This window comes from Pontivivens marinum (genome assembly GCF_900231835.1).
GTDB lineage: Bacteria > Pseudomonadota > Alphaproteobacteria > Rhodobacterales > Rhodobacteraceae > Pontivivens > Pontivivens marinum.
The window spans coordinates 284163-331577 of sequence record NZ_OCTN01000003.1 but is presented as its reverse complement, the minus strand read 5'-3'; the positions used below and the strand labels follow the sequence as shown (position 1 = coordinate 331577).

52 protein-coding genes, 1 tRNA gene and 3 riboswitches (1 of these 56 cut by a window edge) are annotated in these 47415 nt (G+C 60.7%); of the genes, 30 read left to right on the top strand and 23 right to left on the bottom strand.

Annotated features, from left to right (window positions below):
* Positions 1 to 173 precede the first annotated feature (173 nt).
* Positions 174 to 1385: a glycosyltransferase family 4 protein gene (locus CR254_RS10705; RefSeq protein ID WP_097929839.1), complete on the bottom strand. Its 1212-nt coding sequence runs from the start codon at positions 1383 to 1385 to the stop codon at positions 174 to 176.
* Between the two features lie 108 nt (positions 1386 to 1493).
* Positions 1494 to 1592, top strand: a riboswitch (TPP riboswitch).
* A gap of 31 nt (positions 1593 to 1623) precedes the next feature.
* Between CR254_RS10705 and thiB the strand changes: the two genes are divergently transcribed.
* Genes thiB through thiQ form a run of 3 tightly spaced genes read left to right on the top strand, consistent with a single transcriptional unit; the run spans position 1624 to position 4830 of the window.
* Complete coding sequence (gene thiB / locus CR254_RS10700) at positions 1624 to 2598, top strand: thiamine ABC transporter substrate binding subunit (protein ID WP_097929838.1); 975 nt, start codon at positions 1624 to 1626, stop codon at positions 2596 to 2598.
* The gene (locus CR254_RS10695; protein WP_097929837.1) at positions 2595 to 4145 is read left to right on the top strand and encodes an ABC transporter permease subunit; all 1551 of its coding nucleotides are present in this window, start codon (positions 2595 to 2597) and stop codon (positions 4143 to 4145) included. Before thiB ends, CR254_RS10695 begins: the two co-directional genes overlap by 4 nt.
* Positions 4132 to 4830, top strand: coding sequence for a thiamine ABC transporter ATP-binding protein (gene thiQ, locus CR254_RS10690; RefSeq protein WP_097929836.1), 699 nt, complete (start codon positions 4132 to 4134; stop codon positions 4828 to 4830). Before CR254_RS10695 ends, thiQ begins: the two co-directional genes overlap by 14 nt.
* 52 nt (positions 4831 to 4882) lie before the next feature.
* On the opposite strand, the gene CR254_RS10685 is transcribed toward thiQ, so the two are convergent.
* Genes CR254_RS10685 through petA form a run of 3 tightly spaced genes read right to left on the bottom strand, consistent with a single transcriptional unit; the run spans position 4883 to position 7608 of the window.
* Positions 4883 to 5689, bottom strand: a complete 807-nt coding sequence (locus CR254_RS10685; protein WP_097929835.1) for a cytochrome c1 — start codon at positions 5687 to 5689, stop codon at positions 4883 to 4885.
* A 23-nt stretch (positions 5690 to 5712) separates the two neighbouring features.
* Entirely contained in the window at positions 5713 to 7029 is a 1317-nt protein-coding gene (locus tag CR254_RS10680) for a cytochrome b (protein WP_097929834.1), read from the bottom strand.
* 12 nt (positions 7030 to 7041) lie between these two features.
* Positions 7042 to 7608, bottom strand: a complete 567-nt coding sequence (gene petA, locus CR254_RS10675) for a ubiquinol-cytochrome c reductase iron-sulfur subunit (RefSeq protein WP_097929871.1) — start codon at positions 7606 to 7608, stop codon at positions 7042 to 7044.
* 176 nt (positions 7609 to 7784) lie between these two features.
* Between petA and CR254_RS10670 the strand changes: the two genes are divergently transcribed.
* Complete coding sequence (locus tag CR254_RS10670; RefSeq protein ID WP_245851560.1) at positions 7785 to 8231, top strand: tRNA (cytidine(34)-2'-O)-methyltransferase; 447 nt, start codon at positions 7785 to 7787, stop codon at positions 8229 to 8231.
* Positions 8232 to 8269: 38 nt separating this feature from the next.
* Here the strand turns inward: CR254_RS10670 and CR254_RS10665 are convergent, their stop codons facing one another.
* From CR254_RS10665 to CR254_RS10630, 8 genes are all read right to left on the bottom strand, one after another.
* Positions 8270 to 9019 carry a hypothetical protein gene (locus CR254_RS10665; protein WP_097929832.1) on the bottom strand — a complete coding sequence of 250 codons (750 nt, stop codon included), beginning with the start codon at positions 9017 to 9019 and terminating at the stop codon, positions 8270 to 8272.
* 194 nt (positions 9020 to 9213) lie between these two features.
* Positions 9214 to 11142: a 1-deoxy-D-xylulose-5-phosphate synthase gene (dxs, locus tag CR254_RS10660; protein ID WP_097929831.1), complete on the bottom strand. Its 1929-nt coding sequence runs from the start codon at positions 11140 to 11142 to the stop codon at positions 9214 to 9216.
* A 10-nt stretch (positions 11143 to 11152) separates the two neighbouring features.
* The gene (locus CR254_RS10655) at positions 11153 to 12034 is read right to left on the bottom strand and encodes a polyprenyl synthetase family protein (protein WP_097929830.1); all 882 of its coding nucleotides are present in this window, start codon (positions 12032 to 12034) and stop codon (positions 11153 to 11155) included.
* On the bottom strand, positions 12034 to 12264 hold the full coding sequence (locus CR254_RS10650) for an exodeoxyribonuclease VII small subunit (RefSeq protein ID WP_097929829.1): 231 nt from the start codon (positions 12262 to 12264) through the stop codon (positions 12034 to 12036). The genes CR254_RS10655 and CR254_RS10650 overlap by 1 nt, the downstream gene beginning before the upstream one ends.
* Complete coding sequence (locus CR254_RS10645; RefSeq protein WP_097929870.1) at positions 12261 to 13187, bottom strand: histone deacetylase family protein; 927 nt, start codon at positions 13185 to 13187, stop codon at positions 12261 to 12263. The genes CR254_RS10650 and CR254_RS10645 overlap by 4 nt, the downstream gene beginning before the upstream one ends.
* Positions 13188 to 13278: 91 nt before the next feature.
* Positions 13279 to 14268, bottom strand: a complete 990-nt coding sequence (locus CR254_RS10640; protein ID WP_097929828.1) for a 2-dehydropantoate 2-reductase — start codon at positions 14266 to 14268, stop codon at positions 13279 to 13281.
* Positions 14269 to 14279: 11 nt separating this feature from the next.
* Complete coding sequence (locus CR254_RS10635; protein ID WP_097929827.1) at positions 14280 to 14987, bottom strand: response regulator; 708 nt, start codon at positions 14985 to 14987, stop codon at positions 14280 to 14282.
* Positions 14980 to 15495 carry a MarR family winged helix-turn-helix transcriptional regulator gene (locus tag CR254_RS10630; RefSeq protein ID WP_097929826.1) on the bottom strand — a complete coding sequence of 172 codons (516 nt, stop codon included), beginning with the start codon at positions 15493 to 15495 and terminating at the stop codon, positions 14980 to 14982. The genes CR254_RS10635 and CR254_RS10630 overlap by 8 nt, the downstream gene beginning before the upstream one ends.
* 167 nt (positions 15496 to 15662) lie before the next feature.
* On the opposite strand from CR254_RS10630, the gene CR254_RS10625 reads away from it, so the two are divergent.
* The gene (locus tag CR254_RS10625; RefSeq protein WP_097929825.1) at positions 15663 to 16538 is read left to right on the top strand and encodes a branched-chain amino acid aminotransferase; all 876 of its coding nucleotides are present in this window, start codon (positions 15663 to 15665) and stop codon (positions 16536 to 16538) included.
* A 66-nt stretch (positions 16539 to 16604) separates the two neighbouring features.
* On the opposite strand, the gene CR254_RS10620 is transcribed toward CR254_RS10625, so the two are convergent.
* The 3 genes from CR254_RS10620 to CR254_RS10610 are packed head-to-tail and all read right to left on the bottom strand — an operon-like array spanning position 16605 to position 18848.
* A complete protein-coding gene (locus CR254_RS10620) occupies positions 16605 to 17390 on the bottom strand; it encodes an ABC transporter substrate-binding protein (RefSeq protein WP_097929824.1) in 786 nt (261 codons plus the stop codon).
* A complete protein-coding gene (locus CR254_RS10615; RefSeq protein ID WP_097929823.1) occupies positions 17387 to 18148 on the bottom strand; it encodes an ATP-binding cassette domain-containing protein in 762 nt (253 codons plus the stop codon). The genes CR254_RS10620 and CR254_RS10615 overlap by 4 nt, the downstream gene beginning before the upstream one ends.
* Positions 18141 to 18848 (bottom strand): ABC transporter permease, encoded by a 708-nt coding sequence (locus tag CR254_RS10610; RefSeq protein WP_097929822.1) that lies wholly within the window; start codon positions 18846 to 18848, stop codon positions 18141 to 18143. The genes CR254_RS10615 and CR254_RS10610 overlap by 8 nt, the downstream gene beginning before the upstream one ends.
* A 132-nt stretch (positions 18849 to 18980) precedes the next feature.
* Between CR254_RS10610 and CR254_RS10605 the strand changes: the two genes are divergently transcribed.
* The 3 genes from CR254_RS10605 to rlmH all read left to right on the top strand — a co-directional run bounded on the left by CR254_RS10605 (position 18981) and on the right by rlmH (position 20640).
* The gene (locus CR254_RS10605) at positions 18981 to 19538 is read left to right on the top strand and encodes a hypothetical protein (RefSeq protein WP_097929821.1); all 558 of its coding nucleotides are present in this window, start codon (positions 18981 to 18983) and stop codon (positions 19536 to 19538) included.
* A 288-nt stretch (positions 19539 to 19826) separates the two neighbouring features.
* Positions 19827 to 20162 carry a ribosome silencing factor gene (rsfS, locus tag CR254_RS10600; protein WP_097929869.1) on the top strand — a complete coding sequence of 112 codons (336 nt, stop codon included), beginning with the start codon at positions 19827 to 19829 and terminating at the stop codon, positions 20160 to 20162.
* A gap of 7 nt (positions 20163 to 20169) precedes the next feature.
* Entirely contained in the window at positions 20170 to 20640 is a 471-nt protein-coding gene (gene rlmH / locus CR254_RS10595; RefSeq protein WP_097929820.1) for a 23S rRNA (pseudouridine(1915)-N(3))-methyltransferase RlmH, read from the top strand.
* Positions 20641 to 20649: 9 nt separating this feature from the next.
* Here the strand turns inward: rlmH and CR254_RS10590 are convergent, their stop codons facing one another.
* From CR254_RS10590 to CR254_RS10575, 4 genes are all read right to left on the bottom strand, one after another.
* Complete coding sequence (locus CR254_RS10590) at positions 20650 to 20829, bottom strand: Trm112 family protein (protein ID WP_097929819.1); 180 nt, start codon at positions 20827 to 20829, stop codon at positions 20650 to 20652.
* The gene (locus CR254_RS10585; RefSeq protein ID WP_097929818.1) at positions 20826 to 21479 is read right to left on the bottom strand and encodes an LON peptidase substrate-binding domain-containing protein; all 654 of its coding nucleotides are present in this window, start codon (positions 21477 to 21479) and stop codon (positions 20826 to 20828) included. Before CR254_RS10585 ends, CR254_RS10590 begins: the two co-directional genes overlap by 4 nt.
* Positions 21479 to 22387 carry a tetratricopeptide repeat protein gene (locus CR254_RS10580; protein WP_097929868.1) on the bottom strand — a complete coding sequence of 303 codons (909 nt, stop codon included), beginning with the start codon at positions 22385 to 22387 and terminating at the stop codon, positions 21479 to 21481. The genes CR254_RS10585 and CR254_RS10580 overlap by 1 nt, the downstream gene beginning before the upstream one ends.
* Positions 22388 to 22459: 72 nt before the next feature.
* Positions 22460 to 22996 carry a prolyl-tRNA synthetase associated domain-containing protein gene (locus tag CR254_RS10575; RefSeq protein ID WP_097929817.1) on the bottom strand — a complete coding sequence of 179 codons (537 nt, stop codon included), beginning with the start codon at positions 22994 to 22996 and terminating at the stop codon, positions 22460 to 22462.
* A 183-nt stretch (positions 22997 to 23179) separates the two neighbouring features.
* Between CR254_RS10575 and CR254_RS10570 the strand changes: the two genes are divergently transcribed.
* The 10 genes from CR254_RS10570 (at position 23180) to cobJ (ending at position 33494) form a co-directional block, all read left to right on the top strand.
* Positions 23180 to 23254 (top strand) — tRNA-Gly (locus tag CR254_RS10570).
* A 197-nt stretch (positions 23255 to 23451) separates the two neighbouring features.
* Positions 23452 to 24411 carry a DNA cytosine methyltransferase gene (locus CR254_RS10565; protein ID WP_097929867.1) on the top strand — a complete coding sequence of 320 codons (960 nt, stop codon included), beginning with the start codon at positions 23452 to 23454 and terminating at the stop codon, positions 24409 to 24411.
* 9 nt (positions 24412 to 24420) lie between these two features.
* A complete protein-coding gene (locus CR254_RS10560) occupies positions 24421 to 25335 on the top strand; it encodes a NaeI family type II restriction endonuclease (RefSeq protein WP_097929816.1) in 915 nt (304 codons plus the stop codon).
* 8 nt (positions 25336 to 25343) lie between these two features.
* Positions 25344 to 25550: riboswitch (cobalamin riboswitch) on the top strand.
* Positions 25551 to 25646: 96 nt separating this feature from the next.
* Positions 25647 to 26006 carry a DUF1636 family protein gene (locus CR254_RS10555; RefSeq protein ID WP_097929815.1) on the top strand — a complete coding sequence of 120 codons (360 nt, stop codon included), beginning with the start codon at positions 25647 to 25649 and terminating at the stop codon, positions 26004 to 26006.
* A gap of 2 nt (positions 26007 to 26008) precedes the next feature.
* A complete protein-coding gene (cobW, locus tag CR254_RS10550) occupies positions 26009 to 27043 on the top strand; it encodes a cobalamin biosynthesis protein CobW (protein WP_097929814.1) in 1035 nt (344 codons plus the stop codon).
* Between the two features lie 6 nt (positions 27044 to 27049).
* Positions 27050 to 30289, top strand: a complete 3240-nt coding sequence (gene cobN, locus CR254_RS10545; protein WP_097929813.1) for a cobaltochelatase subunit CobN — start codon at positions 27050 to 27052, stop codon at positions 30287 to 30289.
* Positions 30286 to 31404 (top strand): ferredoxin-like domain-containing protein, encoded by a 1119-nt coding sequence (locus tag CR254_RS10540; protein ID WP_097929812.1) that lies wholly within the window; start codon positions 30286 to 30288, stop codon positions 31402 to 31404. Before cobN ends, CR254_RS10540 begins: the two co-directional genes overlap by 4 nt.
* 2 nt (positions 31405 to 31406) lie before the next feature.
* Positions 31407 to 32036 carry a precorrin-8X methylmutase gene (locus CR254_RS10535; protein WP_097929811.1) on the top strand — a complete coding sequence of 210 codons (630 nt, stop codon included), beginning with the start codon at positions 31407 to 31409 and terminating at the stop codon, positions 32034 to 32036.
* 4 nt (positions 32037 to 32040) lie between these two features.
* Entirely contained in the window at positions 32041 to 32757 is a 717-nt protein-coding gene (locus tag CR254_RS10530) for a precorrin-2 C(20)-methyltransferase (RefSeq protein ID WP_097929810.1), read from the top strand.
* Positions 32754 to 33494: a precorrin-3B C(17)-methyltransferase gene (gene cobJ, locus CR254_RS10525; protein WP_097929809.1), complete on the top strand. Its 741-nt coding sequence runs from the start codon at positions 32754 to 32756 to the stop codon at positions 33492 to 33494. Before CR254_RS10530 ends, cobJ begins: the two co-directional genes overlap by 4 nt.
* Here the strand turns inward: cobJ and CR254_RS10520 are convergent.
* The gene (locus CR254_RS10520) at positions 33470 to 34192 is read right to left on the bottom strand and encodes a cobalt-precorrin-6A reductase (protein WP_097929808.1); all 723 of its coding nucleotides are present in this window, start codon (positions 34190 to 34192) and stop codon (positions 33470 to 33472) included. The genes cobJ and CR254_RS10520 overlap by 25 nt on opposite strands.
* Here CR254_RS10520 and cbiE point away from each other — a divergent pair.
* The 8 genes from cbiE (at position 34191) to cobO (ending at position 40942) form a co-directional block, all read left to right on the top strand.
* Positions 34191 to 35372, top strand: a complete 1182-nt coding sequence (gene cbiE / locus CR254_RS10515; RefSeq protein WP_097929807.1) for a precorrin-6y C5,15-methyltransferase (decarboxylating) subunit CbiE — start codon at positions 34191 to 34193, stop codon at positions 35370 to 35372. The genes CR254_RS10520 and cbiE overlap by 2 nt on opposite strands.
* On the top strand, positions 35369 to 35713 hold the full coding sequence (locus CR254_RS10510) for a cobalamin biosynthesis protein (protein ID WP_097929806.1): 345 nt from the start codon (positions 35369 to 35371) through the stop codon (positions 35711 to 35713). Before cbiE ends, CR254_RS10510 begins: the two co-directional genes overlap by 4 nt.
* The gene (gene cobM, locus CR254_RS10505; RefSeq protein ID WP_097929805.1) at positions 35710 to 36495 is read left to right on the top strand and encodes a precorrin-4 C(11)-methyltransferase; all 786 of its coding nucleotides are present in this window, start codon (positions 35710 to 35712) and stop codon (positions 36493 to 36495) included. The genes CR254_RS10510 and cobM overlap by 4 nt, the downstream gene beginning before the upstream one ends.
* A complete protein-coding gene (locus CR254_RS10500; RefSeq protein WP_219618002.1) occupies positions 36492 to 37790 on the top strand; it encodes a cobyrinic acid a,c-diamide synthase CobB in 1299 nt (432 codons plus the stop codon). The genes cobM and CR254_RS10500 overlap by 4 nt, the downstream gene beginning before the upstream one ends.
* A complete protein-coding gene (gene cobA / locus CR254_RS10495) occupies positions 37787 to 38512 on the top strand; it encodes a uroporphyrinogen-III C-methyltransferase (protein WP_097929804.1) in 726 nt (241 codons plus the stop codon). Before CR254_RS10500 ends, cobA begins: the two co-directional genes overlap by 4 nt.
* Before the next feature lie 16 nt (positions 38513 to 38528).
* A riboswitch (cobalamin riboswitch) is annotated at positions 38529 to 38743 on the top strand.
* Between the two features lie 81 nt (positions 38744 to 38824).
* On the top strand, positions 38825 to 39493 hold the full coding sequence (locus tag CR254_RS10490) for an energy-coupling factor ABC transporter permease (protein WP_097929803.1): 669 nt from the start codon (positions 38825 to 38827) through the stop codon (positions 39491 to 39493).
* A gap of 65 nt (positions 39494 to 39558) precedes the next feature.
* On the top strand, positions 39559 to 40332 hold the full coding sequence (gene cobF / locus CR254_RS10485) for a precorrin-6A synthase (deacetylating) (protein ID WP_097929802.1): 774 nt from the start codon (positions 39559 to 39561) through the stop codon (positions 40330 to 40332).
* Positions 40325 to 40942: a cob(I)yrinic acid a,c-diamide adenosyltransferase gene (gene cobO, locus CR254_RS10480; protein ID WP_097929801.1), complete on the top strand. Its 618-nt coding sequence runs from the start codon at positions 40325 to 40327 to the stop codon at positions 40940 to 40942. The genes cobF and cobO overlap by 8 nt, the downstream gene beginning before the upstream one ends.
* Positions 40943 to 41004: 62 nt before the next feature.
* Here the strand turns inward: cobO and CR254_RS10475 are convergent, their stop codons facing one another.
* The 3 genes from CR254_RS10475 to CR254_RS10465 form a co-directional block, all read right to left on the bottom strand.
* The gene (locus tag CR254_RS10475) at positions 41005 to 41169 is read right to left on the bottom strand and encodes a PLDc N-terminal domain-containing protein (protein ID WP_097929800.1); all 165 of its coding nucleotides are present in this window, start codon (positions 41167 to 41169) and stop codon (positions 41005 to 41007) included.
* A gap of 79 nt (positions 41170 to 41248) precedes the next feature.
* Positions 41249 to 42307, bottom strand: coding sequence for an ABC transporter ATP-binding protein (locus CR254_RS10470; protein WP_097929799.1), 1059 nt, complete (start codon positions 42305 to 42307; stop codon positions 41249 to 41251).
* A 12-nt stretch (positions 42308 to 42319) separates the two neighbouring features.
* Complete coding sequence (locus tag CR254_RS10465; RefSeq protein WP_281252994.1) at positions 42320 to 43111, bottom strand: IclR family transcriptional regulator; 792 nt, start codon at positions 43109 to 43111, stop codon at positions 42320 to 42322.
* 150 nt (positions 43112 to 43261) lie between these two features.
* Here CR254_RS10465 and CR254_RS10460 point away from each other — a divergent pair, with 150 nt between their 5' ends.
* The 4 genes from CR254_RS10460 to CR254_RS10445 all read left to right on the top strand — a co-directional run.
* Complete coding sequence (locus CR254_RS10460) at positions 43262 to 44536, top strand: ABC transporter substrate-binding protein (protein WP_097929798.1); 1275 nt, start codon at positions 43262 to 43264, stop codon at positions 44534 to 44536.
* Positions 44537 to 44674: 138 nt separating this feature from the next.
* Positions 44675 to 45580 (top strand): carbohydrate ABC transporter permease, encoded by a 906-nt coding sequence (locus CR254_RS10455; RefSeq protein ID WP_425440265.1) that lies wholly within the window; start codon positions 44675 to 44677, stop codon positions 45578 to 45580.
* Between the two features lie 3 nt (positions 45581 to 45583).
* Positions 45584 to 46432 (top strand): carbohydrate ABC transporter permease, encoded by an 849-nt coding sequence (locus CR254_RS10450; RefSeq protein WP_097929796.1) that lies wholly within the window; start codon positions 45584 to 45586, stop codon positions 46430 to 46432.
* Positions 46433 to 47415 carry the start of an alpha-galactosidase gene (locus tag CR254_RS10445; protein ID WP_097929795.1) on the top strand. The gene runs 1036 nt beyond the window's last position, so the window shows 983 of its 2019 coding nt (coding positions 1–983); its start codon is at positions 46433 to 46435; its stop codon lies beyond the right edge, outside the window. It begins immediately after the preceding gene.

Here is a 47415-nt window from a genome sequence, read left to right as displayed (position 1 = left end):
GCGCCGCCGCGCCGATGGTACTGCGACTTAAGTCGTGGGAGAGTAGGTCACCGCCAAACCTGTCAATATCTCAATTCTCTCTAAACAATGATGATCTAATCAAAACGCGCTCTGCAGAAATGCAGAGCGCGTTTTCATTTTAAAAACCAAAATCATCCAATGTGCCATGAGGGCTACGGGCTTACAGTCCGAATAATCAGTTCATCCAGCATGTTTTGGCATTTCCCGAGCTCATAGTTGTCCAGAACGCTTTGACGTGCATTGCGACGCAATTGGGCCACGTCGACCTCATTGCCCAGCACATCAACCACACGTTCGGCAATTTCCTGCGGCTTGAAAAAATCTACCAATAGCCCGTTTTCACCGTCTGTGATGACTTCCTCGACCGGCTTTGTTCGCGAGCCGACAACAACGCATCCAGCGGAGAGGGCCTCGAGGCAGGACCATGACAGGACAAATGGGTATGTCAGGTAGACATGCGCTGCAGAGACTTGGAGCAAGCTTAGATAATTTGCGTATGGCAATTGCCCAGTGAAATGCACGCGACCCTTAGGTAGCATAACTTCCTTGAGCATGCGGTCCTTATAGGTTTCTCCATTCGGTAGGGAGCGGCCATAGCTGACACCGTCGGCGCCAACGATGACAGCATGGGCATTGGGGCGCTCCATCAGGATCATGGGCAGAGCGCGCATAAAGCTGTGAAACCCGCGATAGGGTTCTAGGTTGCGCGCAACATAGGTGATGACCTCGTCACCAGGTTTAAATGTGGGGCCATTTTCAACGCTGAATGTCGCATTGCTATTGGGGCAGGCCCGTGTGCAATCAATGCCGTCATGGATGACTTCGATCTTATCCCGATAGGCGCTGGGAAATTGCTGTCGCTGCCAATCCGTGGGTGCATATAATGCATCAGCAGCTTCTGCCGCGATCAAGTGATGTGAGTTGCGCATCCGCGTGCGAAAGACGATCTCACCGCCGTCAGGATATTCGGGATCGAAATCGATATTGGTCCCAACGGGATTGTAGTAAAATTCGCAGTAACTGATCAGCGGCGAGTCTGGGAAGATATCCTTGAGAAACAGGGTTTCCCCCCATCCCGGATGGCCAATCATAACATCAGGAATGAAGCCTGATTTTTTTAGCTGCGTTGCGATCCGCGCGACGCCCTGTCCGTATAGGACGGCATTTTCGGTGCTGCGCAGGTAATGATGCGCCTCTTTTGCAGGTTTGCGATGGGGCACATACTCGATCTTGCCAACATTTGGCAGGCCCTGCTTACCCTTATGGGTGATGTAGACGACCTGATTTGCGGTATCTGCTGCCAGACGGGCCGCAACATGGCGGAATTGCGCGGGGGAATTCTGGTGAACGAATAGGACTTTCATCAGGTACAACCCTCGCAAACACAGTACAGGCGCTGACCCTAGGAGGCGTCTAGAGCCAAGTCAACGCGGCGATAGGGCATTGCGCTGGCCTATGAACAGCTTAGAATTGGTCCTGCCTCGGGGTGGCCATTTGGCCTGAGATGCAAGTGCAGACCCGTCGAACCTGAACCGGATCATACCGGCGGAGGGAAGGCTGTGGCCAATGCCATTCCTTCATCTGCCATAGAGGGATAAATTTATGCTTAGAACTACTGCCCTATTCGCCGCCTTGGCCGCTATGCCTGCGCAGGCGCAGGAACTGGTCGTTTATACTTATGACAGCTTCACGGCAGATTGGGGCGCAGGGCCGCAGGTCGAGGCGCTGTTCGAGGCAGAATGCGGCTGTGATCTTACCTTTGTTGGCACTGGTGACGGCGCTGCGATGGTTGCGCGTCTGCAGCTGGAGGGCGCAGGCACCGATGCGGATGTGGTTCTGGGGCTGGATACAAACCTGATTCAGGCCGCACGCGAAACGGGCCTGTTTGCCCCCGCTCCTACGGATTTGGCCGTGCCTGCTCTACCGATTGAATGGCAGGATGATACATTTGTGCCCTTCGACTGGTCCTATTTTGCATTTGTGTACGAGACATATGCATTGGATACCGTGCCGACCTCGTTCGAGGAATTGGCGCAGAGCGATATCAGCATTTTGATTCAGGACCCGCGTTCCTCGACCCCGGGTCTGGGGCTGCTGATGTGGATCGATGCGCTATATGGCGATGATGCGGATCAAATCTGGTCTGATCTGGCGGATAACATCGTCACCGTGACCCCGGGCTGGTCCGAGGCATATGGCCTGTTCCTGGAGGGCGAGGCCGAGATGGTCCTCTCCTACACCACCTCCCCCGCATATCACCTGATTGCTGAGGAGGATGACGGTAAGGCTACCGCTGCCTTTGAGGAGGGGCACTATATGCAGGTTGAGGTCGCGGCCGCGCTGGCTGACAGTGACCAGCCGGATCTTGCCGCGCAGTTCCTGACATTCCTGACCTCGGCGCAGCTGCAATCTGTTCTGCCCACAACGCAGTGGATGTATCCGGCCTATGAGGCAGAGGTGCCCACCGGTTTCGACACCCTGCAATCGCCCGAGATCGCTTTGCTGCAATCGCCCGAGGTTGCAGCGGAGCGTCGTGACGCAGCATTGGCCATTTGGCAGGATGCGTTGAGCCAGTGAAGGTAACTGGTTGGGTCGGGATCGCGGCTGGTCTGCTTATTTTATTGAGCTGCGCCGCCGCGATTTCAGCCCTGATAGGCGCGTCCGGCGGTGCGATTTCAGTGTCGGGCGCGGATTTTTCTGCGATCCGTTTTACATTGTTACAGGCGGCATTGTCTGCGCTGGGATCATTACTGATCGCGGTGCCCTTGGCGCGGGCGCTGGCCCGACGTCGGTTTCGCGGGCGTGACCTGCTGGTCACGGCGATGGGCGCACCATTTCTGCTGCCCGTCTTGGTGGCTGTTCTGGGCCTGCTGGCGATCTGGGGGCGCAATGGTGTGCTGTCCGCGCTGATGGAAAGCGTGGGCGCGGAGCGTTTGAATATTTACGGGCTGACGGGCGTTGTTCTGGCGCATTTGTTTTTCAATATCCCGTTGGTGACGCGGCTGCTGCTACAGGGCTGGGCGACGATCCCGCCGGAGCATCTGCGTCTGGGGCAGCAATTGGGCTTCGGCCCTGTTGAGCGGTTTCGCCTGATCGAGATGCCTATGCTGCGCACGGTTTTGCCCGGCGCCGGCTTGCTGGTGTTTCTGCTGTGCATCTCCAGCTTTGCGATTGCGCTAACCTTGGGAGGTGGACCGCGGGCCACGACGCTGGAACTGGCGATCTATCAGGCGATCCGGTTTGAATTTGATCTGCCGCGGGCGGGAACGCTGGCCATGATCCAAACGGGGCTGTGCCTGATTGTGGCTGCTGTCACCATGCTGATCGCTCGTCCGGGTGAGGCGCGGGCCGGTATGATCCACCCTGATCCGTTTTCGCCACCCGAGGGGCGTGTGCTGGACGGTGTTGTCATCGCCAGCGTTGCGATGTTTCTGTCCGGTCCTGTGCTGGCTGTCATCCTGCGGGGAGCTCCGGCGCTGCTGGAATTACCCTATGGCGTGGTTGAGGCCGCGATCCGGTCCATTTTGGTGGCCCTGTCCTCGGCCATTTTGACTGTCGGCGTTGGCATGGCGCTGTCCATCGGACTGGTGCGCATGGCCGAGCTGCGCCCCCGTTTGGCGCGCGTTTTCGAGGCGGCGATGTTGCTGGTGCTGGTCATCTCACCCTTTGTACTGGCGACTGGCTGGTTCATCCTGTTGCGCGGCCATGTTGATCCGTTCGCGATTGCGCTGCCGATGGTGGTGACGATCAATGCGCTGATGGCGCTGCCCTTTGCCCTGCGTGCCTTTGTTCCGGCGGTTGCGATGGCGCGGCGCACGGATGGACGCTTGGCGGATATGTTGGGGCTGACGGGGTATACGCGGTTGCGTCATGTGTTGCTGCCGCATATGCGCGGGCCTGCTGCATTTGCCGCAGGGTTGGCGGCGGCACTGTCTATGGGCGATCTGGGGGTGATTGCGCTGTTTGGGTCCACCACCACTGCGACCTTGCCATTGGTCATGTATCAGTTGATGGGTGCATACCGGATGGAGGCAGCAGCAGGGGCGGCTTTGCTATTGCTGCTGCTTAGTTTCGGTATGTTTGCAGTGATCGACAGGTTGGGAAAATCGCATGATCCGGTTTGATGGCGCTGTGCTACGCAATGGCGGGTTTTCGTTGCGCGCCGATCTAACGGTGCTCGGCCCCGGAATTTGCGCCATTGTCGGCCCGTCTGGCGCTGGGAAATCAACGCTACTGCTGGCGCTGGCCGGTTTTGCCTCGATCGGGGCAGGGCGGTTGATGATTGGTGAGCAGGACGTGACGGCGCTGCCCCCTGCGCAGCGGCCTGTCAGCGTGCTGTTTCAGGATCACAACCTGTTCGCGCATCTGGATGTTGCCGCGAATGTGTCATTGGGCCTGCGCCCTGATTTACGGCTGAACGCTGCACAAAAATCGCGGGTACAGCAGGTGCTGCAACATACGGGCCTGCAAGGGCTGTCCGCGCGTAAGCCAGCCATGCTGTCCGGTGGACAGCAGCAGCGTGTCGCCATTGCGCGGGCGTTGCTACGGGATCGACCGGTTCTGTTGCTGGATGAGGCGTTCGGCGCGCTTGGTCCCGGTCTGCGGCGTGAGATGCTGACGCTGGTTCGTACCGTGGCGGTGGAGCAAAACCTGACGGTTCTGATGGTCACGCATGAGCCTGAGGACGCCCGTGCAATCGCAGATCATGTGTTGTTCGTGGCGCAGGGGCAGGTGCATCCACCGCTACCGACTGCTGAGTTTTTTGCGGCCCCGCCCCGTGCCGTCGCGGATTATCTGGGGCTGGACTGAAACGAAAAAGGCCGGAGACATGCTCCGGCCTTTTCCAATTGTGAACCGAGGATCAGTCCTCGTGGCGATGCTTGACGTTATACCAGAGCTTTTTGTTGGTCAGGTACAGCAGCACGGTCAGCAAGCTGAGGAACAGAACAGCGGTCAGGCCGAATGCCTTACGCTGGTTCAGCTTTGGCTCAGCGGCCCACATCAGGAATGCGGAAACATCCTGTGCGGCGCTTTCCAGATCTGTCGGTGCATGGTCAGCATGTTCAAAGAACAGGCCGTCCTCAGTGATTGGCGGCGCCATTGCGATCCACCCGCCAGAGAAGGCGTGGTTTTCGTAATAGGTGATGCCAGCCTCGACCTTTTCCTCACCGGTGAAGCCGGTCAGAACCGATGCGATATATTCCGGCCCGCCGATACCGTTCAGCAGCTGGTTGATACCAGTGCCGTAAGGACCGTGGAAGCCAGCGCGGCTTTTGGCCAGCAGCGACATATCAGGCGCACCTGCCAGCGCGGAGCCGGGGAAGTTATCGGCCAGCGTCGCAGGGCGTTCATCACCTGGCTGTGCCTCTAGCCCGTCATCGGGAACATAGAAGTTCGAGGCCAGTTCCGTGATCATATCGGCAGGCATTGCGGGGCCGGTCGATTCCGTCAGGTTGCGGAAATAGACCAGTTCCATGCCGTGACATGCTGCACAAACCTGCGTGTAGATCGCCAGACCGCGCTGTAGCTGCGCCGTGTCATAGCGACCAAACGGCCCCTCGAAAGGGAACGCATAGTCGTGGATTTCCTGATGTCCCTCTTCAGCGGCGATTGCACCGCTGAAGGTTAGGGTCAGTGCCGCGAGGGCCGAAAGGAGTGTCTTCTTCATTGGCTTGTCTTTCCCTTCGCCTGTCATTCCGCCGCAGCGGAGTTGCTGGTGACAGGGTGTTTCGCGTCGAAGTCTTCCTCGATCGTCGCAGGCTGTGGCAGCGGCTCTTCGAACAGGCCCAGCAGCGGCAGAACCACGAGGAAATAGCCGAACCAGTAGATAGTACCGATCAGCGAGATCTGCGGAATTGGCGCCTCGGCCGGCATCGCACCCGCCCACATCAGGACGAAGAAATCGACGACTAGCAGAATGAACCACCACTTGAACATCGGGCGATAACGGCCCGAACGAACGCGGCTGGTATCCGTCCATGGAACCACGGCCAGCACGGCCAGCGATGCGAACATCACGATCACGCCGAGGAACTTCGAATCGATCAGAACAACGTCGGTGAACGGGATGGAGATCGAGAACGTGATCGCCCGCAGCATCGCGTAGAACGGTAGCAGATACCATTCAGGAACAATGTGCGCCGGTGTCACCAGCGGGTTCGCCGGAATGTAGTTATCCGGGTGGCCGAGGAAGTTTGGCATGAAGCCAACGATAGCGACGAAGATCGTCATGATCAGGGACAGTGCGAACAGATCCTTGATGACGAAATATGGCCAGAAGGGCAGCGTGTCCTTCTCGGCGATTTCCTTGCTGTCGCGACGGACCTCAACACCGGTCGGGTTGTTATTGCCCGTGGTGTGGAACGCCCAAACGTGAACCAAGGTCAGGCCCAGCAGCAGGAATGGCATCAGATAGTGCAGCGAGAAGAAACGGTTCAGCGTTGCGTTATCAACCGATGGCCCACCCAGCAGCAGCGTCTGGATAGGCTCACCCACGATCGGGATCGCACCAAACAGGCCGGTGATTACGGTCGCACCCCAGAAGGACATCTGACCCCATGGCAGTACGTAGCCCATGAACACAGTCGCCATCATGATGATCAGGATGATGACACCGATCAGCCACGTTACCTCACGAGGGGCCTTATACGAGCCGTAGTAGAGGTTGCGGAAGATGTGCGCATAAACCGCGATAAAGAACAGCGACGCACCGTTCGCGTGGATATAGCGGATTGCCCAGCCACCGTTCACGTTGCGCATGATATGCTCAACCGAGGTGAAGGCCAGATCGACATGTGGTGTGAAGTGCATAACCAGCACAACGCCGGTTACGATCTGCATGACCAGTGTAAACACCAGTACAATGCCCCAGATCCACATCCAGTTGAGGTTCTTGGGCGTCGGGATCATCAGCGTATCGTATGCGAGGCCAATAATCGGGAGACGGCGGTGAAGCCATTTTTCCGCGCCGGAGTTCGGCTCGTAATGGTCGTGGGGAATGCCACCCATCGGTATGCTCCCTTATCCGAGTTGAATGACGGTATCGGAGACAAACTCCGCAACCGGTACGTGCAGGTTTTGCGGCGCTGGACCACGACGGATACGGCCAGCCGTATCGTAGTGCGATCCGTGGCATGGGCAGAACCAGCCGCCGAAATCACCAGCGCCATCGCCCAGAGGCACACAGCCAAGGTGCGTACAGACGCCCTGCATGACCAACCATTCACCGGATTCGCTCAGCGCGCGGTTTTCGTCAGTTGCGGGGCTGCCCTCGCCATCAGGGCTGTTGGGGTTGCGCGACTCGCTATCCTTCAGATCGCTCAGCGGCACTGCGCGTGCTGCCTCGATCTCCTCCTGCGTGCGGCGGCGGATGAATACCGGCTTACCCAGGAACAGCACGGTCAGCTGTGTGCCCTCGGAAATACCCGACACATCCACTGGAATGGAGGCCATGGCCTGCACATCGGCAGACGGATTCATCTGGTTGACCAGTGGCCAGACAGCAGCGCCGACCGTAACGGCCCCTGCTCCCGCGGTGGCCACGTACAGAAAGTCGCGGCGGCTTGGTTCTTCTGCGGCTTGGGACACGGTACGCATCTCCCCTTCTTCGGTTTCGGCCCCTTGCAATGTGTCAGGGCCAACGTCATGTTCCGATATCGCGGCACTGTGCAGCGATCTGAGTTTCACCTACACCCTGTGCGCGTGTCGGTCCAGCAGACTATGCGTCGCACGGCACGCAACACCCCGTTCGTTGCATGGAGGTCATGGTAGCGATGAGACTGGCCGTTTACGAGCCGGATATCGCGGCCAATCTAGGCGCGATGATCCGAATTTGCGCATGTTTCGGCACCGGGCTGGATGTGATCGAGCCTTGCGGCTTTCCCTTGTCGGACAAGGCATTGCGCCGCGCGGCAATGGATTACATGCCGCAGGGTGGATATGTGCGCCACGATTCGTGGGACAGGTTTCGCCCCACAGTGGCAGGTCGGCTGGTGTTGTTGAGCACCCGCGCCGCATCGCCGCTGCATGAATTTACATTCAATCCCACGGATACTTTGATGGTCGGGCGGGAATCCGCAGGCGTACCGGATGAGGTCGCAGATGCCTGCGATCACCGCGTCTATATCGCGATGCCCGGTGGCGGACGGTCGCTAAATGTCGGTGTGGCCGCCGGAATCGCCCTGCATGAGGCGCTGCGGACCCAGTTTTAAACCGCCCCGCCAGATTGGCGGAGCGGTAAGCGCGTGGGTTAGATTTGAACCCGACCCGCATTGAACAGGTTCCGGCAATCAGTCGCGTCGCGGAAATTATTCGCAGAGGTCAAGCTGGCATTTGCCGCCATGCCCGGTCCAAAGAAGCGTGGATCATCGCATTCGCCGTCAAACGGGAAGCTACCGCTATCATTGCCGAAATTGATGCTGGACATTGGCGGGACCGATGTTGCCACGGGGAAGCCGCTGCCGCCACCGGGGCGCAATGTTGCACGGCCCGAATTGAACATGGCGCGGCAATCGGATGCATCACGGAACTGGTTCGCGGAGTTGAGGATCGAATCCGCTGCCACACCGGTTCCTTGGAAACGTGGGTCGTCACATTCGCCGTCAAAGGGGAAGGGACCGCTATCATTGCCGAAATTCACGCTGGACATCGGCGGGACAGGGGTGGCCACGGGGAAACCGCTGCCGCCACCGGGACGCAATGTTGCACGGCCAGAATTGAACATAGCGCGGCAATCGGATGCATCGCGGAACTGGTTCGCAGAGTTGAGGATCGAATCCGCCGCCACACCGGTCCCTTGGAACCGTGGGTCGTCACATTCGCCGTCAAACGGATAGGGGCCGCTATCATTGCCGAAATTGATGGTGCTGACCGGTGTGGTTGGTGTCGTGCCCTTGCCACCAGCGGCGGGAACTGGCGTTGCCACAGGTGGCGCGACAGTTACCTGACATCCAAATAATATCATTGATGTTGCGAGCAGTACTGGAAAGCTGATCCGCATTGGAGTGTCCCTTTTGTGGTTTTCACAATCGTGCGATTTGGCGGCCTTCTAAAGATACAAAATACTTTAAGGGTCTTTGAAAACATTAGTGAATATTATGCGCGGGGACTGTGCAAAAATGCAGATGTGCAATCACAAGTTGCGCGGCTGTGCGCTGCGTCACAGTCGCATCAGCCCCGCGAATTGTGATTCGATTAGGCGCGTAAGTCGCGAATGCCCGCGATATTTAGCGCCTTCAGGGCCTGTTCGACGATTTGCGGCGCATTCATTGCGGCCACATCATACATCGCCTTTGGGCTATTCTGATCGATAAAGGTGTCGGGTAAAACCATGGGGCGTACCTTTAGCCCGTGCTCCAACGCGCCCTCAACGGCCAGCAGGTGCAGAACGTGGGACGAGAACCCGCCAATCGCGCCTTCCTCTAGCGTGATCAGCACCTCATGTTCACGGGCAAGGCGCAGGATCATGTCGCGGTCCAGCGGCTTGGCAAAACGGGCATCGGCCAGAGTGGTGGAGATTCCGTGCGCCTCCAGCTCCTCATGCGCGATCATCGCCTCGGCCATGCGGGCGCCGAAATTCAGGATTGCTACCTTTGTCCCCTCACGCAGGATGCGGCCCTTGCCGATTTCGATAGGCACACCGCGTTCGGGCATATCCACGCCCATCCCCTCACCCCGAGGGAAGCGGAACGCCGAGGGCCGATCGTCAATCGCGGCGGCGGTGGCAACCATATGCACCAGCTCCGCCTCATCCGCGGCGGCCATCACGACGAAATCGGGCAGGTTTGCCAGAAACGCGATGTCGAATGTACCCGCATGGGTCGCGCCATCCGCACCGACCAGACCTGCGCGATCAATCGCGAACCGCACCGGCAAACGCTGGATCGCCACATCATGCACGACCTGATCGTAACCGCGTTGCAGGAAGGTGGAGTAGATCGCGGTAAACGGTTTGCATCCACCCGCTGCCAAGCCACCGGCAAAGGTAACGGCGTGCTGTTCCGCGATGCCAACGTCAAAGCACCGCTTGGGGAACCGTTCCGCAAACAGGTTCAGCCCCGTACCGTCGGGCATAGCGGCGGTGATGGCACAAATCTGCTCGTCACGCGATGCCTCGTCGATCAGCGCCTTGGCAAAGACCTTGGTATAGCTGGGCGCGTTCGAGGCCGCCTTTTTCTGCTCACCGGTGATGACGTTGAATTTCGCGCGGGCGTGGCCCTTATCCGCTGCACCTTCGGCGGGGGCGTAACCCTTACCCTTTTTGGTGATGGTGTGGATCAAAACAGGACCGGTGGCGCGGGTGCGCACGGCGCGCAGAACGGCCAGCAACTGGTCCATGTCATGGCCGTCAATCGGGCCGATATAGGAAAAGCCGAGCTGTTCGAACAGGGTGCCGCCGGTTGCCATGCCCTTGACCAATTCCTTGGCGCGCTTAGCCCCCTCACGCAAGGGCGGGGGCAGCAGGCTGGCGGCGGTTTCGGCGGCTGCTTTCAGTTCCTCGAACGGACCCTCGGCATATAGTCGCGATAGATAAGAGGACATTGCGCCGGTGGGCGGGGCGATGCTCATCTCATTGTCATTCAGGATCACGACCATGCGTTTTCCCAGATGACCGGCATTGTTCATCGCCTCATAGGCCATGCCGGCACTGATGGACCCGTCACCGATCACCGCAACCGCATCGCCCAGCCCCTCGGGGCATTTCCCGTGCAATTCGCGCGCCATGGTAAAGCCGAGCGCCGCCGAGATCGAAGTGGACGAATGCGCCGCGCCGAATGGATCATAGGCGCTCTCGGACCGCTTGGTGAATCCTGACAGGCCACCGGCCATGCGCAGGGTGCGAATACGATCCCGACGACCGGTCAGGATTTTATGCGGATAACATTGATGCCCGACATCCCAGATAATCTTGTCCCGCGGCGTATCGAAAACCGCATGCAGCGCGACTGTCAGTTCCACCACGCCAAGGCCCGCGCCCAGATGGCCGCCGGTTTCGCTGACGGCGCTGATCGTCTCGGCGCGCACCTCGTCCGCCAAGGTGGACAACTCACGATCGGAAAATTGCGCAAGGTCGGACGGAAAGGAGACACGGTCCAGCAGCGGCGTTTCGGGGCGTTGAGCCATGTCGGGTCTCCTAAGTATTACGTGCGAGCGTATAGCGTGCCGCGTCGGCCAGTGCGGATGCATCGGCGCCAAAGGGGCGTAACGCAGTGATGGCCTGTTCGACAAGACTGTCTGCCTTCGCCCGCGCCCCGTCTACCCCGAGCAGGGAGACATAGGTGGCCTTTCCGGCCTGTGCGTCCTTATGAAGCGCCTTGCCTGCTGTGGCCTCATCCCCGTCAACATCCAGTAAATCATCGCGAATCTGGAATGCTACACCTAGTGCATCCGCATAGGCGGTCAATGCGGCGTGGGCCTGCGCATCGGCTTGGCCCAGAATGGCACCGGCGCGGGCCGAAAACTGGATCAGCGCACCGGTTTTCAGTGATTGCAGCAGCTGGATTTCATCTAGGTTCAGCGCGCGACCAGCTGTTTCAGCGGCGATATCCATCGCCTGTCCACCAACCATTCCGGCCTGTCCCGATGCAGCCGCCAATGCGGCGACCAGGGCAATACGGACATTCGCGTCGTGATGCGTTGTCGCGTTAGAGAGGATCGTGAAGGCCTGTGTTTGTAGGGCATCCCCTGCCAGAACGGCGGTTGCCTCGTCCCATTTGCGGTGCACCGTCGGGCGCCCGCGCCGCAGGTCGTCATCATCCATGCAGGGCAGATCGTCGTGGATCAGGCTATAGGCGTGCAGGCATTCGATGGCGGCGGCTGTGTTCAACGCTTGGTCGCGGGGCACATCGAACAGTGCCGCGCTTTCCACCACCAGAAACCCGCGCAGGCGTTTTCCGCCGCCCAATGTGCCCCAGCGCATTGCCTGTGCGATGTCATCACCGGTCGGCAGCAATTGGTCGAGGCGGGTTTCAAGCTGGGTCGCGATGTCGCCCAGATGCGTTGAAAAATCTAGCATTATTCGAAGCTTGCAGGTTTTGTGCCCTCACCGTCGCCGGTGATTTGCGCGATCTTTTCCTCGGCTGCGGTCAGGTGTTTCTCGCAGTGCTTTTTCAGGGCAGCGCCGCGTTCATATAGCGTGATGGATTGTTCCAGCGCGACATCGCCGCGCTCCAATTTAGCGACGACTTGCTCCAGCTCGGCCATTGCCTGCTCAAAGCTGAGATCTTCGACCTTTGGTTCGCTCATCTCTTTTCCCTTTCTTGCAGCACTTTGACATGGGCCGTTGCGGCCTGTGCCAGTGCGTTCAGGTCATACCCGCCCTCAAGGACGGAGACGACCCGCCCCAGACAATACCGTTCGGCGATATCGCACAGCGCCTGTGTAAGCCAGACGAAATCTGCGGTGTTCCAGTTAAGCTGCGCCAATGGATCATCCGCATGGGCGTCAAATCCGGCGGAGATAATCAGCAGTTCGGGGGCGAAGGCCTCTAGTGCGGGAAAGACCTTATTTTCATAGGCTTGTCGCATTGTTTCCCCATCAGATTCGGGGGGCAGGGGTACATTCAGGACATTGCCGTGGGCGCCACGCTCTGATGGTTTTCCGGTGCCAGGCCATAGCGGGGATTGATGGGAGGAGATGAAAAGCACCCGTTCCTCATCCCACAGCAAGTCCTGCGTGCCATTTCCGTGATGCACATCGAAATCCACGATCGCCACGCGGGTCAGGCCGTGAACGTCCAGCGCGTGTTTTGCGGCCACGGCGACATTGCCCAACAGGCAAAACCCCATGGTGCGTGTTTTTTCAGCGTGATGACCGGGCGGGCGCGTGGCGACGAAGGCATTGCCTCCATTGGCTAAAACCGTATCCACAGCCGCAATCGCACCACCTGCCGCATGGCGGGCGGCGGTTAGGGAATCGGGTGACATCCATGTGTCAGCGTCCAGTTGAGCGATACCCGTACTGGGGATTGCGGCGGTCAGGGCATCCAGATGGCTTTGCGGATGAACGCGCAGTAATGCTTCATCCGTGGCGGCGGGGGCCTCGATCCGGTCGAGAGTATTGAGCGGTTCGAGCGCGCGCATCAATGCCTCGATCCGTGCGATCCGTTCGGGATGGCCGTCTGGCGTGACGTGATTCAGGCTGGCGGGATGGGTGATCAGGACTGTCATGCGCGCCACGATAACAGGGCTGAAAACCGGCGTCACGGGGTGGCTGCGCTATGGCTGCTTTGTGGCTGCTATATGGCTGGCAAAATTCTGGCTACTTGCGGCGGCTCAGCACGGCGCGGGTCAAATCGCGGCCTGACCATTCGCGCCTGCCGCCATTTTCCGCGTCGCGCACCAGTTCCACAATGCGGTGGTTCACGGGGGCGGCGATGCCGTAGCGGTTGGCCAGATCGGTGACCTCACCATTCAGGAAATCAATCTCGCTGGGTTTGCCCTGCGCGAAATCCTCGCACATCGAGGTGCGGGCCGTCGGGCTGATCTGCATCAGACGATTTGCGATGGGGCGAAAGATAAAATCAGGCAGGGATAGGAAAAGCGGCATCAGCGTGGGTGACATCGCACCCACCTTTGCCGGTTTGATATTGGCCTGTTTCAGCACGCGGAGCGTTTCGCGTTGCGCGGCGGCAAAGACCCTGCGGTAGTGCCATTGCCACAGCTCCTCGCGCAGGGGCACGTTGGACAGCGCGTTGATGGCGTTGTTCAGGTTCAACAGCAATTTGCCCCATGCAATCCGCTCCATATCCGCGACTTGTTCCACGGGGGCGATGTCGATTGCGGCCAGTTGGTCGAGGATCGGGTGGCGCTGGGCCTTTACATGGCCGCTGACGACCTTTTGCCAGCTGGCCGGTCCGGTTGGCACGACGTTAAAGCCAACCATGCCGGGGAGTACGGTAAAGTCGGGCAGGGCGGCGGCCAGATCGGTTGCATTGCTGACCCCGTTTTGCAGGCTGAGCACAACCGTACCAGCCCGCGCATGGGCCGCGATATCGGCGGCGGCGTTCAAGGTCGCGGTGCATTTGACCGTCAGCACAATCAGGTCGGCATGGGCCAGCGCGGCGGGATCGGATGTGAAGCGTGGCTGCCCGTGCCCCTGCCAGCCCTGCGCGTCGCTAACGGTGATGCCATTCGCATATTCCGCCGCCTGCCGGGCGCGGCCCAGCAGCGTGACGTTCAATCCGGCCTGTGCCCAAAGCCCCGCGAAAAAGCCGCCAATGGCACCGGCCCCGATGACAGTGATTTGCATATCCGCGCCGATCAGTCAGGGACCAGCATATAGCCGGCACCGCGCACGGTTTGCAGATAGCGTGGGGTTTTCGGGTCTATCTCGATTTTGCGCCGCAATCGGGTGATTTGCACGTCGATTGCGCGCTCCTGTGCCTGTCCATGGTCGCGGCCCAATGCCTCGATCAAGGCTTGGCGCGCGATAGGTTCGTGGGGGGAGGCAGCAAAGATGCGCATCAGCGCTTGCTCGGTCGAGGTTAGGCGAACCTGTGCATCGCCCTGCCACATCTCACCCCGCCCAACGTCATAGCGCACGGGGCCGAGCTGCATGGTTTTTGGCGGCTCTTCCTTGGTCGGCTTTGGCGGCGTGCGGCGCAGGATGGCATTGATGCGCGCGACCAGTTCACGAGGCTCAAACGGTTTGGGCAGGTAATCATCGGCGCCTGCCTCCAGCCCCGTAATCCGGTCATCGGCATCACCGCGCGCGGTTAGCAGCAGGATCGGGGTTGTGATGTCCTCACGCAGGGAGCGGGTCAAGCTCAACCCATCCTCGCCCGGCATCATCACGTCCAGCACGATCAGGTCAAATTCCAACCCCTCCAGCAAGCGGCGGGCATGGGCGGCATCGCGTGCGCCTGACACCAGAAAGCCCTGACGTGACAGGAATTTGCGCAACAGGTCGCGGATGCGCTGGTCATCATCGACAATCAGGATATGCGCGTCGGAGGTCAGGTCAGTCATCACCATCTCCTACCAGGCCCAGAACGCGCGGGCGCATGTCGGGGTCGATCATCTGTTCCAGAACGGTGCGAAAGCCGTGCACAGCCTCGGGTCCGGCCTCCATATACGCCTTGCGCATGCGGGTGCGTTGGGATTCGGAGAGGGACCGCTCCAACGCCTTACCGGATTCCGTCAGGAACAGGTTGCGCTGGCGGCGGTCGGTTTCGCCGACGCGGCTGTCGATCAGGCCGTCCTCAACCAATTGGCGCAGAACGCGGTTCAGAGATTGCTTGGTCACGCCCAGAATATCCAGCAACGCATTCACGGTCAGGCCGGGGCGGCGGTTTACGAAATGCAGGGCACGATGGTGCGCGCGGCCATAGCCGTAATCCTCCAACAACAAATCCGGATCGGCGGTAAACCCGCGATAGGCAAAGAACATCAACTCAATGCCATTGCGCAATTGATCATCGGTAAGGAAGAGGAGCTGCTCACCACGGGGTGCGGTGGCGGCGAAACGTCGGCTCATGGTCGATCCTGTTCGTTGCTTGATATCCTTTTTAAGTCAGTCTTGTTGACTATCCAATAGCGCAATGTTAGCCGAGTGCTGATTTGGCGAAACATAATGGCGACTTGTGCGGGTTTTGCGCAACTAATGCAAAAAGGGTCCGAAGCGGCCCTATCAGGGGAACGACAATGGCAGGCAGCTACGACGATCGGGACGGTCATATCTGGATGGACGGCAAGATGGTGCCGTGGCGCGAGGCAAACGTACATGTGCTGACCCACGCGATGCACTATGCCTCGGCCGTATTTGAGGGTGAGCGCGCCTATAACGGCGTGATTTTCAAAAGCCGTGAACATTCGGAGCGTTTGCTGCGCTCTGGCGAGCTGATCGATGCTGCGATCCCCTATACCGTCGATCAGATCGAGGCGGCCAAGGCTGAGGTCATGCAGGCCAGCGGATTGCAGGACGCCTATGTGCGCGTTCTGGCATGGCGCGGATCGGGCTCTGACATGGGCGTTGCCTCGCAGAACAATCCCGTCCGCATGGCTGTCGCCGCATGGGAGTGGGGCGCCTATTACGGCGATGCAAAGATGAAGGGGGCAAAGCTGGATATTTCCAAGTGGAAGCGTCCCTCACCCGAAACCATCCCCAGTGCGGCCAAGGCATCGGGTCTGTACATGATCTGCACCATGTCCAAGCACGCAGCGGAGGCCAAGGGCTGTTCCGATGCGTTGATGATGGATTATCGCGGCTATGTGGCCGAGGCGACAGGCGCGAACGTGTTTTTCGTCAAAGAGGGCAAGGTGCATACACCGCTGGCCGATTGCTTCCTGAACGGGATCACGCGCCAGACGGTTATCGGCATGCTCAAGGATCGCGGTGTCGAGGTGATCGAGCGTCACATCATGCCTGAGGAGCTGGACGGGTTCGAGCAGTGCTGGCTGACCGGCACCGCTGCCGAGGTTACGCCTGTCGGCCAGATTGGCGAGCATACCTTTGAGGTGGGCACGCTGGCGCGGATGATTGCCGAGGATTACGAGAAGCTGGTGCGCGGTCAGTTGTGACCTAGTGCCGTTATCCCCGCCATTGGCCGGTGCCTCCGGCGGGGATATTTTGAGAATGCGATATGCCTATTCTGCCGCGTTTGGTGTGAACAGTGGCGCGCCGTTCAGGCGATAGGCGGCGATTGCCTGCTGGCCAGACGTGCCGGTGATCCAGTCCACGAATGTTTGCGCACCGATTGCGTTGACCGATGGGCAGTGCTGCGGGGAAACCGCGATAACGCCGTATTGGTTGTTCAGGTCGGCGTGCCCCTCGTAGCTGATGACCAGATCGGCGGGGTTGGCAAAGGTTAGCCATGTCGCGCGGTCGGTCAGGGTATATGCGCCCATCCCCGCCGCGATGTTCAGCGTGGCCCCCATGCCTGCGCCGGTTTCACGATACCAGCCACCCGATGCGCCTGTCGGGTCGATATCGGCAGTGTTCCACAGCGCCATTTCGCGGCTATGCGTGCCGCTATCATCCCCGCGTGACAGGAAGGGCAGCTCCGCCTGCGCGATGCTGGTCAGGGCGGCGGCGGGGCTGTCGGCGGTTATGGTTTCTGGCCCGATAATGATGAAGTCGTTGAACATCACATCATGGCGCTGTGTGCCGTAGCCTGCGGAAACGAAGGCATCCTCGGCTGCGCGGGAATGGACTAGCAGCACGTCGCCGTCGCAATTGGTTGCGTTGCGGATCGCCTGCCCTGTGCCGACGGCCACGACGCGGGGCTCGATACCGGTTTCGGCCTGAAACAGCGGTAGCAGGTGATCGTATAGGCCGGAATTCTGTGTGGAGGTCGTGGACTGGATCAGGATGTGGTCCTGCGCGAAAACAGGCGCGGCGGTCAGTGTGAGAAGCAGAGCAAGGCGGATCATAGGTAGAGTTCTCCTCTGAGATAGGCGGCAGCTTGTGCGGAGGTTGGGGTGTCGAAAAACTGTGGTGCGGGGCTATGCTCGGCCACCTGCCCGTCCTGTAGGAACAGGATGTCCTTGGCCAAGCGGCGGGCCTGACCGATATCATGGGTCACGAGGATCACGCGCACGCCCTGTGCGGTGGCGCGCTGGATCAGCGCCTCAATCGCGGCGGTTGATCTGGGGTCCAGGTTCGAGGTCGGCTCATCCAGCAACAACAGATCAGGGGCCGCGCCGAGCGCCCGCACCAGTGTCAGCCGTTGTTGTTCGCCCCCTGACAGCGCACGGGCCGGAATATTGGCGCGGTCGGTCAGGCCGCCAAAGTCCAGTAGCTCCATCGCGCGGGCAGTTCGGCGTGTGCGGGTGACGCCATATTGCGCCAGCGCATGGGTCAGGTTTGCCAGAGCGGAGCGGCGCAGCAGCACAGGCCGTTGAAAGACCAGCGCGATCCGGTGCTTTTCTGGCGCGTCAGGCCATGCGAATTTGATCGTACCGCTATCTGGTTGCCCCAATCCCGCGATCAGGCGCAGCAATTGGGTTTTGCCCGCGCCGTTTGGCCCCATAATCGCGGTGACATCGGACAGGCCCAGATTGGCCGTAATGTCGCGCAGGATATATTGGCCGCCCCGTTGCAGATACAGGTCCGCGATCCGCACCGGTGGGTGTTGCGTTAATGTGGGTCGCGTATGGGCGAGGCGGATCAGGCGGTCGGGCTCAACCATCGGATAACCTGCGCGCCGCAGCGCGGACCCCCATTAGCGCGGCATTTATCCCGAGCGACAATGTTAGCAGGATCAGGCCGAGGCCGAGCGCAAGTTCCAGCGCCCCGCGTGAGGTTTCCAGCGCGATTGCAGTCGTCATCACGCGGGTCACATGGTCGATATTGCCACCAACTATGACCACGGCGCCGACTTCGGCCAATGCACGGCCTGCTCCGGCCAGAACGGCGGTGGTCAGGGCAAAGCGCCCGTCCCACATCAGGGTTGCGGCCTGTGCTGTGCGGCGCATTCCCATGGTGGCGAACAGGTCGCGATATTCCTCGGACAGGTCCGCGACGATCTGCGCGGTGATCGCGGCAACGATAGGCGTGACCAGCACTGTTTGGGCGAGGATCATCGCGGTTGGCGTATATAGCAGGTCCAGCGGTCCCAACGGCCCTGCGCGGCTGAGCAGCAGGTACAGCGTCAGCCCCACCACCACCGGCGGCAGGCCCATCGCCGCGTTGACCAGCACCAGCAGCGGCATTCGCCCTGCAAACCGCCCCGCGCCCAGTGCCGCGCCAAGGGGGAAACCGATCACACAGGCCAGCGTGACCGCCGCCCCCGATACGAGCAGGGACAAGCCGACAATTTCCATCAGGTCGGCATCCATCCGAAACACCAGATCGAGGGCTGCGCGAAACGCGGCGGTGAAATCCTGCATTGCTTGGGCCCCGTGATGTGGTGAATGGTGCCGTAACCTTACGGTGCGGGATCGTTCGCTGCCAGCGCAGTGGGCGGCAGGGCGGTGCAGATTTGCGACACTTGTCATGTGTTGCGGGGAGGGATGAAGCCAATGCGAAACTTCGGCCTGCTGGCGCTGGGCGTTGTGCTGCTGATCGGGGTGTTCGCGTTATGGCGAGTCCGGCGGGTTCCGCGTGGTGCCTTGGTGCAGCGGTTCAGCGGCTTGGATCGTGGGCTGCATGCGTGCTTGATCCTGGCGCTGGGCGCGATGACCGTTCCCGCGTGGCACGTCGTGGCGGGGTGGTGCTTTGCCGTGTTGGGAGTGATTGCGGTGCTGCGTCGGGTCGTGCGGCGGTTATTGGTGCGGCGCAGGCCGAAATTGCGGGCCTCGGTCGCGCGGTTCGGGCGGATGCACCGTTTGGGGATGATAGGGCTGGCGCTTGCGCTGGGCGGGCTGACGGTGGCGGATTGGCATCAGGCGTCGGGTATTGCCGTGGCGCTGGGCGTTGCGCTGCATGTTGCGATGATGGTCCGTGATCCGCTGGCCTGTCGCGGGATGGCCAGCGGTTTTGTGCGGATGGATGCGGCACGCACCCGCTGGCCTGTCTGGGTCGCCGCGTTAAGGTCGCAGCGGGGCGTTTCGGGTAAAAGGCAGCGGCCCCTGCTGTGAAAACACCGCTATGCGCCATGGTCATTAAGTAACGTTGCGCCGGATATTATAAGAAAACAGGCGATTTCACGCGACAGGGCGGGGCGAATCGGCTAGGCGGGCGCGTCGTGCCGCCTGCATGGTTGAGCGGACGACCCGAAACTGCTATATTAGATATGTATCGCGCGTCATTCCGGCGTGCAATTTGAGGAGGACATCGTTCTGTTGGAACGTGTTGCCGCGGTGGATGCCACCGCACCGGATAGTGCCACGGTAACCACGGCACAGAGCGCATTCGGCTCCGCAGAGATGTTGGCGCTGGTGCTTGCTTCCCTCGATGATGACAAGGCGGAGGACGTTGTTTCCATCCCGCTGAAGGGCAAATCGGCAATGGCGGACAATATGGTCGTCGCGTCGGGCCGTTCGTCACGTCAGGTTTCCGCAATGGCGGAAAAGCTGGTGGACCGCATCAAAAAGGCCACCGGTAAGTCATGCCGTGTTGAGGGTCGCGAGACCGGAGACTGGGTGCTGATCGACGCGGGCGATGCCATCGTGCATCTGTTCCGTCCAGAAGTGCGTGAGTTCTACCAGCTTGAAAAGATGTGGCAGGGCTCAATGGCTGATCCAAACCCTATGCCGGTCTGATACCGGCGTGCGGGTTACAATTGCCGCTGTCGGCCGCCTACGTGGTGGGCCGGAGCGGGATATTATCGATGATTATCTGGCCCGGTTCGACCGGACCGGACGGCCCCACGGCCTAGGCCCTGTTGAGGTGGTCGAGGTTGATGAACGTAAGGGCGGCGGCATGGCGGGCGAGGGCAAATTGCTCGACGCGGCCATACCGGATGGCGCGTGGCGTATCGCGCTGGACGAACGGGGTAAGGTTATGACCTCCCCCGATTTCGCAAATATGCTACAGATGCGGGCCGATGATGGTCAGCGCGATATTGCGTTCATTATTGGCGGTGCGGATGGCATCGACCCTGCCCTGCGCAAACGCTGCAATGGCGCGCTAAGCTTTGGCAAAATGGTTTGGCCGCATATGCTGGTGCGCGTGATGTTGGCCGAGCAGCTATACCGCGCCGCGACCATTCAGGCGCAATTGCCGTATCATCGTGTTTAACGTCAGGGTTTAGTCGTCGATATGGCGGGCGGCGTCGGGCAGCATGACCGGTACGCCCTCATGCACGGGATAGGCCAGGCCCGCATTGCGCGAGATCAGCTCATTCGCCTCACGATCATAGACCAGTGTGCCCCGCGTGACGGGGCAAACCAGTGATTCCAGCAGTTTTCGATCCAGAACCTGTGTCATTGCAAGATCGGACTATCGCTGCCGTCGCCCGCGCGCAGGGCGAATTCCATCAGCATGACCAATGTTTCGCGCCGTGTGGCGAGGGAGGGGGCCTCAAGCAAGGCTTGTTTTTCCTCCACCTCGAACGGGCACAGCATGGACAGGGAGTTGATGAGCAGTTCCTCATCCGCTTCCTTCAGGCTGTCCCAGTCGCTGGACAGTTGGGCATTGTCGAAAAACCGTGACAGCAATTTCAGGAAAGCAGGGCGGTCAAAGTCCGTGTCCTTTTCCTCGCCCCCCAGATCACGGCCAAAGCTGCCCCAATCCAGCCGCGCGCGGCGATAGGGGGTGAAACCGTCGATTTCCTCGATCAGGCGGAAGCGCGAAATTCCGGTCAGCGAGACGATATAGCGGCCATCATCCGTTTCGGAAAATTGCGTGATCCGTCCCGCGCATCCGATGGAATGCAGGCGCGAGGTGCCGTTTGGCCCCTCCGCCGGCTGGATCATCGCTATCATCCGCTCTGGCGTTTTTAGCGCGTCATCCAGCATGGCCAGATAACGCGGTTCAAACAGGTTCAGCGGCAGCCGCGCCCGTGGCAGCAGCAGCGCCCCTCCCAGAGGGAAGATCGGAAGCGCATCCGGCAGGTCGGCGGCTGCAAAACGGCGCATCAGGCGAAGATCATCGAGCTGAGACGGCGACGGCCGGTTGCGGTCATCGGGTCCTTTGGTCCCATGGCGTCAAACAGTTTGAACAATTGCTGACGGGCGGCGTCCTCGTTCCATTCGCGGTCCTGACGGAAGATCTCAAGCAGGCTATCAATGGCAGCGGCATTATCACCGGCCCCGATTTGCGCGAGGGCCAGATCAAAGCGTGCTTGTTTATCGGTCGGATCAGCCTCGACCGCGGCGAGCAGGGCGTCCAGTTCACCGGCACCGGCGCTGGCCTCGGTCAATTCGATCCGTGCGCGGACGGCTGCGATTTCTGGCGCATTGGCGATTTCGGCTGGTGCGGCGTCGAGGGTTGCGGTCGCATTCACCGTGTCGCCCAGTGCCATATAGGCATTGGCGAGGCCAGCAACGGCGCGGGGCTGTTTGGGGTCCTCTTCAAGAATCGCGGCGAAAACCTGTGCGGCGTCGGCAACCTCGCCTGCATCGAGCATTTGCTCGGCTTGCTCGATTGCCTCCTCCAGCCCACCGGATGCGTCGCCGCCTGCGGCTGTGATGACCTTCTCGATGAAGGCCTTGATCTGGCTTTGCGAGAGAGGGCCCTGAAAGCCGTCAATCGGCTGGCCGTTAAAGAAGGCATAGACGGTGGGCACGTTTTGAATGCGAAGCTGGCCGGCAATGGCCTGATTCTCATCCGCGTTCGCCTTGACCATGCGCACCGCGCCACGGGCATTTGTGACCTCTGCCTCGATCATCGGGATGATCTGCTTGGACTGTGGCACCATTGCGGACCAGAACACCACGATAACGGGCGCCTGCTGCGAGGCATCCACAACGTCAGCCATAAAGGTGGCCTCGGACGTGTCCTTGATCAGATCGGCAGTGGCGGGGGCGGCGTTGAGTTCGAGCATCATGTCTCTCTTATATCATATATGTGCGGGCACGGCGCGATTGCACCGGCCAATTATCTCGGTTCGGTCGCCTTAGCCCGCTTGCGCAGTCAGGGCGGCCTGTTCCAGCGCGTCGAAATCGATCCGTTCCGGTTGATGGCCGGTATGGGCAAAGACGCGCATCAGGTCTGGTGTGGAAATGGCAATTGTTGCCTCATTGTGCAACGGGTGACAGTTCAGCAGGTCCGCCCCCATCATTTGATCGTCGAGGATAACGCGCACGCGGCGATCCGTATCGTTTACGATAGAGAGTGGCGTAACCGCGCCGGGTGTGACGCCCAGATGGGCCAGTAACAGGTCGGGTTTCGCAAAGCTGAGCTTCTTGGCCCCGATCGCGCGTTCCAGATCGCGGATGCGGATTTTGCGGTTTTCCTCGCATGTCACCAAGACCAGCTCACCCGCCTTCGATTTCAGGAACATGTTCTTGCAGTGCGCGCCGGGCATGTCGCGGCTGACGGCCTGACTTTCCTGTACGGTGAACAGGGGGGCGTGGCGGTGCAGTGTATAGGGGATGGTAAGTGCATCCAGCAGGGCCAGCAGATCTGCCTCGGTTCGGGGTGAGTTTGTCATGCGAGCCTCCATCCTGTTACGGCGGTATCATATCGGGGCAAGGGCGGATGGCCAGTGCCAGTCTGGGCCGTGAAAATAGGGTGAAACGGGAGCTGTGAAGATTTTTTGCGAGAAGTGCGAAAAAGGTGATTTTTCCGCTTGCGGCCCCCGTTCGAATCTTTATACATCGCCACACCCAAGGACGCGGGCGTAGCTCAGGGGTAGAGCGCAACCTTGCCAAGGTTGAAGTCGAGAGTTCGAATCTCTTCGCCCGCTCCAATTAACCGTTTTGATACGGTTACTTAGAAAGACCGCCTTCGGGCGGTCTTTTCTGTTTCGGGGTCCAATAATGCGCAGCAGGCTTGTCCGAAAGCGGCTTTGCGGGTACGAACAAATTGCGAACGCGCGTGCGGTGCAGAACGGAATTGATCCTGATCGCCTCTACGGGTTGTATGTTCAAAAAGAGGGCAGCCAACATGTTAACATCTGTAGAGCTTTGCGCCGGTGCTGGCGGGCAGGCCCTTGGGCTGGAGAAAGCCGGATTCGCACATACTGCCTTGGTCGAGATCGACAAGCATTGCTGCAACACGCTACGCCATAACCGGCCCGAGTGGAATGTGCTTGAGGAAGATATGCGGTTGTTCAAGGAACGCGCCGCTGATTTTCGCGGAATGGACCTGCTGGCCGGTGGTCTGCCATGCCCCCCGTTTTCTGTCGCCGGAAAGCAATTGGGGGAAAAGGACGAGCGTAATCTGTTCAATGATGCCATCGACATTATCGACGATGCGCGCCCCCGTGCGGTGATGATCGAAAACGTCCGCGGGTTTCTGGGCGCGGTGTTCCATGATTACCGTGAGAAGCTGAAAACGCAGCTGGACCGGTTGGGCTATAAAACCGACTGGCGGCTGCTGAATGCGTCGGATTACGGGGTGCCGCAATTGCGCCCCCGTGTGGTGATCGTTGCGGTGCAAAAGGAACGCGCAGACTTTTTTGACTGGCCTGAGCCGAATCCCCACAATCCGCCGACCGTTGGCGAGGTGCTGCGCGATCAGATGGCCGCAGGCGGTTGGGCCGGTGCGGCGGAATGGGCGGCAAAAGCGGATGAGATTGCGCCGACCATCGTTGGTGGTTCGAAAAAACATGGCGGTCCTGACCTTGGCCCGACCCGCGCGCGGGCGGCATGGGCGACGCTGGGGGTTGAGGGGCGCACAGTTGCGGCCGAGCCGCCTGATGCGTTCCACACCGGAATGCCCCGTTTGACCGTGCCAATGGTGGCGCGGATTCAGGGCTTCCCTGATGACTGGCATTTCACTGGCGCGAAAACGAACGCCTACCGGCAGGTTGGCAATGCGTTTCCGCCACCGGTCGCACAGGCGGTTTCGGCCCAGATCGGGCGGGTTTTGCGCAAACGTGTATTGCGCGCGGTCAGTGGCTGATCTGCCGCTTTGAAAAAGAGCATCCCCGATAGCATCGTTACCGCCGGGCACCCGGATCACGCGCTGCTATCCGCCATCAGTGCTGAAATTACCACGCGGGCAGGCGGTGCAGATGCGCTGGCCGAAACGTTCTCCACCATGCTGCGTCAATGCGTTGATGATGTGATCATGACGCCCAAAACCGGTCGGCGCAGTTATGATGAGCTGGAAAAAACCGAAAAGACCTATATCGGCACGCGGGTCGAGATTGAGCTGCGCGCGATGCTGCGCCTGTCCAAGGGGCGGCTGGATACGGTCATTCTGGGCCATGACGTTGATATCAAGAACACGATGGGCAGCAACTGGATGATCCCGACGGAGGCGATCGACAATCCGTGCATCCTCGTCGCGGCGGATGAGGTGCGGGCGGTGTGTTACTTGGGCCTGATCGTGGCGCGGCCTGATTATCTGACCGTGGGTCAGAACAAGGATTCGAAGAAGAGTATCTCGGCCGCCGGATTCGCCAATATCCTATGGTTGCTACGCGATCAGCCCTATCCGGCTAATTTCTGGCGCACCATTGCGGCGGATGTGGTGGAGCGGATATTTGCCGGTGATACGGGCAATCAGCGGATGGCGGCCCTGTTTCGGGAGGTTCAGGGTATCCCCATCACCCGCGACGTGGTGCAGGCCGTGGCGCGACAGCAGGATTTCATGCGGCGCATCCGTTCGGATAAGGGACGCGGTACGCGGGATCATTTGGCGCGTGAGGGGATTTTGCTGCTATCGGGCCATTATGATGCCCCGTTGATCGCCGAACTGGGTCTGCCGGTTTGCACGGGTAGTCAGTTTATCTCGTACCAAATGCGGGGCGAGGCCGAGTTGATCCTAGCCAAGGAGCATGGGTTCGAGGCGGTTGGTCTAGCTTCGTCATTGACAATCTGACGTGTCAGGTCGCAAGTAGGGCCGTTGGTTCCTGCCATCTGGCAGGTGAAAAGGGAATGTGCAGGGTCACGCTGACCTCAAGCACAGCCGCCCCCGCGACCGTGACCGAAGAGGTTCCTAAGACCACTGATCGCAAGATTGGGAAGGGCAGGAACCGCCGGAGTACCCCTCCGAACTTCGCAAGCCGGGAGACCTGCCAGCGAGAGATGTAACCGGCGAACGGGGTGTTTCGCGACTGGCATGTACGGGCTGCGATGGCGCGCCTGTACGCTGGCACCCCCTTCGTCCGCGTGTATTGAGGGCTGGGTGCGATGGTGAAAACCGTTTTGATGGTATGTACGACCTGTAAGGGCGTCGGTGAGTATGACCCCGAGGCCCCGCGCCCCGGTGCGGTTCTGATGGATGCATTGGCCGCAGAAACCCTGCCCGAGGATGTCGAACTGCGTCCGGTGGAATGCCTGTCTGCGTGCAGCAATGGCTGCGCCGTCGCGTTGAGCGCACCGGGTCGCTGGACCTATGTTTATGGTCGCCTGGACCCTGCCGAACATGTCGCGCAGATCGTAGAAGGGGCCACCGCCTATGCCGCGACCGAGGATGGTCTGGTACCATGGCGGTCGCGCCCGCAGATTTTCCGCAAGCAATCCATCGCGCGCATCCCGCCGCAGGAGTGAACATGACCGATTTGAACAAAATTCCCGTTACCGTGATTACCGGCTTCCTCGGCTCTGGCAAAACCACGCTGGTACGGCACCTGATGCAGAACCCGCAGGGGCGGCGGCTGGCCGTTTTGGTCAATGAATTTGGCACTGTGGGTGTGGATGGCGAAATCCTGAAGGCCTGCGCGGATGAAAACTGCCCCGAGGAAAACATCGTCGAGCTGGCCAATGGCTGCATCTGCTGCACGGTTGCCGATGATTTCATTCCGACGATTGAGGCGCTGATGGCGCTGCCGCAAAAGCCCGATCACATTGTGATTGAGACCAGCGGTCTGGCCCTGCCCAAGCCATTGCTGAAGGCGTTTGAATGGCCCGCAATCCGGTCGCGCATCACAGTGGACGGCGTGGTTGCACTGGCCGATGCGGAGGCTGTGGCGGCGGGTCGTTTCGCCTCGAACGTTGCGGCGGTTGAGGCGCAGCGCCTGGCCGATGATGCGCTGGATCATGAGACGCCATTATCCGAAGTTTTCGAGGATCAGATTTCCTGCGCGGACATCATTCTGCTGACCAAGGCGGATCTGGTGGATGAGGCGCAGATGCAAAAGGCCCGCGACGTGATCGCGGCTGAATCCCCGCGCAAGGTTTCGGTTGTCCCCGTGAGCGAGGGCAACATTGACCCCCGCGTTATTCTGGGGCTGGAGGCCGCAGCGGAGGATGATCTGGACACGCGCCCATCCCATCATGACGGGCATCACGATCATGAGCATGATGATTTCGACACCATCATGATCGATTTGCCCGAGATTGACGACACCGACGCCCTGAAATCCGCGATTGAGGCATTGGCCCGTTCGCACGATGTGCTGCGCGTCAAAGGCTATATCGCCGTAAAGGGGAAACCGATGCGGATGCTGGTTCAGGCTGTGGGCGAGCGTGTGCGGATGCAATACGACACCCCATGGGGTGGGCGTCCGCGTGTGTCATCCTTGGTGGTGATTGCGGAGCATGACCATATCGACCCGCCCGCAATTCGGGCTGCGTTGGGAGTCTGACGCGTCATGCATGTCATTTTCCGCGAGAGCCACGGGTTGGATCAAGGCGATACGCCATTCGATGTCGGGCAGACGCCCGCTGATCTGGTGGCGATGTCGTTTTCGGATTCCGATCTGGGGGCTTTCGCGGCGGGATGGCATCGTGCGCAGGGGGGGCTGCCCACGTTGCGGCTGGTCAATCTGGTCGCGCTAAAGCATCCGCTATCGGTTGATACCTATGTTGAGCAAACGCTGGAGGGCGCGAAGGGTATCCTGATCCGCCTGATCGGTGGTGCTGGCTATTGGTCCTATGGCCTGATGCAGGTGCAGGATTTGGCGCGGCGCAAGGGGATGGCCCTCGCGATTTTACCCGCTGACGGGCGCGCCGACCCGCAATTGGATGAGCTGTCTACGGTTCCGGTCAGCACGCTGCGCCGGTTGCAGCATCTATGCGATGCGGGCGGCGCGGCGGCGGCGCAGGCGGCCCTTGCCCAGATGGCGCTGGCGGCGGGGCTATATGCGGGGCCGGTCATCGGGCAGAAATCGGTTCCTGATTTCGGGTTCTACACGCCTGAGGAGGGCGTGGTTTCGGCTGCGCCCGAGGGTGGCCCGCTGGTCGTGGTCAGCTTTTACCGCTCCTACCTGACGGCGGCGGATACCGGGCCGGTGGATGCGCTGATTGCGGCGCTGCGCGAGCGGGGCTTTACGGCGGTTGGGGCATTCGCGCCCAGCTTGAAGCAACCTGCGGCGGCGGCGTGGCTCTCGGCTGAACTGGCGCGATTGCGGCCTGCGGCCATTGTGAATGCCACCGCGTTTTCGGCGCAGGGGCGGGACGGTGCGGCCTCACCGCTGGATGCGGGCGGGGTGCCGGTATTTCAGGTTTCGCTGTCCACGGCGCGGCAACAGGATTGGGCGCTGGGCGATCGGGGCCTGTCGCCTGCGGATTTGGCCATGCATGTGGTGCTGCCTGAGGTGGACGGACGGCTATTCGCCGGTTTGGTCAGCTTTAAGGAGCCGAATAAAAAGGACCCCGACCTGCAATTCGCCCGCTTTGGCCATCGGCCTGTGCCGCAGATGATTGCGGCGGCGGCGGATAAGGTCGCGGCATGGCATCGCTTGGCCACCGCGCAGGCGGGTGAGCGGAGGTTGGCCGTCGTACTGTCCACCTATCCGGGGCGCGATTACAATTTGGCCCATGCGGTGGGGCTGGACCCGCTGCAATCTACGGCGGCGATTTTGGCTGATCTGGCGGCGGCGGGCTACGGCGTAGAGGCGCCCGACGATCTGGGCCGCGCGCTGGAGTCGCAGGTTATTGAATGGCCGGTGGCGGAGTATCTGGCCGCGCTGGGCGCGTTGCCTGATGATCTGCGCGCCGATCTGGCGCAGGCTTGGGGCTCGGTTGAGGATGATCCCGACGTTTCCGATGGCAAGTTCCGGTTCCGTGCCGTTCAGGCGGGCACTGCTTTGATCGCGTTGCAGCCGGAGCGGGGCACGGTTGCGGCGCGTGAGGATGATTATCATGATCTGGCCCGCACGCCGCGCCATGCATATGTGGCGTTCTATCTGATGATGCAGGCGCGGGGTCTGCATGCGCTGATCCATGTTGGCGCCCATGGCACGCTGGAATGGTTGCCGGGCAAATCGGTCGCCCTGTCGCAGGCGTGCTGGCCCGAGGTGCTCAGCGGTGGGACGCCCACAATCTATCCGTTCATCGTGAATGATCCCGGTGAGGCAGCACAGGCCAAGCGGCGGATCGGGGCGGTGACTTTGGGCCATCTGCCCCCGCCTATGGCTGATAGTGCGGTGCCTGATGTGCTGTCCGGCTTGGAGCAATTGCTGGATGAATATTCGACCGCTGACGGGCTGGACCCCGCGCGGCGCGACCGTCTGATCGGCGCGATACGTGAGGAGGCCCGCGCGCGCGGTGTTGAGGCGGATCTGGGGCTGAGCGAGGATAGCTCCGCCGCGGAGGCGATCACCCGCATTGACCGGTTCGTGTGCGATATCAAGGAAAGCCAATTCGGCGATGGCCTGCACGTTTACGGCGCGGGGCAGTGCGGGGCGGATGAGATGGCGGGGCTGCATGCCGCGTTGAACGGTGCGCTGGTTCCGGCGGGGCCGTCCGGTTCGCCCTATCGCGGGCGCGGTGATGTGATGCCGACGGGGCGCAACCTGTTCACCACCGATCCGCGTGCGGTGCCGTCGCGGGCGGCCCATGCGCAGGGCGTGAAGTTGGCCGAGGAATTGCTGCGCCGACATTTGCAGGATCATGGCGACTGGCCACGCGGGCTGGTCATTGACCTGTGGGGATCGGCCACGATGCGCACAGCGGGTGAGGAATTTGCCATGGCGCTGCATCTGGCGGGCCTTGCCCCCGTTTGGGATGATGGGTCCGAGCGGGTTAGCGGGTTCGAGATTGTGCCGCTGGTGCTGTTGAATCGCCCGCGCATCGACGTGACGCTGCGGGTCAGTGGCTTGTTTCGCGATGTGTTTCCCGGCTTGGCGCAGATGTTCGAGCTGGCGGCCGATGCCTTGGCCGAGCGGGATGAGGCAGCGGAGGAGAATCCTTATCTGGCCCGCGCACCGCGTGTCTTTGGGCCGAAACCGGGGCAGTTCGGCTTGGCGATGGGCGCTGACCTCGATGTCTATACCGATGATGCGCGCAACCGTGCGGGGCAGGCGTGGTTGAGCGCGTCTGAATGGGCGATTAACGCGCAGGGCGATGTTTCGCAGGATCGGGCGGGGCTGGAGTCTCGGTTGGAGACCGCCGATGCATTCGTACACGTGCAGGATTTGGCGGAAACAGATGTGCTGCTGGCGGAGGATTATGCCAGCCATGAGGCAGGTTTTGCCGCGGCGCTGGCGGCACTGGGGCAGGATGCTCCGGCGCTGTACCACATGGACAGTACGCGGATGGATGCGCCACGGGCGCGGTCCTTACCCGAGGAAATCGCGCGGGTGGTGCGGGCGCGGGCAGCGAACCCCGCATGGGCTGACGGGATGATGCGCCACGGATTTCGCGGCGCGGCGGAGGTTGCGGCGACACTGGATAACCTGGCCGCATTTGCGCATTTGGCGCAGGTCGTGCCAGCGCATCTGTTCGACGCCTATTTCGATGCGACCCTAGGGCGTGAGGATTTGGTCGGGTTTATGGAGCGTGAGAATCCGGCAGCCCTCGCCGCGATGCGGGCACGCTTTGCGGCCCTGCATGAGGCGGGTTTGTGGGTGACGCGGCGCAACTCGGTTCTGGCGGAGCTGTCGGGATGAGGCCCGAGGTAAAGGGCCCCGAAATCAAGGGATGGTGCCCCGGTGCGCTGCGCCCGATGATGTCCGGTGACGGGTATTTGGTGCGGGTGCGCCCGCCCTTGGGCCGGTTGAGCGCGCGGCAGGTGGCAGGCGTTGCGGCGCTATCCTCGCAATTTGGCAGCGGGCTGATTGACCTGTCTGCACGGGCGAATTTGCAGATGCGTGGCGTTTCGCAGGCGGCGCTGGACGATTTGCAGGACGGTTTGCGCGATCTGGGGCTGCTGGATGTGGATGCAGCGGCAGAGGCGCGACGCAATCTGGTGGTGGCCCCGTTTTGGCGCGAAGGTGACGACACGCACCGGATTGCCACGGCGTTGCAGGCGGCGCTGGTCGGGGCGCAGGATTTAGCGCTGCCCGGTAAATTCGGCTTTGCCGTGGATTGCGGTGACGCGCCGATGCTGACCGATATTTCCGCAGATATTCGCATTGAGCGGGGCCGTGATGGCCTGATCTGCCGTGCCGATGGCGCGGCGCAGGGATGTGCCGTAACGGTTGAGAATGCCGTTGCCGTCGCACTGGACATGGCGCGGTGGTTTCAGGGCAGTCCCGAAAAACGGATGGCGCGGCATTTGCGCACCGTTGATTTGCCGCAACGTTTCAGCGGAACTGAGGCGTTGCCGCAGGGCGCGCCTGAGACCACCGGCTTGGTCGGTTTCGCCTTTGGGCGTGTGCATGCGCAGGTTCTGGCGCGGTTGGGCGCGGTGCGCCTGACCCCGTGGCGGATGTTGTTGGTTGAAGGGGGCGTTGTGCCGAACCATCCCGACATGTTGCGCCCCGATGATCCGGTTTTGCGGGTTTCTGCCTGCCCCGGTGCGCCCGATTGCGCGCAGGGCTTGGTGACAACGCGGGATGTGGCGCGGGCGTTGGCGGGGGAATTACCCGCCGGTTCTGGCCTGCATGTTTCCGGCTGTGCCAAGGGATGCGCCCATCCGCGCGCGCAGGAATTTACGTTGACGGGGCAGGCGGATGGACGCTTTGCCCTGATCCGAAACGGTTGTGCTGGCGATGCGCCAGTGCGATCAGGTATCGACCCGCGTGCGCTGAGCGTCGCGCCCAAAGATTTATTCGAAAGCTGACCATGCCCCATACTTATGTGACCGATGGCGCGGCCATCTATCTGGAATCCTTTGCCACGATCCGGCGCGAGGCGAACCTTGCCCGTTTCACGCCCGAGGAGGAGGTCGTGGCCGTGCGCATGATCCACGCCGCCGGTATGGTCGGGCTGGAGGAGCACGTCGCCTTCGCTGGCAATATGCCGGTGGTTGCCCGTGCAGCACTGGAGGCAGGCGCCCCCATTCTGTGCGATGCGCATATGGTGAGTGAGGGCGTGACCCGCACACGCCTACCCGCGAATAACGAGGTGATCTGTACCCTGCGCGACCCGCGTGTCCCTGATATGGCCAAGGAAATGGGCAATACACGATCCGCCGCCGCGCTGGAGCTGTGGCGTCCTCATTTGGCCGGTGCGCTGGTGGCGATTGGCAATGCGCCGACGGCCTTGTTCCACCTGTTGAACATGCTGGAGGACCCTGATTGCCCGCGCCCTGCGGCGATTATCGGCTGCCCTGTCGGCTTTGTCGGCGCGATGGAATCCAAGGCGGCGCTGATGGCCGCCGCCCCCGTGCCCAGCGTTGCCGTCATGGGCCGTCTGGGTGGGTCTGCAATAACGGTGGCGGCGATTAACGCGCTGGCCAGCCGTAAGGAGTAAACGCATGGGCAAGGTGATTTGCACGGGCCTCGGCCCCGGTGATCCTGATTTGATGAGCGTCCGGTCGGACCGTGCGATCCGCGGCGCGGCGCATGTGGCCTATTTCCGCAAGGCAGGGCGGGCCGGTCAGGCGCGTCAGATCGTTGAGGGGATGTTGGCGCAGGATGTGACGGAATATCCGATGGAATATCCCGTCACCACCGAACTGCATTTCGGCAGCGTGGAATATAAGGCGGCGCTGGCTGAATTTTACGATGCATGGGCCGACCGGCTGGCGGCGGTCGCGCAGGACAGCGATGTGGTTGTGTTATGTGAGGGGGATCCGTTCTTTTACGGCTCGTTCATGCATCTACACTCACGCTTGCAAGGGCGGGTTGAGGTTGAGATTGTGCCCGGCATCACCGGCATGTCCGGCTGCTGGACCGCCACGGATCAGCCGATCACATGGGGTGATGATGTTCTGACGGTGCTGATGGCCACTTTGCCAGAGGAGGAACTGGCCAAGCGTGCCGCAGATTCCGATGCGCTCGTCTTTATGAAAATCGGGCGCAATCTGCCCCGTGTGCGCCGTGCGCTGGAAGCAGCGGGTAAACTGGACCGCGCTTGGCTGATTGAGCGGGGCACTATGCCAACGCAAAAGGTCATGAAACTGGCCGATTTCGATGGTGAGGTTCCCTATTTCGCCATTGTCGTCGTGCATGGTCAGGGGCGCAGGCCATGAGCAAGGGTTGGGTCAAGATTGTCGGCCTGGGGCCGGGGGATCAGGCGTTGGTGACGGCGCAGGTTCAGGACGTGCTGGTCGAGGCGACAGATATTGTCGGCTATATCCCCTATGTCCGCCGGATCGCGCCGCGTGATGGCTTGACCCTACATGAGAGTGACAATCGGGTTGAACTGGACCGCGCAGCCCATGCGCTGCAAATGGCGGCAGCGGGGCAGCGGGTGGTCGTTGTCTCCTCGGGCGATCCGGGGGTGTTTGCCATGGCGTCGGCCTTGTTCGAGGCATTGGAAGCCGGACCTGCGGACTGGCTAGCGCTGGATATTCAGGTGCTGCCCGGCATTACCGCAATGCTGGCGGCGGCGGCGCGGATTGGTGCGCCACTGGGCCATGATTTTTGCGCGATCAACCTGTCGGATAATCTGAAACCGTGGCAGCTGATCGAGACACGTTTGCGCGCCGCTGGCGGTGCGGGGTTTGCGATGGCGTTCTATAATCCGCGCTCCAAAAGCCGCCCGCATCAGTTCGGGCGTGCGCTGGAGATTTTGCGTGAGGAATGTGGGGGGCAGACGCTGATCTCCTTTGCCCGCGCGGTCAGCACGGATGAGGAGCGGATCGTGACGGTTTCCCTGGACGAGGCGACGCCGGAAATGGCGGATATGCGCACCGTTGTGATCGTGGGCAATCGCGATACGCGTCGCGTTGGCGGGTTCGTTTACACGCCGCGGTCCGCGGAATGAGACAGCCAGCGCATCACCTCGTCCACGGTGGCGAATGCGGTGCGCGCCGGGATATGGGGGCGGTCGATCATGATGACCGGCAGGTCGAGCGTGCGCGCCGCGTCCAGCTTGGCCCGCGCGCCGTCACTGCCGGAATTTTTCGATACGATCAGCTCGATTTTATGGTCGCGCAGCAGGGTCAGGTCGGACTCGTAGTGAAACGGACCCTTGGCAATGATTGCCGTCGCGTTGGCTTGCAGCGCGCTGGGCGGGTCCACGAGGCGCAGCAGGTAGTGGTGCCGCGCATCGGTGAACAGGCCGATATGTTGCTTGCCAATGGCGAGGAAGATGTTGGTCGGTATATCGGGCAGGGCATGGGCGGCGGCCTCAATATCGGGAACGGTGGTCCAGTTTTCCTGCACGGCCCATGGGGCGCGTTCCAGCGCGCACAGCGGGATATCGCAGGCGACGACGGCATTCGCGCTCATCCCCGCAGCAAACGGATGGGTCGCGTCGATGACATGGGTGGTCTGTTCGGCGTGCAGGTAAGTGCGCAGGCCATCAATGCCGCCGAACCCGCCGCTACGGGTGGGGATCGGTTGGGCAACGGGGCTGCGCGTGCGGCCGGCATAGGAATAGATCGCGTCGATCCCTGCCGCGTGCAGGGCATGGGCCATCTGGTTGGCCTCGGTCGTGCCGCCGAGCAGGAGAACGCGCATGTCTGATCCTTGGGTCACGATAATCGGTTTGGGCGAGGATAGCATGGACGGGTTGAGCACCGCCAGCCGCCGCGCGATTGCCGATGCGGATATCATATTTGGCGGGCCGCGACATCTGGAATTGGTGGGTGCTGGTGAACGGGGGGCGCCGTGGCCGGTGCCGTTTTCCATTGCACCGGTACTGGATGCACAGGGGCGCGTGGTGGTTCTGGCCTCGGGCGATCCGTTCTGGTTTGGCGCGGGGTCCATGCTGGCGGAGGCTTTGCCACGCGGCGCATGGGTTGTGCATCCGGCGCCGTCCACCTTTGCGCTGGTCGCGGGGGCGCTGGGCTGGCGGATGGAGGGGGTGCAGTGCGTCGGCCTGCACGCGGCCCCGCTGACCCGATTGCGCCCTGTAGTTCAGAACGGTGCACGACTGATCTGTACGATGCGCGATGGTGCGGCACCGGCGGAGTTGGCCGAGTATTTGTGCGAGGCCGGATTCGGGGCATCGCAGTTGACCGTGGCGCAGGCGATGGGCGGTCCACGGCAGCAGCTGCGATCCTGCCGTGCGGATGCGTTTGATTTGACCGATATCAGCGCGCCGGTGGCCGTCGCGCTGAAGGTTGCAGGGTGCGGGCTGTCAGGGGCCAGTGGCCTGCCCGATGATTTGTTTGCCAACGACGGGCAGATCACCAAGCAACCCGTGCGGGCGCTGACGCTATCGGCGCTGGCCCCGCGTGCGGGTGAGCATTTGTGGGATCTGGGCGCGGGTTCAGGCTCCATCAGTGTGGAGTGGTGCTTGGCCGCGCGGGGCGCAACATCCTCTGCGCTGGAGGTACGAGCGGATCGAGCGGCGAATGTCGTCACGAATGCCGCGCAATTCGGGCTGGATCACCGGATATCGGTCACGACAGCGCGGGTGCCGGAGGGGCTGTCTGCTTTGCCACCGCCCGATGCAGTGTTTATCGGCGGTGGCGCGACCGAGGGTATGCTGACCGCCGTTTGGGACGCTATGCCCGCCGGTGCGCGGCTGGTGATGAACGGTGTCACGCTGGAGACCGAGGCCCTGTTAGCCATATGGCACGCCCGCCACGGTGGACGCTTGATACAGGTTTCGATTGCCGAGGCGGAACCACTAGGCCGGATGCGTGGTTGGTGCGCGGCCCGCCCCGTCACGCAGTGGAGCGTGACGCGATGAGGGTCGCAGGCATCGGATTTCGCGGCTCGGCAGGGGCGGCTGCAATTTGTGATGCGCTGGGTGGTGCGCAGGTGGATGCCTTGGCAACATTACAGCGTAAGGCGGACGCTCTGCGCGCATTTGATCTGGGCTGGCCAGTCATCGGGGTTTCGGACGTGGAAATCGCCGCAATGCAAACACCCAGCCATTCAGAACGGGTTTTCGCGCAGCTAGGCACCGGATCATTGGCCGAGGCAGCAGCGCTGGTCGCGGCTGGACCCGACGCGCGGCTGCTAGTAACCCGACGCATATCATCGGATGGTATGGCAACTGCCGCCATCGCAGAAGGACAGGATTTATGACGGTACATTTCGTGGGCGCAGGGCCGGGTGCGGCTGATTTGATTACATTGCGCGGGCGCGACCTGATCGCGGCCTGTCCGGTGTGCCTATATGCCGGATCGCTGGTGCCGACCGCATTGCTAGAACATTGCCCTGACGGGGCGGAGATTGTGAACACCGCGCCAATGTCGCTGGACGGGATCATGGAGGTGATCGCCTCGGCCCATGCGCGCGGCCTGGACGTGGTGCGGTTGCATTCCGGCGATCTGTCGATCTGGTCTGCGATGGGTGAGCAATTGCGCCGCCTGCGTGCCCTTGGCATTCCCTATGACGTGACGCCGGGGGTTCCGGCCTTTTCCGCCGCCGCCGCCGTGTTGGAAAATGAGCTTACACTGCCCGGTGTGGCGCAATCGGTTGTTCTGACGCGAACATCTGGTCGGGCCAGTGCCATGCCCGAGGGAGAGACGCTGGCGAATTTTGCCAAGACGGGCGCGACCCTGGCCATCCATCTGTCCGTGCATGTGTTGGAACGTGTGGTGGAGGAGCTAACGCCGGAATATGGCGCGGATTGCCCTGTGGCCGTGGTATGGCGTGCCACATGGCCCGATCAGCGGATCGTGCGGGCGACTCTGGGCACATTGCAGGCATCGGTGGGTGAGGAAATGGCGCGTACTGCGTTGATCCTCGTCGGGCCTGCCTTGGCTGCGGAGGGGTTCGATGAAAGCCAGCTCTATGCCGGTGATTACGACCGCCGTTTTCGCCCGGTCGGGACAGAGCCACGCTTCCCGGAGGGTTCGGAATGAGTGTTGCACCGGGTTTGATGATCTCCGCCCCTGCATCGGGCACGGGCAAGACGACGTTGATGTTGGGGCTGCTGCGCGCCTATCGCGATGCGGGGCTGACGGTGCAGGCGTTCAAGAGCGGGCCGGATTACATCGATCCCGCCTTTCACCACGCGGCGTCGGGGCGGCCCTCCTATAACCTCGACACATGGTCGATGGATGCGCCGCTGCTGAACGGGTTGAGCGCGCGTGCGCAAGGGGCCGATCTGGTGCTGGCCGAGGGGTCCATGGGCCTGTTCGATGGGGTGCCGCATAATGGGCGCACCGGCACGGGCGCCAGCGCGGATATGGCGCAGCGCAACGGCTGGCCGGTCGTTCTGGTCATCGACGTTTCAGGTCAGGCGCAATCGGCGGCGGCAACGGCTTTGGGCTTTCGCAGCCTGCGCCCCGACATGCCCTTTGCCGGTGTGGTTCTGAACCGCGTGGCCAGCCCGCGGCATGAACGCCTGATCCGCGACGGCATGCAGGCGGCCGGCATCACCGTGTTCGGATCGCTGCCCCGCAACAAGAGTACGGAGATGCCCGAGCGTCACCTTGGCCTTGTCCAAGCGTTGGAGCATGAGGGGATCGACACGTTGCTGGACGATGCCGCGCAATTCGTGCGCGATAATGTCGATCTGGATGCGCTGCGTGCGGCGGCGGGTAGTGTTGTCAGTGCTGATGCTGCGCCGATGCCAACCGTTGTTCCGCCGGGGCAGCGTATTGCGCTGGCACAGGATGCTGCATTTTCCTTCGTTTATCCGCATATTATGGAGGGATGGCGCGCCGCCGGGGCGGAAATCCTGCCGTTCTCGCCCTTGGCCGATCAGGCGCCGGATGCTAGTGCCGATGTCGTCTGGTTGCCCGGTGGTTATCCCGAACTGCATGCAGGCACGATTGCCGCCGCGAAAACCTATCTGAGTGGATTGCGTGATTTCGCGCAAACGAAGCCGGTGCATGGGGAATGCGGTGGCTATATGGCGATGGGGCAGGCCCTGATCGATAAGGACGGTGTGCGTCATGAAATGGCTGGGTTGCTCGGCCTCGTCACCTCGTACCAGAAGCGCAAAATGCATCTGGGCTATCGCATGGCGACCTTGCCAAACGGGCAAAAACTGCGCGGGCATGAGTTCCATTACTCGTCAATTCTGGAGCAGCCCGACGCTCCGCTTGCCGATGTGACGGATGCGAACGGGCAGGCGGTGCCGGAAACGGGATCGCAGCGGGGGCATGCCTCGGGGACGTTTTTCCATCTGATCGCCGCGGAGACAGCATGAACGGCTTTGTCAGTTTCGTATCGTCCGGCCCCGGTGATCCGGAGCTGCTGACGTTAAAGGCAGTGGACCGGCTGGGTAAGGCGGACGCGGTGCTGTTCGATGATCTGTCCGCCGGTCCGATTCTAGAGCATGCACGAAAGGATGCCGATCTGGTGGGCGTGGGCAAGCGCGCAGGGCGCAAATCGCCCTCGCAGGATCATGTCAGCCGCCTATTGGTGGATTATGCCAAGGTAGGCCAGCATGTCGTGCGCCTGAAATCCGGCGATGCGGGCATTTTCGGGCGGCTGGAGGAAGAACTGACCGCCCTGCGCGCGGCGGGCATTCCCTATGAGATTATTCCCGGCGTCACATCTGCATCCGCGGCGGCGGCGGCCATTGGTATTCCGCTGACCCGCCGGTTGGTTGCGCGGCGCGTGCAATTCATCACCGGCCATGATGTTGCGGGGGCCTTGCCCGATGATATCAACATGGCGGCTATTGCTGATCCGAAGGCTACCACCGTCGTTTATATGGGCAAGGGGACGTGGCCCAAAATGGCACGTCAGATGATTACGGCGGGCTTGCCTGCCGATACGCCCGCCCTGCTGGCGCATGCTGTCAGCACGCCAGATCAAAGCGTTACGCGGATGAGCGTCGCCGAATTGGCCGAGCATCTGGAGTCTACCAAAAGCACAACGCCTGCGCTGATCCTATTCGGTGCCTTGGCCGAAGGCGATGATTGACACGCGGCTTTTTCGCGTGGCAACTGAAACGGACGGTTCCGCACGACACCCTGTCGTTTGGATCAAAAGGGAACACGGTGCGGCGTGATCATATCACGCTAATGCCGGGACTGCCCCCGCAACTGTAGGCGGAGAATCTGTTTGTATATGCCACTGGCCACACTCGGCTGGGAAGGTTCAGACAGGTGATGACCCGCAAGTCAGGAGACCTACCGTCATCCCCTTCGCAAGGCGAACCGAGGGGGTACAAAATCGGGCCATGGCCCTGCACCAAACGCCGTCGGGTGAGACGGTCATATAAGGAATTTAACGATGCATATCGAACCAGGCCTCGTGGATGGCGCAAAGATCGGGTTGAGCTACGCAACCGCGGCGGGCGCATCCGTTTATGCGGCAAAGCTGACATGGAACACACTGCTTGAAAGCGGCCCTGTCGCGCTGATCGTGCGTGCCGCCATCGCAACTGTCGCAGTGTTCGTGTTCTTCGAGCTGCTGCCGCATTTCGCGGTCGGAGTGTCCGAGGTTCACTTCATCCTCGGCTCCAGCTTGTTCCTGATCCTTGGCGCGGCACCTGCTGCGATTGGTCTGGCAATGGGGTTGCTGTTGCAGGGTGTTCTGCTGGCGCCCAGCGATCTGCCGCAATATGCGATGAACGTAACCACGCTGCTGGTGCCGCTATTTGCGTTGCAGGCCATTGCGAACCGGATCATCGCGCCAAACACGGCCTATGTTGACCTGAGCTATAAGCAGGTTCTGGCGCTGTCCACGTCGTTTCAGGCGGGAACAGTTGCATGGGTCGCATTCTGGGCGATCTATGGTCAGGGCGTTGGCGCTGAAAACCTGGCCAGCGTGCTGGCATTTGGTGCGGCCTATATGAGCGTGGTTCTGATCGAGCCTGTTCTGGACCTTGGCCTGCTGGCCGGTGCAAAGGCGATGCGCGATAACAAGCTGTTCACGCCCCGCCTGCACAACGCGGCCTGATCTGATCCAATTTGAATTGAGGGCGCGGTTCCTGCGGGGGCCGCGCCTTTCGTAAAGGGGGCCCCATGATCGACCTGATGTTGATCGGTATTGGCACCGGAAATCCCGAGCATGTTACGGCTGAGGCTGCGCGCCTGCTGGCCAGTGCGGATCTGGTTCTGATCCCTGAAAAAGGTGAGGATAAATCCGATCTGGCGCAGGTTCGGCGGCAAATTTGCGGGTCTATCCTGACGGATTCGACGCGGGTTGTGTCCTTTGATCTGCCGGTGCGGGATGAGGCAACGCCGGATTACCTCGCGCGTGTCGGGGATTGGCATTATGCGATCGCGCAGATTTGGGCGCGGGAAATCCGCTCCAATCTGGACGGCAGCGGTAAGGTTGCCTTCCTCGTCTGGGGTGATCCGTCGTTATATGACAGCACCCTGCGCATCGCGGAGCGGGTCGCATCGGTGATGCCGCTGCGGGTTAAGGTCGTGCCGGGCATCACCAGTTTGCAGGCTCTCACCGCGGCTCATGCCATTCCGGTGAATGATCTGGGTAAGCCGTTTACGGTGACCACGGGCCGCCAATTGCGCGATCATGGCTGGCCCGATGGTGTCGATACGATTGCCGTGATGCTGGACGGGCAGTGCAGTTTTCAGGGGCTGGCCCCAGATGGCGTGCATATCTGGTGGTCCGGCTATGCGGGCATGCACAACGAAATCAATCTGTCCGGTCCGCTGGAGGACACCGCCCCGCGCATTCTGGCCGCCCGCGCCGCTGCCCGCGCGCAACATGGCTGGATTATGGACATTTATCTGATGCGTCGTCAGGCGCAGGTAGGAGAAATCAATGACTGAGAATACCGAAGCAGACGCCCGTCACGCTGAAAAGATGCGCAAAATCAAAGCTGCGCGTGACAAAATGATGGAGAGCAAGACAGAGGAAAAGGGCCTCGTCATGGTGCATACCGGACCGGGTAAGGGGAAATCCTCGTCCGGGTTTGGCATGATTATGCGCTGCATCGCCCACGAGATGCCCTGCGCGGTTGTGCAGTTTATCAAGGGGAACTGGGAAACCGGTGAGCGGACCTTCCTGCGGGAACGGTTTGCTGATGAGTGCAAATTCGTTGTCTCGGGTGAAGGGTTCACATGGGAAACACAGGATCGCGCCCGTGATGTGGCCGCAGCGCAGGCTGGTTGGGAAAAGGCGAAGGAGCTGATCCTCGACCCTGCAATCCAGTTTGTCATGTTGGACGAGATCAATATCGCGCTGCGCTATGATTATCTGGATATTGACGAGGTCGTGGATTTCCTGCTGACCCAAAAACCGCACATGACCCATGTTTTGCTAACGGGCCGTAATGCCAAGCCTGAATTGATCGAGGCGGCTGATCTGGTGACGGAGATGACCCTAGTCAAACATCCGTTCCGCGATGGGATCAAGGCGCAGGTCGGCGTCGAATTCTAGGCCCCAAACAAACGCGCGGCAGGGTTTCCCCCGCCGCGCGTGTTGTGTTCATGTGATTGCGGTCACTTCGGACCGACAAAGAACCAGATAATAAATCCGATCACTGGCAGTAGTAGAACCAGCAGAACCCACAGAACTTTAGTTCCGGCGCTGGCGCCGGAGCCGATGATTTTAATAAGAGCCCAGAGCCATAGTCCGAGCCAGATTATTCCAAGAAGAAATTCCATTTTAAATACTGTCCGTCTAATTGCTTTGATGCCTAGACAACATCGCGACGGGGTAAATGGTTCCCTTTTTTATGATGATTTAGCGTATGCGCGCTTCGGACGTGGCGTCAAACAGCATCGCGCAGGCCGGATCGAAGGTGACGCCGACGGTGCCGCTGGTGTCGTTGCGCCCGCTTTCGCGTGCCTCGACGACCAAGCGTTCTCCTGTTGCGGCGTCCAGATACAGATAGGACACGCCGCCCAGATGTTCGGTGATGTCGCAGGTCAGCGGGCCGACGGCCGTGATTTCCATGTCCTGTGGGCGAACGCCTAGCGTCACAGGGGTTCCTTCAGCGGGCATTGCGGCGACGGTGACGGGAATGGTTTGGTCGATGGCGGGGACATGCACGCCTGCATTTGTCACCGTGCCGTTCAGGAAGTTCATAGCGGGCGAACCGATGAAACCCGCGACGAATTTGTTGTCGGGATCATCATAGAGGTGCAGCGGGCTGCCCACTTGCTCGATATATCCCTTGCGCAGCACGACGATTTTATCGGCGAGGGTCATCGCCTCCACCTGATCGTGGGTCACATAGATCATCGTGGCGCCGATGGTTTTGTGCAGTTGTGCGATTTCCACTCGCATCTCGACCCGCAATTCCGCGTCGAGGTTGGACAGTGGTTCGTCAAACAGGAACACATCCGGGTCGCGGACGATGGCGCGGCCAATGGCGACGCGCTGACGCTGACCGCCCGATAGGGCCTTTGGTTTGCGCGACAGGTATTCGTCAAGTTTCAGGATGCGGGATGCCTCAGCGACCTTTGCCTTGATCTCCGCCTTGGGGTGGCCGTTCATTTTCAGGCCGAAGCCCATGTTCTCCTCAACGGTCATGTGCGGGTACAGGGCGTAGGTCTGGAACACCATGGCGACGCCGCGCTCTGCCGGATCCTCATGGGTGACATCGGTGCCTGCAATGTCGATGCGGCCGCCGGTTGTTTCCTCCAGCCCTGCGATCATGCGCAGCAATGTGGATTTACCGCAGCCCGAAGGCCCGACGAAAACGCAGAATTCGCCATTTGCGATTTCCAGATCAACACCGTGAATCACCTGGGTTTCCCCGTATTTCTTGATGACGTCGGTAAGGGTGACTCCGTGCATTTTGGTGCTCCTTCAGGCGATAACAGTGTTGATCGGCAGGGATAATCCAGTTGCGTCGCGCGCAATGGCGGATGCGGTGGCGTGCAGATCAGGTGCGAAACGTTCTAGATCGGTAAGGCTGTGTCGTAGGGTCGAGGACGTGATCGACATCGCGCCCAGCGGGCGTTGCGTTGCGTCCAGGATCGGCACGGCGATGCAGATGATCGTCGGCTCGTGCTCCTCGCGGTCAAAGGAAATGCCGGTGCGTCTGATATCGGGCAGTTCGTTGCGCAGGCTGTCGGGCGTGGTGTGGGTATGTTCGGTGTGTCCAAACCAGCTTTGCTGGCTGAGCGCGCGGGCGAGCTCTGCCTCGGGCAGATAGGCCAGCATCGCCTTGCCTACGCCGGTGCAGTAGCCCGGCCCGATTTTACCTGCATCCGAAAACATCGAGATCGGGCGCGTCGCGTTCCGCTTGTCGATATATAGAACCTGTCCGCCGTCCAGCTGGGCAAGGTGAACCGTTTCGCCCAGCTTTGCCGACAGCGCATCCAGATGCGGACGGGCAACGGGGGCCAAGGTTACTTGTCGCCATGCGGAGTGGGCCAGTTGCACCAATCGCAGGCCCGGTTGATAGGTCGAGCGTTCCTCATCATAGCTGAGCATCCGCTGATTCGTCAGCGTTTGCAGTAGCCGGTACAGCGTCGCCTTGGGCATGTCGCTGACCTGCTGAACCTCGACAAAGCGCACGGGCCGACCAAAGCCAACCACCATGTCGAGCAGGCCCAATGCCTTGCCCACAGTTCCGTCCGTATGTCCGGCGCTCACGCTGTTTCTCCCTGATCTGCGAGGTGATGCTTTGCCACCTCGTCGGATATTGGTCGTCGATTTCGTTGACAACGCTACTGTGTCTCGGCATAGTTTTCAATAATCAAAACTAAGTTTCAATATGTGGAACAACTTTCGGGAGGAATGTTTATGTTCACACTATCTGGCCCTCTGGCTAAATCCTTGATCACAGTGGCAGCGAGCGCTGTTGTGGCCACGTCTGCCTTTGCGCAAACTGACGGCGAATCGCTGACCGGCGATCTGCGGATTTTCCTCGACACATCCAATCCGGCGCCCCGGGCGACGATGGAAGCGATGATCGCGGAATTTCAGGAGATGAACCCTGAGCTGAACATCGAGACGAACGTCATCGATCGTGAAGCATACAAAACCCAGATCCGTAACTTCTTGACCGCAAACGCGCCGGATGTTGCGACTTGGTATGCAGGTAACCGCATGTTGCCATTCGTTGAGGCGGGCCTGTTCGAGGACGTTTCCGATCTGTGGGATGACGAGATGAGCGAAGCGCTCGCCTCGACCAAGCCATCCATGACCATTGACGGCGCACAGTGGGGCGTTCCCTACACCTACTACCAGTGGGGCGTTTACTACCGTGAGGACATCTTTGCCGATCTGGGTCTGGGTGAGCCGACAACTTGGGACGAATTCCTGAACGTCATCAACGTTCTGAACGAGAACGACATCGACCCTGTCACCATCGGCACCAAGTTCCTGTGGACCGCTGGCGGATGGTTCGACTACCTGAACCTGCGTCAGAACGGTTACGAGTTCCACATGGACCTGACCAATGGTGAGGTCGCGTGGACCGACCAGCGCGTGCGCGACACCTTCGCGCGTTGGGGTGAGTTGCTGGAGGCGGATACCTTTATCGACAACCACGCGGCGTATTCCTGGCAGGAGGCACTGCCCTTCATGGTCAACGGCGATGCGGCAATGTACCTGATGGGCAACTTCGCGGTTGCGCCTCTGCGTGAAGCTGGCCTGAGCGATGACCAGATCGGGTTCTTCCAGTTCCCCGAGATCACCGAAGGCATCCCGATGGCTGAGGACGCGCCCACGGATACGTTCCACATCCCCGCTCAGGCGGAGAACAAGGACAATGCGCGCGCATTCCTGCGGTTCGTTGCATCCGCTGATGTTCAGTCGGAAATCAACTCCGGTGCGAATCTGGGCCAGTTGCCAGTCAACGCCAACTCGACCGTTGATGATGACAAGTTCCTGAACGAGGGCTTTGAAATGCTGTCCAATGCATCCGCACTGGCGCAATTCTTTGACCGCGATGCCCCTGCCGAGGTTGCAGCCGCTGCAATGGAAGGTTTCCAGCAGTTCATGGTGCAGCCAGAGCAGCTCGACAACATCCTCGACCGGTTGGAGCGTGTACGTCAGCGCGTGAACGGCGGCTAATCCCCGCCTGTAAGTATGCGGAGCGCGCGGAGGGCCAGTTCGCGTGATCCGGATGAGGCTGCGTTTCGGCGCAGCCTCTGCTTTACCCCTCCCCGCACCTAAGGGGAGGGGACCCCACCCCAGCCAGAGGTGATGTCGATGACCAGCTCCAAATCAAATCGTAGCTATTGGAAGCGTAATCAAATCGCGATTACCCCGTGGCTGTTCCTATTGCCCGCAATGATCATGTTCGCCCTGTATGTGGTGTGGCCGATCGTGCAGAGCTTTAACCTGTCCCTGTATCGTTGGGATGGTTTGGGCGAAGCCCGCTATATCGGCATGCAAAACTACGAGGAGCTTTGGTACGACGACGCCTTCTACACCTCGCTGTGGAACAACGTGCTGTGGCTGGTTCTGTACCTGCTGGCGATCCCTGCGGGATTGCTGATCGCGATTTTCCTGAACCAGAACGTGCGCGGCATCCGAATTTACAAGTCGCTGTTCTTCTTTCCCTTCGTGATTTCACAGGTCGTTGTCGGTCTGGTGTTTACGTGGTTCTACGACCCGTCCTTTGGTCTGCTGAATATCGTGCTGGGTTGGGTTGGGTTGGGGCCAATTGCGGTTCTGGCGAATAACGAGATTGCGACCTACGGCATTATCGCGGCGGGCCTGTGGCCACAGACCGCATATTGCATGATCCTGTATCTGACCGGCCTGAACGCCGTTGACCCCGAGCAGATCGAGGCCGCGCGTCTGGATGGTGCCAAGGGCGGCAAGATGCTGTGGTATGTGATCCTGCCCCAATTGCGCCCTGCGACCTTTATCGCCTTTGTGGTGACGGTGATCGGCGCCCTGCGATCCTTTGACCTTGTGTCGATCATGACCGATGGCGGGCCGTTCGGGTCCACCCGTGTTCTGGCCTTCTATATGTTCGAGGTCGCGTTGAGCGAATATGGGTTCCGCATGGGATATGGCGCTGCGATTGCGGTGGTTCTGTTCCTTATCATGCTGATCTACATCTCTTATTTCCTGATCAAAATGTATCGCGACGAGCGGGGGGTCTGAACTATGTTTCCTACACCAGTTGAAAAACTCTCACCCGCGGCGCGCACCGGCTATCAGGTTGCACTGCCATTCGTGATGGTTCTGTGGCTGCTGCCGCTGATCGCGGTTATGATGATTTCGGTCCGGTCCGCCAATGATTTTACCATTGGTAATTACTGGGGCTGGCCGACCGAATGGAACCTGATCGAGAATTACAGTCTGGTCTTTACCGGATCGTCCATGCCGCAATACCTGCTGAACTCGGTCTTCATCACCGTGCCTACGGTGATTGGCGTGCTGGTGTTGAGCTGCATGACCGGCTTTGCGCTGGGGATTTATAAGTTCCGGTTCAACATGGTGATCTTCTTCATGTTCATCGCGGGCAATTTTGTGCCGTTCCAGATTTTGATGGTGCCGGTGCGGGATCTGACGCTGGATATGGGGATATATGACACCAAGCTGGGCCTGGTTCTGTTCCATATCGCGTTCCAGACTGGGTTCTGCACGCTGTTCATGCGCAACTTTATCAAGGCCCTGCCCCGTGAATTGATCGAGGCCGCACGGGTTGAGGGTGTTAGCGAGCTGCGCATCTTCTGGTACGTGGTTCTGCCGCTGATGCGTCCGGCGATTGCTGCGCTAGCGGTGCTGATCTTTACCTTTATCTGGAACGATTATTTCTGGGCGATCGTGCTGACACAGGGCGCTGAATCGCAGCCGGTGACGGCGGGGATTACCTCGTTCAACGCGCAATATCGTGCGGCCTATCATTTGATGAGCGCGGGTTCCGTTGTTGCCGCCTTGCCGCCCGTGCTGATGTTTTTCCTGATGCAAAAGCACTTCATCGCGGGTCTGACGTTGGGGGCCGTGAAGTAAATGATTAAATGTTGGCGACTGGATACGGCCACTTCCACACTTGTGCTTGTCAGTGAGAATGATCGCCTGCCGCAGATCATCCACTGGGGCGGGCGCCTGCCGGATGGGGAAAGCCTGATCGCCCTGTGGCGTGCAGGGATGAGTGACGTGACGGGCGGCATGCTGGATGAGCGTCCGCAACTGACGGTTTGTCCAATGCGTGAGGACGTCACCCCCGCCGCGATGGGATGTGACGTTGATCTACGCCTGCGATTGACCTCGGTTCAGGAGGATGCGCAGCGCTTGGAACTGCGGTTCGCTGATGGCGATGCGGAATATGTGCTGGATATCGCCGTTGATCCAGAGACGGAGGTTTTCACCCTGAACGCGCGGTTGCGCGGTGTCGAGGCCGGTTGGCTGACCGCGCCCGCCTTTCCCGTACCGCCGTCCAGCGAACATTTCGTTACCTATGGTGGCAAATGGATCGGTGAGTTTCAGGAAAAGCAGGTCGCATGGACCACTGGCGCCTACACGCGTGAGGTTCGCGATGGCCGCACCAGTCATGAGGCCTTTCCCGGCGTTCTGATCCCCTGTGGCGGGGATGAGGTCATCGCCGCCCATCTGGGGATGAGCTGCGGCCATCGCTTTGTAGCGGAGCAACTGCCCGATGGCCGGCGGCAGGTGCAATTCGGTCCGATGCTTGGGGGCATTGCGGGTGAGGTGACGGCGGGGCCGCTCTACCTCACCCGATCCCAAGAGGGGATTGATGGCATTACCAAGCGGCTGCACGCGCATTTCCGTAAGCATATCATGGTGCTGGCCGATCCATCGCGCCCGCGCCCCGTGCATTACAATTGCTGGGAGGCCGTGTATTTCGATCACGATCCGAAACAGCTATGCGATATTGCGACCCGTGCTGCTGCCTTGGGCGCGGAGCGGTTTGTGCTGGATGATGGCTGGTTCGGGCGGCGGGATGATGACACGACCTCGCTGGGCGATTGGGT

Coding starts and splice junctions, on each gene's coding strand:
- thiB (WP_097929838.1), top strand. CDS start 1,624: ATGCTTAGAACTACTGCCCTATTCGCCGCCTTGGCCGCTATGCCTGCG.
- CR254_RS10605 (WP_097929821.1), top strand. CDS start 18,981: ATGCGAAACTTCGGCCTGCTGGCGCTGGGCGTTGTGCTGCTGATCGGG.
- CR254_RS10510 (WP_097929806.1), top strand. CDS start 35,369: ATGAGGGTCGCAGGCATCGGATTTCGCGGCTCGGCAGGGGCGGCTGCA.
- CR254_RS10500 (WP_219618002.1), top strand. CDS start 36,492: ATGAGTGTTGCACCGGGTTTGATGATCTCCGCCCCTGCATCGGGCACG.
- CR254_RS10640 (WP_097929828.1), bottom strand. CDS start 14,268: ATGCAAATCACTGTCATCGGGGCCGGTGCCATTGGCGGCTTTTTCGCG.
- CR254_RS10630 (WP_097929826.1), bottom strand. CDS start 15,495: ATGAGCCGACGTTTCGCCGCCACCGCACCCCGTGGTGAGCAGCTCCTC.
- CR254_RS10655 (WP_097929830.1), bottom strand. CDS start 12,034: ATGCTAGATTTTTCAACGCATCTGGGCGACATCGCGACCCAGCTTGAA.
- CR254_RS10585 (WP_097929818.1), bottom strand. CDS start 21,479: ATGCGCCGTTTTGCAGCCGCCGACCTGCCGGATGCGCTTCCGATCTTC.
- CR254_RS10670 (WP_245851560.1), top strand. CDS start 7,785: ATGGTAGCGATGAGACTGGCCGTTTACGAGCCGGATATCGCGGCCAAT.
- cobJ (WP_097929809.1), top strand. CDS start 32,754: ATGAGCAAGGGTTGGGTCAAGATTGTCGGCCTGGGGCCGGGGGATCAG.
- CR254_RS10535 (WP_097929811.1), top strand. CDS start 31,407: ATGCCCCATACTTATGTGACCGATGGCGCGGCCATCTATCTGGAATCC.
- rsfS (WP_097929869.1), top strand. CDS start 19,827: ATGTTGGCGCTGGTGCTTGCTTCCCTCGATGATGACAAGGCGGAGGAC.
- CR254_RS10470 (WP_097929799.1), bottom strand. CDS start 42,307: ATGCACGGAGTCACCCTTACCGACGTCATCAAGAAATACGGGGAAACC.
- dxs (WP_097929831.1), bottom strand. CDS start 11,142: ATGGCTCAACGCCCCGAAACGCCGCTGCTGGACCGTGTCTCCTTTCCG.
- cobO (WP_097929801.1), top strand. CDS start 40,325: ATGACTGAGAATACCGAAGCAGACGCCCGTCACGCTGAAAAGATGCGC.
- cobA (WP_097929804.1), top strand. CDS start 37,787: ATGAACGGCTTTGTCAGTTTCGTATCGTCCGGCCCCGGTGATCCGGAG.
- CR254_RS10455 (WP_425440265.1), top strand. CDS start 44,675: ATGACCAGCTCCAAATCAAATCGTAGCTATTGGAAGCGTAATCAAATC.
- CR254_RS10705 (WP_097929839.1), bottom strand. CDS start 1,385: ATGAAAGTCCTATTCGTTCACCAGAATTCCCCCGCGCAATTCCGCCAT.
- CR254_RS10645 (WP_097929870.1), bottom strand. CDS start 13,187: ATGACAGTCCTGATCACCCATCCCGCCAGCCTGAATCACGTCACGCCA.
- CR254_RS10665 (WP_097929832.1), bottom strand. CDS start 9,019: ATGCGGATCAGCTTTCCAGTACTGCTCGCAACATCAATGATATTATTT.
- CR254_RS10590 (WP_097929819.1), bottom strand. CDS start 20,829: ATGACACAGGTTCTGGATCGAAAACTGCTGGAATCACTGGTTTGCCCC.
- CR254_RS10580 (WP_097929868.1), bottom strand. CDS start 22,387: ATGCTCGAACTCAACGCCGCCCCCGCCACTGCCGATCTGATCAAGGAC.
- CR254_RS10565 (WP_097929867.1), top strand. CDS start 23,452: ATGTTAACATCTGTAGAGCTTTGCGCCGGTGCTGGCGGGCAGGCCCTT.
- cobN (WP_097929813.1), top strand. CDS start 27,050: ATGCATGTCATTTTCCGCGAGAGCCACGGGTTGGATCAAGGCGATACG.
- CR254_RS10490 (WP_097929803.1), top strand. CDS start 38,825: ATGCATATCGAACCAGGCCTCGTGGATGGCGCAAAGATCGGGTTGAGC.
- CR254_RS10620 (WP_097929824.1), bottom strand. CDS start 17,390: ATGATCCGCCTTGCTCTGCTTCTCACACTGACCGCCGCGCCTGTTTTC.
- CR254_RS10555 (WP_097929815.1), top strand. CDS start 25,647: ATGGTGAAAACCGTTTTGATGGTATGTACGACCTGTAAGGGCGTCGGT.
- CR254_RS10475 (WP_097929800.1), bottom strand. CDS start 41,169: ATGGAATTTCTTCTTGGAATAATCTGGCTCGGACTATGGCTCTGGGCT.
- CR254_RS10520 (WP_097929808.1), bottom strand. CDS start 34,192: ATGCGCGTTCTCCTGCTCGGCGGCACGACCGAGGCCAACCAGATGGCC.
- CR254_RS10540 (WP_097929812.1), top strand. CDS start 30,286: ATGAGGCCCGAGGTAAAGGGCCCCGAAATCAAGGGATGGTGCCCCGGT.
- cobM (WP_097929805.1), top strand. CDS start 35,710: ATGACGGTACATTTCGTGGGCGCAGGGCCGGGTGCGGCTGATTTGATT.
- CR254_RS10680 (WP_097929834.1), bottom strand. CDS start 7,029: ATGGGTGGCATTCCCCACGACCATTACGAGCCGAACTCCGGCGCGGAA.
- CR254_RS10635 (WP_097929827.1), bottom strand. CDS start 14,987: ATGACTGACCTGACCTCCGACGCGCATATCCTGATTGTCGATGATGAC.
- CR254_RS10530 (WP_097929810.1), top strand. CDS start 32,041: ATGGGCAAGGTGATTTGCACGGGCCTCGGCCCCGGTGATCCTGATTTG.
- CR254_RS10625 (WP_097929825.1), top strand. CDS start 15,663: ATGGCAGGCAGCTACGACGATCGGGACGGTCATATCTGGATGGACGGC.
- CR254_RS10460 (WP_097929798.1), top strand. CDS start 43,262: ATGTTCACACTATCTGGCCCTCTGGCTAAATCCTTGATCACAGTGGCA.
- CR254_RS10610 (WP_097929822.1), bottom strand. CDS start 18,848: ATGCAGGATTTCACCGCCGCGTTTCGCGCAGCCCTCGATCTGGTGTTT.
- CR254_RS10650 (WP_097929829.1), bottom strand. CDS start 12,264: ATGAGCGAACCAAAGGTCGAAGATCTCAGCTTTGAGCAGGCAATGGCC.
- thiQ (WP_097929836.1), top strand. CDS start 4,132: ATGATCCGGTTTGATGGCGCTGTGCTACGCAATGGCGGGTTTTCGTTG.
- cbiE (WP_097929807.1), top strand. CDS start 34,191: ATGTCTGATCCTTGGGTCACGATAATCGGTTTGGGCGAGGATAGCATG.
- CR254_RS10685 (WP_097929835.1), bottom strand. CDS start 5,689: ATGAAGAAGACACTCCTTTCGGCCCTCGCGGCACTGACCCTAACCTTC.
- cobW (WP_097929814.1), top strand. CDS start 26,009: ATGACCGATTTGAACAAAATTCCCGTTACCGTGATTACCGGCTTCCTC.
- CR254_RS10450 (WP_097929796.1), top strand. CDS start 45,584: ATGTTTCCTACACCAGTTGAAAAACTCTCACCCGCGGCGCGCACCGGC.
- CR254_RS10575 (WP_097929817.1), bottom strand. CDS start 22,996: ATGACAAACTCACCCCGAACCGAGGCAGATCTGCTGGCCCTGCTGGAT.
- cobF (WP_097929802.1), top strand. CDS start 39,559: ATGATCGACCTGATGTTGATCGGTATTGGCACCGGAAATCCCGAGCAT.
- CR254_RS10615 (WP_097929823.1), bottom strand. CDS start 18,148: ATGGTTGAGCCCGACCGCCTGATCCGCCTCGCCCATACGCGACCCACA.